At 66.5% G+C, this 55,537-nt stretch carries 55 protein-coding genes (1 of these 55 running past the window's edge); 43 read left to right on the top strand and 12 right to left on the bottom strand.

Going from position 1 to position 55,537, the window contains the following annotated elements; translation table 11 throughout:
* Nucleotides 1–370, bottom strand: partial view of a MocR-like pyridoxine biosynthesis transcription factor PdxR gene (gene pdxR, locus APZ15_RS19695; RefSeq protein ID WP_027791106.1) — the beginning only. Its footprint begins 1,154 nt before the window's first position; only the first 370 of its 1,524 coding nucleotides appear in the window; its start codon is at nt 368–370; its stop codon lies off the left edge, out of view.
* Between the two features lie 108 nt (nt 371–478).
* On the opposite strand from pdxR, the gene APZ15_RS19690 reads away from it, so the two are divergent.
* The 5 genes from APZ15_RS19690 (at nt 479) to APZ15_RS19670 (ending at nt 6,590) form a co-directional block, all read left to right on the top strand.
* Nucleotides 479–1,585 carry an ABC transporter ATP-binding protein gene (locus tag APZ15_RS19690; protein WP_027791107.1) on the top strand — a complete coding sequence of 369 codons (1,107 nt, stop codon included), beginning with the start codon at nt 479–481 and terminating at the stop codon, nt 1,583–1,585.
* 77 nt (nt 1,586–1,662) lie between these two features.
* Nucleotides 1,663–2,709 (top strand): ABC transporter substrate-binding protein, encoded by a 1,047-nt coding sequence (locus APZ15_RS19685; protein WP_021158689.1) that lies wholly within the window; start codon nt 1,663–1,665, stop codon nt 2,707–2,709.
* Nucleotides 2,710–2,820: 111 nt separating this feature from the next.
* Nucleotides 2,821–4,077, top strand: a complete 1,257-nt coding sequence (locus APZ15_RS19680) for an ABC transporter permease (protein WP_027791108.1) — start codon at nt 2,821–2,823, stop codon at nt 4,075–4,077.
* A 37-nt stretch (nt 4,078–4,114) separates the two neighbouring features.
* Nucleotides 4,115–4,951 (top strand): ABC transporter permease, encoded by an 837-nt coding sequence (locus APZ15_RS19675; RefSeq protein ID WP_027791109.1) that lies wholly within the window; start codon nt 4,115–4,117, stop codon nt 4,949–4,951.
* A 220-nt stretch (nt 4,952–5,171) separates the two neighbouring features.
* A complete protein-coding gene (locus tag APZ15_RS19670; RefSeq protein WP_027791110.1) occupies nt 5,172–6,590 on the top strand; it encodes an MFS transporter in 1,419 nt (472 codons plus the stop codon).
* Nucleotides 6,591–6,654: 64 nt separating this feature from the next.
* Here APZ15_RS19670 and APZ15_RS19665 read toward each other — a convergent pair whose 3' ends face one another.
* Nucleotides 6,655–8,388, bottom strand: a complete 1,734-nt coding sequence (locus APZ15_RS19665; protein ID WP_027791111.1) for a S53 family peptidase — start codon at nt 8,386–8,388, stop codon at nt 6,655–6,657.
* A gap of 647 nt (nt 8,389–9,035) precedes the next feature.
* Here APZ15_RS19665 and APZ15_RS19660 point away from each other — a divergent pair.
* From APZ15_RS19660 to APZ15_RS19650, 3 genes are read left to right on the top strand one after another with little or no spacing between them, the layout of a single operon-like run.
* A complete protein-coding gene (locus APZ15_RS19660; protein ID WP_027791112.1) occupies nt 9,036–9,359 on the top strand; it encodes an ArsR/SmtB family transcription factor in 324 nt (107 codons plus the stop codon).
* Nucleotides 9,359–9,790 (top strand): SRPBCC family protein, encoded by a 432-nt coding sequence (locus APZ15_RS19655; protein WP_027791113.1) that lies wholly within the window; start codon nt 9,359–9,361, stop codon nt 9,788–9,790. The genes APZ15_RS19660 and APZ15_RS19655 overlap by 1 nt, the downstream gene beginning before the upstream one ends.
* Nucleotides 9,787–10,218 carry a DUF1801 domain-containing protein gene (locus APZ15_RS19650; protein ID WP_027791114.1) on the top strand — a complete coding sequence of 144 codons (432 nt, stop codon included), beginning with the start codon at nt 9,787–9,789 and terminating at the stop codon, nt 10,216–10,218. The genes APZ15_RS19655 and APZ15_RS19650 overlap by 4 nt, the downstream gene beginning before the upstream one ends.
* A 124-nt stretch (nt 10,219–10,342) precedes the next feature.
* On the opposite strand, the gene acnA is transcribed toward APZ15_RS19650, so the two are convergent.
* The 5 genes from acnA to APZ15_RS19625 form a co-directional block, all read right to left on the bottom strand.
* Nucleotides 10,343–13,060, bottom strand: coding sequence for an aconitate hydratase AcnA (gene acnA, locus APZ15_RS19645; protein WP_027791115.1), 2,718 nt, complete (start codon nt 13,058–13,060; stop codon nt 10,343–10,345).
* A gap of 52 nt (nt 13,061–13,112) precedes the next feature.
* The gene (locus tag APZ15_RS19640; protein WP_027791116.1) at nt 13,113–14,564 is read right to left on the bottom strand and encodes a bifunctional 2-methylcitrate dehydratase/aconitate hydratase; all 1,452 of its coding nucleotides are present in this window, start codon (nt 14,562–14,564) and stop codon (nt 13,113–13,115) included.
* A gap of 22 nt (nt 14,565–14,586) precedes the next feature.
* Complete coding sequence (locus APZ15_RS19635) at nt 14,587–15,102, bottom strand: hypothetical protein (RefSeq protein ID WP_027791117.1); 516 nt, start codon at nt 15,100–15,102, stop codon at nt 14,587–14,589.
* Between the two features lie 229 nt (nt 15,103–15,331).
* Nucleotides 15,332–16,339: an HpcH/HpaI aldolase/citrate lyase family protein gene (locus APZ15_RS19630; RefSeq protein WP_027791118.1), complete on the bottom strand. Its 1,008-nt coding sequence runs from the start codon at nt 16,337–16,339 to the stop codon at nt 15,332–15,334.
* Between the two features lie 187 nt (nt 16,340–16,526).
* Nucleotides 16,527–17,513: a malate dehydrogenase gene (locus tag APZ15_RS19625; protein ID WP_027791119.1), complete on the bottom strand. Its 987-nt coding sequence runs from the start codon at nt 17,511–17,513 to the stop codon at nt 16,527–16,529.
* A gap of 288 nt (nt 17,514–17,801) precedes the next feature.
* Here APZ15_RS19625 and APZ15_RS19620 point away from each other — a divergent pair, with 288 nt between their 5' ends.
* From APZ15_RS19620 to gltA, 7 genes are all read left to right on the top strand, one after another.
* Nucleotides 17,802–18,626 (top strand): GntR family transcriptional regulator, encoded by an 825-nt coding sequence (locus APZ15_RS19620; RefSeq protein ID WP_034196031.1) that lies wholly within the window; start codon nt 17,802–17,804, stop codon nt 18,624–18,626.
* Nucleotides 18,627–18,797: 171 nt separating this feature from the next.
* Entirely contained in the window at nt 18,798–19,214 is a 417-nt protein-coding gene (gene sdhC / locus APZ15_RS19615) for a succinate dehydrogenase, cytochrome b556 subunit (RefSeq protein ID WP_021158703.1), read from the top strand.
* A gap of 4 nt (nt 19,215–19,218) precedes the next feature.
* Nucleotides 19,219–19,587, top strand: coding sequence for a succinate dehydrogenase, hydrophobic membrane anchor protein (gene sdhD, locus APZ15_RS19610; RefSeq protein WP_011355745.1), 369 nt, complete (start codon nt 19,219–19,221; stop codon nt 19,585–19,587).
* A 3-nt stretch (nt 19,588–19,590) separates the two neighbouring features.
* Nucleotides 19,591–21,366, top strand: coding sequence for a succinate dehydrogenase flavoprotein subunit (gene sdhA / locus APZ15_RS19605; RefSeq protein ID WP_027791121.1), 1,776 nt, complete (start codon nt 19,591–19,593; stop codon nt 21,364–21,366).
* Nucleotides 21,367–21,387: 21 nt separating this feature from the next.
* A complete protein-coding gene (locus tag APZ15_RS19600; RefSeq protein ID WP_006479352.1) occupies nt 21,388–22,089 on the top strand; it encodes a succinate dehydrogenase iron-sulfur subunit in 702 nt (233 codons plus the stop codon).
* 12 nt (nt 22,090–22,101) lie between these two features.
* Nucleotides 22,102–22,374: an FAD assembly factor SdhE gene (locus APZ15_RS19595; RefSeq protein WP_011548107.1), complete on the top strand. Its 273-nt coding sequence runs from the start codon at nt 22,102–22,104 to the stop codon at nt 22,372–22,374.
* 66 nt (nt 22,375–22,440) lie between these two features.
* Nucleotides 22,441–23,742, top strand: a complete 1,302-nt coding sequence (gltA, locus tag APZ15_RS19590) for a citrate synthase (RefSeq protein WP_027791122.1) — start codon at nt 22,441–22,443, stop codon at nt 23,740–23,742.
* A 90-nt stretch (nt 23,743–23,832) separates the two neighbouring features.
* On the opposite strand, the gene APZ15_RS19585 is transcribed toward gltA, so the two are convergent.
* Complete coding sequence (locus APZ15_RS19585) at nt 23,833–24,798, bottom strand: helix-turn-helix domain-containing protein (protein WP_027791123.1); 966 nt, start codon at nt 24,796–24,798, stop codon at nt 23,833–23,835.
* Nucleotides 24,799–24,870: 72 nt separating this feature from the next.
* Between APZ15_RS19585 and APZ15_RS19580 the strand changes: the two genes are divergently transcribed.
* From APZ15_RS19580 to APZ15_RS19560, 5 genes are all read left to right on the top strand, one after another.
* The gene (locus tag APZ15_RS19580; protein ID WP_027791124.1) at nt 24,871–25,260 is read left to right on the top strand and encodes a VOC family protein; all 390 of its coding nucleotides are present in this window, start codon (nt 24,871–24,873) and stop codon (nt 25,258–25,260) included.
* 110 nt (nt 25,261–25,370) lie between these two features.
* The gene (locus tag APZ15_RS19575; RefSeq protein ID WP_027791125.1) at nt 25,371–26,621 is read left to right on the top strand and encodes a DUF1479 domain-containing protein; all 1,251 of its coding nucleotides are present in this window, start codon (nt 25,371–25,373) and stop codon (nt 26,619–26,621) included.
* A gap of 207 nt (nt 26,622–26,828) precedes the next feature.
* A complete protein-coding gene (locus tag APZ15_RS19570) occupies nt 26,829–27,587 on the top strand; it encodes a dimethylarginine dimethylaminohydrolase family protein (RefSeq protein ID WP_027791126.1) in 759 nt (252 codons plus the stop codon).
* A gap of 98 nt (nt 27,588–27,685) precedes the next feature.
* Nucleotides 27,686–28,150 (top strand): Lrp/AsnC family transcriptional regulator, encoded by a 465-nt coding sequence (locus APZ15_RS19565; RefSeq protein ID WP_027791127.1) that lies wholly within the window; start codon nt 27,686–27,688, stop codon nt 28,148–28,150.
* Between the two features lie 102 nt (nt 28,151–28,252).
* Complete coding sequence (locus tag APZ15_RS19560; protein WP_027791128.1) at nt 28,253–29,785, top strand: amino acid permease; 1,533 nt, start codon at nt 28,253–28,255, stop codon at nt 29,783–29,785.
* 110 nt (nt 29,786–29,895) lie between these two features.
* On the opposite strand, the gene APZ15_RS19555 is transcribed toward APZ15_RS19560, so the two are convergent.
* A complete protein-coding gene (locus APZ15_RS19555) occupies nt 29,896–30,810 on the bottom strand; it encodes a LysR family transcriptional regulator (RefSeq protein ID WP_027791129.1) in 915 nt (304 codons plus the stop codon).
* Between the two features lie 200 nt (nt 30,811–31,010).
* Between APZ15_RS19555 and APZ15_RS19550 the strand changes: the two genes are divergently transcribed.
* Nucleotides 31,011–32,396 carry an MFS transporter gene (locus tag APZ15_RS19550; protein ID WP_027791130.1) on the top strand — a complete coding sequence of 462 codons (1,386 nt, stop codon included), beginning with the start codon at nt 31,011–31,013 and terminating at the stop codon, nt 32,394–32,396.
* A gap of 15 nt (nt 32,397–32,411) precedes the next feature.
* Nucleotides 32,412–32,810, top strand: a complete 399-nt coding sequence (locus tag APZ15_RS19545; RefSeq protein ID WP_027791131.1) for a hypothetical protein — start codon at nt 32,412–32,414, stop codon at nt 32,808–32,810.
* A gap of 49 nt (nt 32,811–32,859) precedes the next feature.
* Here APZ15_RS19545 and APZ15_RS19540 read toward each other — a convergent pair whose 3' ends face one another.
* Together APZ15_RS19540 and APZ15_RS19535 are read right to left on the bottom strand one after the other, a co-directional pair.
* Nucleotides 32,860–33,585: a glutathione S-transferase gene (locus APZ15_RS19540; RefSeq protein WP_027791132.1), complete on the bottom strand. Its 726-nt coding sequence runs from the start codon at nt 33,583–33,585 to the stop codon at nt 32,860–32,862.
* 132 nt (nt 33,586–33,717) lie between these two features.
* A complete protein-coding gene (locus APZ15_RS19535; RefSeq protein ID WP_027791133.1) occupies nt 33,718–34,041 on the bottom strand; it encodes a cupin domain-containing protein in 324 nt (107 codons plus the stop codon).
* A gap of 382 nt (nt 34,042–34,423) precedes the next feature.
* On the opposite strand from APZ15_RS19535, the gene APZ15_RS19530 reads away from it, so the two are divergent.
* From APZ15_RS19530 to asd, 9 genes are all read left to right on the top strand, one after another.
* Nucleotides 34,424–35,245 (top strand): hypothetical protein, encoded by an 822-nt coding sequence (locus APZ15_RS19530; protein ID WP_027791134.1) that lies wholly within the window; start codon nt 34,424–34,426, stop codon nt 35,243–35,245.
* Nucleotides 35,246–35,275: 30 nt separating this feature from the next.
* Nucleotides 35,276–36,037, top strand: coding sequence for a hypothetical protein (locus APZ15_RS19525; protein ID WP_027791135.1), 762 nt, complete (start codon nt 35,276–35,278; stop codon nt 36,035–36,037).
* 56 nt (nt 36,038–36,093) lie between these two features.
* Nucleotides 36,094–36,333 (top strand): hypothetical protein, encoded by a 240-nt coding sequence (locus APZ15_RS42225; RefSeq protein WP_027791136.1) that lies wholly within the window; start codon nt 36,094–36,096, stop codon nt 36,331–36,333.
* A 141-nt stretch (nt 36,334–36,474) separates the two neighbouring features.
* Nucleotides 36,475–37,884 carry a 3-isopropylmalate dehydratase large subunit gene (gene leuC / locus APZ15_RS19515; protein WP_021158716.1) on the top strand — a complete coding sequence of 470 codons (1,410 nt, stop codon included), beginning with the start codon at nt 36,475–36,477 and terminating at the stop codon, nt 37,882–37,884.
* Between the two features lie 3 nt (nt 37,885–37,887).
* Nucleotides 37,888–38,034, top strand: coding sequence for an entericidin A/B family lipoprotein (locus APZ15_RS19510; RefSeq protein WP_027791137.1), 147 nt, complete (start codon nt 37,888–37,890; stop codon nt 38,032–38,034).
* Nucleotides 38,035–38,102: 68 nt separating this feature from the next.
* Nucleotides 38,103–38,753 carry a 3-isopropylmalate dehydratase small subunit gene (leuD, locus tag APZ15_RS19505; protein ID WP_027791138.1) on the top strand — a complete coding sequence of 217 codons (651 nt, stop codon included), beginning with the start codon at nt 38,103–38,105 and terminating at the stop codon, nt 38,751–38,753.
* 76 nt (nt 38,754–38,829) lie between these two features.
* Nucleotides 38,830–39,897 (top strand): 3-isopropylmalate dehydrogenase, encoded by a 1,068-nt coding sequence (gene leuB, locus APZ15_RS19500; protein ID WP_027791139.1) that lies wholly within the window; start codon nt 38,830–38,832, stop codon nt 39,895–39,897.
* 98 nt (nt 39,898–39,995) lie between these two features.
* Nucleotides 39,996–40,115: a hypothetical protein gene (locus tag APZ15_RS19495; protein WP_021158720.1), complete on the top strand. Its 120-nt coding sequence runs from the start codon at nt 39,996–39,998 to the stop codon at nt 40,113–40,115.
* An 81-nt stretch (nt 40,116–40,196) separates the two neighbouring features.
* Nucleotides 40,197–41,318, top strand: coding sequence for an aspartate-semialdehyde dehydrogenase (asd, locus tag APZ15_RS19490; protein ID WP_027791140.1), 1,122 nt, complete (start codon nt 40,197–40,199; stop codon nt 41,316–41,318).
* Between the two features lie 105 nt (nt 41,319–41,423).
* On the opposite strand, the gene flgE is transcribed toward asd, so the two are convergent.
* Nucleotides 41,424–42,668: a flagellar hook protein FlgE gene (flgE, locus tag APZ15_RS19485; RefSeq protein ID WP_027791141.1), complete on the bottom strand. Its 1,245-nt coding sequence runs from the start codon at nt 42,666–42,668 to the stop codon at nt 41,424–41,426.
* Between the two features lie 234 nt (nt 42,669–42,902).
* On the opposite strand from flgE, the gene APZ15_RS41040 reads away from it, so the two are divergent.
* The 12 genes from APZ15_RS41040 to purF all read left to right on the top strand — a co-directional run bounded on the left by APZ15_RS41040 (nt 42,903) and on the right by purF (nt 55,444).
* Entirely contained in the window at nt 42,903–43,103 is a 201-nt protein-coding gene (locus APZ15_RS41040; protein ID WP_138143384.1) for a hypothetical protein, read from the top strand.
* A gap of 411 nt (nt 43,104–43,514) precedes the next feature.
* Nucleotides 43,515–45,668 (top strand): motility hub landmark protein FimV, encoded by a 2,154-nt coding sequence (locus APZ15_RS19480; protein WP_027791142.1) that lies wholly within the window; start codon nt 43,515–43,517, stop codon nt 45,666–45,668.
* Nucleotides 45,668–46,480, top strand: coding sequence for a tRNA pseudouridine(38-40) synthase TruA (gene truA / locus APZ15_RS19475; protein WP_027791143.1), 813 nt, complete (start codon nt 45,668–45,670; stop codon nt 46,478–46,480). The genes APZ15_RS19480 and truA overlap by 1 nt, the downstream gene beginning before the upstream one ends.
* Entirely contained in the window at nt 46,477–47,178 is a 702-nt protein-coding gene (locus APZ15_RS19470; RefSeq protein ID WP_027791144.1) for a phosphoribosylanthranilate isomerase, read from the top strand. The genes truA and APZ15_RS19470 overlap by 4 nt, the downstream gene beginning before the upstream one ends.
* A gap of 55 nt (nt 47,179–47,233) precedes the next feature.
* Nucleotides 47,234–48,427, top strand: a complete 1,194-nt coding sequence (gene trpB / locus APZ15_RS19465; RefSeq protein WP_027791145.1) for a tryptophan synthase subunit beta — start codon at nt 47,234–47,236, stop codon at nt 48,425–48,427.
* 9 nt (nt 48,428–48,436) lie between these two features.
* Complete coding sequence (locus APZ15_RS19460; RefSeq protein ID WP_027791146.1) at nt 48,437–49,288, top strand: DNA-methyltransferase; 852 nt, start codon at nt 48,437–48,439, stop codon at nt 49,286–49,288.
* Between the two features lie 41 nt (nt 49,289–49,329).
* Nucleotides 49,330–50,145 carry a tryptophan synthase subunit alpha gene (gene trpA, locus APZ15_RS19455; RefSeq protein WP_027791147.1) on the top strand — a complete coding sequence of 272 codons (816 nt, stop codon included), beginning with the start codon at nt 49,330–49,332 and terminating at the stop codon, nt 50,143–50,145.
* Nucleotides 50,146–50,209: 64 nt separating this feature from the next.
* Nucleotides 50,210–51,082, top strand: coding sequence for an acetyl-CoA carboxylase, carboxyltransferase subunit beta (accD, locus tag APZ15_RS19450; RefSeq protein WP_021158729.1), 873 nt, complete (start codon nt 50,210–50,212; stop codon nt 51,080–51,082).
* 100 nt (nt 51,083–51,182) lie between these two features.
* The gene (folC, locus tag APZ15_RS19445) at nt 51,183–52,493 is read left to right on the top strand and encodes a bifunctional tetrahydrofolate synthase/dihydrofolate synthase (RefSeq protein WP_027791148.1); all 1,311 of its coding nucleotides are present in this window, start codon (nt 51,183–51,185) and stop codon (nt 52,491–52,493) included.
* A gap of 29 nt (nt 52,494–52,522) precedes the next feature.
* Nucleotides 52,523–53,359, top strand: a complete 837-nt coding sequence (locus APZ15_RS19440) for an SPOR domain-containing protein (RefSeq protein WP_027791149.1) — start codon at nt 52,523–52,525, stop codon at nt 53,357–53,359.
* 6 nt (nt 53,360–53,365) lie between these two features.
* The gene (locus APZ15_RS19435) at nt 53,366–53,860 is read left to right on the top strand and encodes a CvpA family protein (protein WP_006491262.1); all 495 of its coding nucleotides are present in this window, start codon (nt 53,366–53,368) and stop codon (nt 53,858–53,860) included.
* Nucleotides 53,861–53,911: 51 nt separating this feature from the next.
* Complete coding sequence (gene purF / locus APZ15_RS19430; protein ID WP_027791150.1) at nt 53,912–55,444, top strand: amidophosphoribosyltransferase; 1,533 nt, start codon at nt 53,912–53,914, stop codon at nt 55,442–55,444.
* Nucleotides 55,445–55,537 lie beyond the last annotated feature (93 nt).

Raw genomic sequence — 55,537 nt, 5'->3', positions numbered from 1 at the left:
GGCCGCGCATCGACAGGCCGCCCTGCGCGTCCGGCTGCGGCGCCGCATCGGCGCTCGACGGCGGCGGCGCGGCGCCCGGCACGTGGATCGCGGCGGCATCCGGCCGCGTGTCGGCCACATAGGTGCCGCTGCCGGTGGTTGTCAGCACGTAGCCTTCGGCGGTCAGCTGGTCGTACACGTGCAGCACGGTATTGCGCGCGATCGACAGGTCGGCCGCGAGCGTGCGGGAACTCGGCAGCTTGGTTCCTGGCCCCAATTCTCCGGTCAGGATGGCCTGCTGCATCAACTGCAGCAACTGCCGGTACATCGGCTCGGGCGAGCTACGGTCGAGACGGGCGGAGAGCCAGTCGGCGAGGATCACGGTATCCAAAGTGGTCCTACTAGTAATATTGAAATGGTTCCCTATTGTAGAACCGTGGGCGCCGTATAGTGGCTCGCATCTCAAAATCAATTGTCGCGAAGCAAGGGGACAGCCACGATGAAGTCCGATGATGTGATCGTCAGCTTTCGCGGCGTGCGGAAGACCTACGACGGAGAAACGCTGGTCGTCAAATCGCTCGACCTCGATATCCACCGCGGGGAATTCCTGACGCTGCTCGGGCCCTCGGGCTCCGGCAAGACGACCTGCCTGATGATGCTGGCCGGCTTCGAATTCCCGACCGGCGGCGAGATCCGCCTCGACGGCGAACTGCTGAACAACGTGCCGCCGCACAAGCGCAACATCGGCATGGTGTTCCAGAACTACGCGCTGTTTCCGCACCTGACGGTCGAGCAGAACGTCGCGTATCCGCTGACCGTGCGCAAGCTGCCGGCCGCCGAGCGTGCGGAACGCGTCGCGCATGCGCTGAAGATGGTGCAGATGGAGCGCTTCGCGAAACGTTACCCGGCGCAACTGTCGGGCGGCCAGCAGCAGCGCATCGCGCTGGCGCGCGCGCTCGTGTTCGAGCCGAAGCTGGTGCTGATGGACGAGCCGCTCGGCGCGCTCGACAAGCAGCTGCGCGAGCACATGCAGTACGAACTGAAGGCGCTGCACGAAAAGCTCGGCGTGACCTTCGTGTACGTGACGCACGACCAGGGCGAGGCGCTGACGATGTCCGATCGCGTCGCCGTGTTCGACAAGGGCATCGTGCAGCAGCTCGACACCGTCGACCGCCTGTACGAGTCGCCGTGCAACGAATTCGTCGCGAACTTCATCGGCGACAGCAACCGGCTGCGCGGCACCATCGCGCGCGTCGACGGCGAATTCTGCGAATTCCGGCTCGACGACGGCACGCAGCTCGTCGGCCGCCGCATCGGCGATGCGGCCGAGGGCGCGCCGGCCGTCGCGTGCATCCGCCCCGAACGCATGAGCCTCGCCCCGCACGGCGCGAACGGACACGCGAACGGCGCGGCCGCCAACCGGTTGAGCGGCGAGGCGCGCAGCCTCATCTATTTCGGCGATCACGTGCGCATGCGCTGCGCGCTGCCGGGCCAGGACGAGTGCTTCGTGAAGGTGCCGCTCGGTACCGGCGCGCTCGATGCGTTCTCGCCCGGCGCACCGGTCGCGCTCGCGTTCGCACCCGAACACCTGCGCGTGTTCGCTTGAGCAGGGTTTTCCCGATTTTCCGCTGAACGTCGTCAACAACAACTGCCCACTTCCACCACGAGAGGAGAGGAACCACCATGAACCGAGCAAGCATTACCGCGCGTCGTACCGCGCTGGCACTCGCGCTCGCCGTCGTCGGCGTATCGGCATCGGCTGCCGAACTCACGGTCGTCAACTTCGGCGGCGCGAACGGCGACGCGCAGAAGGCCGCGTTCAACCAGCCGTTCGAGAAGGCGACCGGCAACAAGGTCACCGCCGTCGAATACAACGGCGAGCAGGCGAAAGTGAAGGCGATGGTCGAGGCGAAGCACGTCAACTGGGACGTGGTCGAAGTCGAGTCGGGCGACCTGAATCGCGGCTGCGACGAAGGGCTGTACGAGAAGCTCGACTGGTCGAAGATCGCGAAGAAGTCCGACCTGATTCCGGAGTCGCCGCAGGTGTGCGGCGTCGGCTTCTTCGTGTGGTCGACGGCGCTGTCGTACAACGCGGACAAGCTGAAGTCGGCTCCGACCGGCTGGGCCGATTTCTGGAACGTGAAGAAATTCCCCGGCAAGCGCGGCATGCGCAAGGGGGCGCGCTACAACCTCGAATTCGCGCTGATGGCCGACGGCGTCGCGCCGAAGGACGTCTACAAGGTGCTCGGCACGAAGGCCGGCCAGGACCGCGCGTTCAAGAAGCTCGACGAGCTGAAGCCGTATATCCAGTGGTGGGAAGCGGGCGCGCAGCCGCCGCAGTTCCTCGTCGCCGGCGACGTCGTGATGTCGACCGCGTACAACGGCCGCATCGACGCCGCGCAGAAGGAAGGCAAGAACCTGAAGGTCGTGTGGAACGGCAGCATCTACGACCTCGACTACTGGGCGATTCCGAAGGGCTCGCCGAACAAGGCGCTGGCCGAGCAATACATCGCGTACACGCTGACGCCGAAGCCGCAGCAAGGGTATGCGCAGCACATCGCGTACGGCCCCGCGAACATCGCGGCGATCAAGTCGCTCGACGCGAAGACGCTCGCGAACCTGCCGAACTCGCCGGCCAACGGCAAGAACGCCGTGCTCGAAGATATCGGCTTCTGGACCGACCACAGCGACGAGCTCGAGCAGCGTTTCGCCGCATGGGCGACGAAGTAACCGGTCAGGCATCCTCAAAGGTGTCCTGATGCAACCTGCCGCGCGGCGCGTCGATCGCGTCGCGCGGCCTTCCGCCGGATCGTCCCCGGCCGGAGAGAAACGTTGAATACGATGACGATCGCGTCTTCCTCGCCGTCGACCGCTGCGCTCAAGCGCGAGCTGAAGGCCGCCGAAGCCCGCAAGCGCACGATGGCGCTGTTGCTGGTCGCCCCGCTCGCGATTTTCCTGCTGCTGATTTTCGTCGTGCCGATCGGCACGCTGCTCACGCGCGCGGTGCAGAACCCGGAGATCGCGACTGCGTTGCCGGGCACGGTCGCCGCGCTGTCGGGCTGGGACCGCAAGGCACCGCCGGCCGACGCCGCGTATGTCGCGCTCGCGGCCGACATGACGAAGGTGGCCGACAGCGAGGCGATGGGTGCGCTCGCGCGGCGCCTGAACACCGAGATTCCCGGCTATCGCTCGCTCGTCGCGAAGACGGCGCGCGCGATGCCGCTGAAAGGCGACAACGACGCGGCACTGACGCCCGCGCAGACGCGCGCGAAACTGATCGACCTCGATGCGCGCTGGGGCGACGTCGCGTACTGGCAGTCGATCGCGAAGAACGGCAGCACCGTGTCGCCGTTCTACCTGCTCGCCGCGCTCGACCACAAGCAGGACGGCTTCGGCCACATCGTGCAGGCCGATCCGGACCAGTCGATCTATCTGGCGATCTTCGGCCGCACGTTCGTGATCGGCGTCGCCGTCACGCTGTTCGCGCTGCTGCTCGGCTATCCGCTCGCGTACTGGATCTCGACGCTGTCGGAGCGCCGCGCGAACCTCGTGATGATCCTCGTGCTGATTCCGTTCTGGACGTCGGTGCTCGTGCGCGTCGCCGCGTGGATCGTGCTGCTGCAGAGCGAAGGGCTCATCAACACGGCGCTGATCGGCAGCGGGCTGATCTCGCATCCGCTGACGCTGCTGTTCAACCGCGTCGGCGTGTACATCTCGATGACGCACATCCTGCTGCCGTTCATGATCCTGCCGCTCTACAGCGTGATGAAGTCGATCCCGCCGACCTACCAGCGCGCGGCCGTATCGCTCGGCAGTCATCCGTTCGCCGCGTTCTGGCGCGTGTATGTGCCGCAGACCTATCCGGGCGTCGGCGCGGGCGCGCTGCTCGTGTTCATCCTCGCGATCGGCTACTACATCACGCCCGCGCTGCTCGGCGGGCCGAACGACCAGATGGTCAGCTACTACGTCGCGTACTTCACGAACGTGACGATCAACTGGGGCATGGCGTGCGCGCTCGGCGGGCTGCTGCTCGCGGCGACGCTGGTGCTGTACGCGGTGTACGGGCGCTTCACGCGCACGAACGTGAGCCTCGGCTGAGCGCCGCGCACAACGAAACGGGAAGGGGAATCCGACCATGAAACTCGCCAGGCCGCTGTTCGCGCCGCACATGTCGTTCGTCGAGCGCGCGTGGTACGTCGCGCTGCGCGTGCTCGTCGTGCTGACGCTGCTGTACCTGATCCTGCCGGTGCTCGCGATCGTGCCGCTGTCGTTTTCGTCGAGCACGTTCCTCGTCTATCCGATTCCGGGCTTCTCGATGCGCTGGTACGAGAACCTGATCGCGTCGGACGAGTGGCGGATGGCCGCGAAGAACAGCTTCATCGTCGCGCCGTCGGCGACCGTCGTCGCGACGGTGCTCGGCACGCTCGCCGCGATCGGTCTCACGAAGGCCGACTTCCGCGGCAAGGGGCTGCTGATGGCCGTGCTGCTGTCGCCGATGATCGTGCCCGTCGTCGTGGTCGGCGTCGGCATGTACCTGTTCTTCGCGCCGCTCGGGCTCGCGAACACCTACACGGGGCTGATCGCCGCGCACGCCGCGCTTGGCGTGCCGTTCGTCGTGACGACGGTCGCGGCGACGCTGCAGGGCTTCAACCAGAACCTCGTGCGCGCGAGCCTGTCGCTCGGCGCGAATCCGGTGTCGACCTTCTTCCGCGTGACGCTGCCGGTGATCGCCCCGGGCGTGATGTCGGGCGCGCTGTTCGCGTTCGCGACGTCGTTCGACGAAGTCGTCGTCACGCTGTTCCTCGCGGGCGCGGACCAGACCACGCTGCCGCGCCAGATGTTCACGGGCATCCGTGAGAACATCAGCCCGACGATCGCCGCGCTCGCCACGATCCTGATCATCTTCTCGACGAGCCTGCTGCTTGCGCTCGAATGGCTGCGCGGACGCAATGCGCGGCGCGCGGTGAGCTGAGCGGGCGGGCTTGCCCCCGGCAACTGAGTCGCCACGTGTCGTGCGTGGCCGCGCATTGCTTTCATTTCGCTGACTGACGAAGCGGCCGCCTGCACGTTCGATGCGGCTCTGCAACAATACGGGACGCGGCGGCGCGCGTTCCGTGCGGTGCGACCGGAACGCCGCCGCGAGTCCAATCCGCGACGCGGCGCAACGCGTCGCTCGTCAGCCGAGCCTCATCTTGTCCGAATTCGCCTCCTCCGCCGGCGCGCATGAGCCGGCCGTCAACTGGCGCGCGATGTCCGCCGTGCTGCTGGCCGTCGCGCTCGCGACGCTCGACACCGCGATCGCGAACACCGCGCTGCCCGCGATCGCCGCCGACCTGCATGCATCGCCGGCCGCGTCCGTATGGATCATCAACGCATACCAGCTCGCGATGGTCGCGACGCTGCTGCCGTTCGCGTCGCTCGGCGACATCGTCGGCCACAAGCGCGTGTATATCGCCGGGCTCGCGGTGTTCACGCTCGCGTCGCTCGGCTGCTCGCTCGCGTCGACGCTGCCGATGCTGACGGCCGCGCGGATCGTGCAGGGCTTCGGCGCGAGCGCGATCATGAGCGTCAATGTTGCGCTGATCCGCGGCCTGTTCCCCGCGCACCGGCTCGGGCGCGGCGTCGGCTTCAACGCGCTCGTCGTCGGCGTGTCGTTCGCGGTGGGGCCGACCATCGCGTCGCTGATCCTGTCGGTCGCCGCGTGGCCGTGGCTGTTCGCGGTGAACGTGCCGCTCGGCGTGTTCGCGCTGGCCGTGGCGATTCCGTCGCTGCCGCAGACGGCGCGCGGCAAGCATGCATTCGATCCGGTCGCCGCATTGTTCAACGTGATCACGTTCGCGTCGCTGATCTTCGCGCTCGGCGAATTCGCGCAGCGCGGGCCGCTTTCGATCGTGTTCGCGTCGGCCGCGGTCGCGCTTGCGTTCGGCTGGCTGCTGATCCGCCGCCAGGCCGGGCACCCGGCGCCGATGCTGCCGGTCGACCTGTTTCGCCGGCCGGTGTTCACGCTGTCCGCGTTGACCGCCGTGTGCGCGTTCGCCGCGCAGGGGCTCGCGTTCGTGTCGCTGCCGTTCTATTTCGAAACCGTCCTGCATCGCAACGCGGTCGAGACGGGGTTCCTGATGACGCCGTGGTCGGCGATCGTCGCGCTTGCCGCGCCGATCGCGGGGCGGTTGTCGGATCGTTATCCGCCGGGCCTGCTCGGCGCGATCGGTCTTGCGTTGCTGAGCGCGGGCATGGTGTCGCTCGCCGCGTTGCCGGCGGCGCCGGGCGTGATCGACATCGGCTGGCGGATGATGCTCTGCGGCGCGGGCTTCGGTTTTTTCCAGTCGCCGAACCTGAAGGCGCTGATGTCGAGCGCGCCGCCCGAGCGCAGCGGCGGCGCGAGCGGGATCATCGCGACCGCGCGGCTGATCGGGCAGGCGACCGGTGCTGCGCTCGTCGCGCTGTCGTTCGGGATCGCGGGGCGCCACGGGCCGACGCTTGCGCTGATGCTCGGCGCGGGGTTCGCCGGGGCGGCGAGTGTCGCGAGCGGGTTGCGGCTCTTTGCGCCGTCGCATCGGGCCGGCGTGGCGGCGGCGTCCGAGCGCGTGGGCGAGCGGGCGGCGGAATAGGCAAGGGCAAGTCACGCGCCGGTGCGCGGCAACCTGCCGCCGCGCACCGGCCTTCAAGCTTCGCTCAGAACCCGCCCGACTTGATCAGCTGGTTGAGGTTCGCGATGTTCAGGCTGCCGAAGCCGGTCGGGTAATCCCAGCCGGTGCCTGCGTTATAGCCATACCCCTGATAGCCGTTGTTCCCCGACACCACGTCGTAGCGCACGAGCGACGGACGCGACGGAATGTCCGCATAGAAATTGCCGGCCGGGAAACCGAGGCCCGTGCCGTTCGCTGCGAGCAGGCGTGCCCAGAGGCCCGTGAAGATCGGCGCGGCGAGGCTCGTGCCGCCGATCTGCTGCAACTGGCCGTAGTTGTAGATGTACGCGCCGGTGCTTTGCGCGGCGTCGAACGACACGTCCGGCAACTGGCGGTTGCTGCCCGACTGCCACGACGGCGCGGGCAGGATCGTGCTGACGCCGCCGCCCGTTGCCCACAGCTTGCCGTTGTCGTCGAGCCCTTCGTTCCACACCGTCTCGTTCGAGAACGCACCCGACGACGTCGTGTAGAGCGTCGTGCCGCCGATCGCGAGCACGTGCGGCGACGAAGCCGGCCACGATACCGTGTAGTTCGAGCCGTCCGGATAGCCGCGGTTGTTGCACTCGTACACGCCTTCGTCGCCCGACGACACCGAGAAGGTCTGGCCTTGCGCCGCTGCCGTCGTGAAGATTTGCTCCTCGGCGTCGAGCGTGCCGTCCGCGTTTGCGTCGGTTTCGCACCAGCCGAGCGACACGTTGATCACCTTCGCGGTGTTGTCCGACACCGCGCGGTTGAACGCCTGCGTGAGCCCCGTGTTGCCGCTGGCGTTGAGGTCCGCCATGTAGAACACGAGCTTGCCGACCTGGCCGCCGGCCGAGCCGACGATCGACTGGCTGTCGAGATCCCATTCGCCCTGGCCGTCCTGGTCGTCGGTATAGCTGCCGCCCGAGCCGTTGGTCTTGACGGTCTGCGTCGAGACCGTGCCGTAACCGTTGCTCGACGTGAACTGCTTCAGGTCCTGCAGCGTCTGCGACACGCCGCCGATCGTGATGATGCCGACGGTGACACCGGCTGCGGTCGGCACGCCGGTCGCGTTGTAGAGGCCCGGGAATTCCTTCGGATAATGGCCGGTCGCCGTGCCGGCCGCGAGCGCCTGCGGCTTCGACACGTTGCCGATGCGCAGCAGCGGCCGCGCGCGCGCGACGCTCTGCAGCCCGAGCACCGAGCCGACGACGTCGCCGAGCGCGCGCGGCACCTGCGCGGTCGACGTGTTGGCGAAGCCCGAGCGGCCCGCGTAGTCGAAGTGCACGAGCGACGTGTTGAATGCGGTCTTCACGGTGCCGGCCGTGCCGCGTGCGGACACCAGCAATCGGTTCGGTGCGACCTCGACATTCACGAAGCCGCTCTTGTGCAGATAGTCGACGACCGACTTCACCTGCGCATCGGTCGGCGCGTAGTTGGCGAGGAACTGCTCGTGCGTGAGGTACTGGCGGTAATGCGCGCTGCCGGGCCGGTTCACGTCGCGCGCCAGTTGCTTGAGCTGCGCGGCATTGCGCAGCTTCAGGCTGACGACGACGTCGGTCGTTTCGCCGGCCGCGAGTTCGAGCGACGGCGCCGCACTGCGCGCCATCAACTGCGGGCCGGTCAGAAAGGCCTTCGTATGGGTATCGACCCAGTCCGTCGCCGCATGCGCCGCAGCGGCAGCGAACACAAGGGGTGCCACGCACGCAAGGCGGCGGGGCGACGGCAGGGGCAGGGCAAACCAGGCGTTCCTTTTCATCGGGAGTCCTTTTTAGGAGAGACGACGTTGCTGGAGCCCTCGACCCTTGTGGGGTCGCGAGCGGTGACGAGCGTAGGGCGTCGCTACCGTTCAGGTAGCTGCCAGTTTCCATAGCTGTCAGTTCTGACATCGGGGCGTGAGCGTGCACGCGCTGCGTCGTATGCGCAGACGATCGCGGGCGTGGCGAACGGAACCGGTTCGCGGCACGACGGCGCGGCAATGCGCGACGTTCGCACGCACGAGTCGCTCGTCACGGCGTTGGAACATGCGCGATCGCGGAGTGGATCGACGCGTGAACGCGTGGCGCGCGACCGGTCGTTGCCGCATGCCGCGTCGCACTATGTGGTCAAACGAAGCGATGCGGCAGGAACGGATTCGCACGTGCACAAAAAAGGGGCCGGTCGAACGCAAACGTTTCCCGAACTGTGGAACAGCACGTCGGGCAGTCTTGCAGGCGGCTTTCGGATCGCGTGTCGCAGATGCGGATTAGAGGAAACGCTCGAATTCGGACGCAGGCGCGCGCCGGCGCGACGGACGGCAGGCCCGCACCGGATTGCACGACGCCGTTCGTGAAATTCCGCCTTGACGCGCGTCGACCGGCGGCTATTCTTCAATCCATAACCAACGGGTTATGGATTTTGAACGACATGCAGACCGATCACGACATGCTTTTCCGGACGCTGGCCGATCCCACCCGCCGCGCGCTCTTCGAGCGGCTGTGCGCGGACGGCGAGCTGACGGTCGCCGCGCTGACGGCCCATGCGGGCGTCTCGCAGCCGGCCGTGTCGAAGCATCTCGGCGTACTGAAGCAGGCCGGGCTCGTGAACGACCGTCACGAAGGCCGGCAGACGCACTACAGCGCGCAGCCGCAAGCGCTGGCCCCGCTGATCGACTGGACGAGCCAGATGGCCGGCTTCTGGCAGAACCGGTTCGATGCCCTCGAAGATCTTCTGAAAAGGATGGACCAGTAATGAACCAGGCCACCACCGAAACGCGCTCCGTCGTCGTCGACCGGGAACTGCCTCATCCACCGGAGAAGATCTGGCGCGCGCTCACGCAACCGCACCTGATCGAGGCGTGGCTGATGAAGAGCGACTTCGAACCCGTCGCGGGCCGCGCCTTCAGCTTCCGCGCCGACTGGGGCTCGGTCGACTGCAAGGTCCTGACGATCGAGCCGGCGCGCGTGCTGTCCTATACGTGGGCCGCGTACGGCCTCGAAAGCGTCGTCACGTGGACGCTCACGCCGACGCCGGCCGGCACGCACCTGCGGATGGAGCAGGTGGGCTTCCGCACGGACCAGGAGCAGGCATACCGCGGTGCGCAGCATGGCTGGGTGCGGTTCCTCGATGCGCTCGAACAGGTGCTGGCACGTCCCGACGAAGGCACGGAGGCCCGCGCATGAACGCAACGGACCTCACGCCGTCGGAGCGCATCGACGCGCTGATCGCCGGCATCGCCGACTGGCGCGGCAAGACCTTCGCCGACCTGCGCCAGACGATCCTCGCCGCGCAAGCGGGCATCGTCGAGGAATGGAAGTGGATGGGCAGCCCCGTATGGTCGTGCGACGGGATGATCGCGGTGGCGAACGCGCACAAGGGCAAGGTGAAGCTGACCTTCATGCACGGCGCGCAGTTGCCCGATCCCGACAAGCTGTTCAACGATGGCCTCGACGGCAATGCGCGACGCGCGATCGACCTGTTCGAAGGCGACCGGCTCGACAAGCGGGCGCTGAAGAATCTCGTGCGCGCGGCGATCGAATACAACCGCACCCACTTGAAGAAGAACGCACGAGGAGCGGGCGCGAAGGAGCGCGGCGACAAGGCGGCGTGACGAGCCTGACAATCGGTAACATTGCGTAACGCGCGCAGGCAAAAAAAAGCCCGACACGAGGTCGGGCATCCAAATCGGCCGCAACCGCCGCGAGGCGGCTGCGGCACCTGCAAAGGCAGGGCGCTTACGCTGCGAGCAGCGAGCGCAGCACGAACGGCAGGATACCGCCGTGCTTGTAGTAGTCGACTTCGATCGGCGTATCGATGCGCAGCAGGACCTGCACGCGCTGCGTTTCGCCGTTCTTGCGGTTGATCACGAGCGTGACGTCCTGCTGCGGCTTGAAGTCGTCGCCGAGGCCTTCGATGTCGAACGTCTCGTCGCCGGTGATGCCGAGCGACTGGACGCTGTCCGAGCCCTTGAACTGCAGCGGCAGCACGCCCATGCCGACCAGGTTCGAGCGGTGGATACGCTCGAAGCTGCGTGCGATCACGGCCTTCACGCCGAGCAGCTGCGTGCCCTTCGCGGCCCAGTCGCGCGACGAGCCCGTGCCGTATTCTTCGCCCGCGAACACGACGGTCGGCGTGTCGGCCGCGACGTACTGCATCGCCGCGTCGTAGATCGACTGCTGTTCGCCGCTCGGCTGGTGGATCGTCAGGCCGCCTTCGACGCGCGTGCCGTCCGCCTTCGCCGGGATCATCAGGTTCTTGATCCGGACGTTCGCGAACGTACCGCGCATCATCACGTCGTGGTTGCCGCGGCGCGAGCCGTAGCTGTTGAAGTCGGCCTTCTGCACGCCGTTTTCCTTCAGCCACTTGCCCGCCGGCGAGTCTTCCTTGATCGAGCCTGCCGGGCTGATGTGGTCGGTCGTGACCGAGTCACCGAAGATGCCCAGTGCGCGCGCGCCCTTGACCGTCGGGATCGATGCAGCCGGCTCCATCGAGAAGTCGTTGCCGAAGAACGGCGGCTCGGCGATGTAGGTCGACTTCGGCCAGTCGTAGACTTGGCCCGATTCGCCCTCGATCTTGCTCCAGAGGTCGCCCTTCTTGGTCAGCTTCGAGTAGTTGTCCTCGAACTTCTTCGGATCGAGCGCGAACTTGAGCAGCGCGTGGATTTCGTCGCTCGTCGGCCAGATGTCGCCGAGGTAGATGTCGCGGCCGCCCTTGCCCTTGCCGACCGGCTCGGTCATCAGGTCGCGCGTGATGTTGCCGGCGATCGCGTACGCGACGACGAGCGGCGGCGACGCGAGGAAGTTCGCGCGGATGTTCGGGTGGATACGCGCTTCGAAGTTACGGTTGCCCGACAGCACGGCTGCCGCGACGATGTCGTTCTTCGTGATCGCTTCGTTCAGCTCCGGCGTCAGGTCGCCCGCGTTGCCGATACAGGTCGTGCAGCCATACGCCGCGACTTCGAAACCGAGCTTCGACAGGTAGGGCAGCAGGCCCGTCTTCGTCAGGTACTCGGTGACGATGCGCGATCCCGGCGCGAGCGAGGTCTTGATCTTCGGATCGACCGTGAGGCCGGCCTCGACCGCCTTCTTCGCGAGCAGGCCGGCGGCCAGCAGCACGCTCGGGTTCGACGTGTTCGTGCACGACGTGATCGCGGCGATCAGGATGTCGCCGTTCTTCACGTCGACGCCGTTGCTCGTCGTGTACTGCGTGCCCAGGTCGTCCGCCTTCTTCGCGAAGCCGTTTTCCGCGACCGGCTTCGAGAACAGGTCGGTGAACGTCGACTTGACGTTGCCGATCTCGATGCGGTCCTGCGGGCGCTTCGGGCCGGCCAGCGACGGGGCGACCGTCGTCAGATCCAGCGTCACGACCTTCGTGTAGTCGATGTCGCCGGCCTTCGGGATCCCGAACAGCTTCTGCGCCTTGAAGTAGTTCTCGAACGCGGCGATTTCCGCCTTCGTGCGGCCCGTGCCTTCGAAGTAGTCGATCGTCTTTTCGTCGACCGGGAAGAAGCCCATCGTCGCGCCGTATTCCGGCGCCATGTTGCCGATCGTCGCGCGATCCGGCAGCGACAGCGATTTCGTGCCTTCGCCGAAGAACTCGACGAACTTGCCGACGACCTTCTCCTTGCGCAGCATTTCGGTGATCGTCAGCACCAGGTCGGTGGCCGTCACGCCTTCGCGCAGCTTGCCCTTCAGCTCGACGCCGACGACGTCCGGCGTCAGGAAGTACACCGGCTGGCCGAGCATGCCGGCTTCCGCCTCGATGCCGCCCACGCCCCAGCCGACCACGCCGATGCCGTTGATCATCGTCGTGTGGCTGTCCGTGCCGACGAGGGTGTCCGGGTAGTACACGGTGTCGCCGCCGTCCGCCTTCTTGTGGACGCCGCGCGCGAGGTATTCGAGGTTCACCTGGTGGACGATGCCGACGCCCGGCGGCACGACCTTGAACGTGTCGAATGCCTGCATGCCCCACTTCATGAACTGGTAGCGCTCGTTGTTGCGCTGGAATTCCAGTTTCATGTTCAGGTCGAGCGCGTCCTTCTGGCGGAAGTAGTCGATCTGGACCGAGTGGTCGACGACGAGGTCGACCGGAACCAGCGGCTCGATCTTCTTCGGGTTCTTGCCCGTGCGCTCCGCGACGCCGCGCATGGCCGCGATGTCGGCGAGCAGCGGCACGCCCGTGAAGTCCTGCAGCACGACGCGCGACACCACGAACGGAATCTCGTCGACGCGCTTCGCGGTCGGCTTCCAGTTCGCGAGCTGCTCGATGTGCTCTTCGGTGATCTTCTTGCCGTCGTAGTTGCGCAGCACGGACTCGAGCACGATACGGATCGACACCGGCAGGCGTTCGATCTTCGTCTTCAGTTCCTTGCCGAGCTGCGGCAGCGAGTAGAACTTGCCTTTGCCGGAACCGCTGTCGAATTCCTTGAGGGTCTTGTGGAGATTGTGGGCCATGGTGATTTTCCTGGGTTTAAGGCTAGGAAACAAATAGTCCTGTATCTGACGGCTATATCACATACAAGTCGACGTACTCATCGACCGGCATCGCTTCGAGCTTTGCCTGGTCCAGCGACACGTCGAGAATCGCTTGTTGCTGCTTTGCCGGGAAGCGGCGGGCAAGGTTGGTCCTGAACTTCTCGACCAGGAGCGGGATGCCTTCCGCACGCCGCCGCCGATGGCCGAGCGGGTATTCGACCGCCACTTCGGCAAGTTTCGACCCGTCCGTGAACTCGATCGTCAGTGCATTCGCGATCGAGCGCTTGTCCGGGTCGTGGTAATCCTTCGTGAACTGCGGATCCTCGACGCACACCGTTTTCGCGCGCAGCGCGTCGATGCGGGGATCGGCGGCGGCCGCGTCTTCGTAATCGGCCGCGGTCAGCCGGCCGAACAGCAGCGGCACGGCGACCATGTACTGGATGCAGTGGTCGCGGTCGGCCGGATTGGCGAGCGGACCCTGCTTGTCGATGATGCGGATCGCGGCCGCATGCGTGCGGATCGTGATCCGGCTGATGTCGTCGGTCGTGCGGCCCGCGGCGGCGAGCTGCGCATGCAGCTGCAGCGCGGCCTCGGCGGCCGTCTGCGCGTGGAACTCGGCAGGGAACGCGATCTTGAACAGCACGTTTTCCATCACGTACGTGCCGTACGGGCGCTGGAAGCGGAACGGCTTGCCGTCGAACAGCACGTCGTAGAAGCCCCAGGTCTTTGCGGTGAGTGCCGACGGGTAGCCCATTTCACCCGTTTTCGCGATCAGCGCGAGGCGCACCGCGCGGGAGGTCGCGTCGCCGGCCGCCCATGATTTGCGCGAGCCCGTGTTCGGCGCGTGGCGGTAGGTGCGCAGCGCCTGGCCGTCGACGAACGCGTTGGACACCGCGTTGATCAGCTCGTCGCGCGTGAGCCCGAGCAGCCGGCCGACGACGGCCGTCGATGCGACCTTCACGAGCAGCACGTGGTCGAGCCCGACCGCATTGAACGAATTCTCGAGTGCGAGGCAGCCCTGGATCTCGTGGGCCTGGATCATCGCGACCAGCACGTCGCGCATCGTGAGCGGCTTCCTGCCGGCCGCGACGGCCGTGCGGGAGAGCCAGTCGGCCGTCGCCAGGATGCCGCCGAGGTTGTCGGACGGATGGCCCCATTCGGCGGCGAGCCAGGTGTCGTTGAAGTCCAGCCAGCGGATCATCGCGCCGATGCCGAACGCGGCCTGGACGGGATCGAGCTGGAAGGACGTGCCGGGCACCTTCGCGCCGTTCGGCACGATCGTGCCGGGCACGACGGGGCCGAGCAGCTTGGTGCAGGCAGGGTAGGACAGCGCCTCGAGTCCGCATCCGAGCGTGTCGATCAGGCAATGACGCGCCGTCTCCAGCGCGAGCGCGCTGTCGATGCCGGCATTCAGCACGTAGTCGACGATATCGACGAGTACCGTATCCGGAGCAGGGCGGACGTTGGAGACCGGGGCGGACATCGAGGGGCCGATGGGAACGCGCTTAGTTCGTTGCCGGCTTCAGCTCGTTCGACTGCGTCGGTGCCGGCGTGCCTTGTGCCATTTCCGGCGTCACGCATTCGTCCGCGAGGCGCTCGCCGCCGTTTGCGTCGGAGAACAGCATCGCCTTGGTCGGGATCACGATCAGCTTGAAGCCTGCTGCCGGATCGTAGAACGTGTCCGCGCCCGTCGTCGTGGCCTGACGCGGCAGCTTGTAGTTCTTCTTCGCCCAGTGAACCGTGACCACCTGGTCGCGCTTCATGTCGCCGGCGAGGTCGAACGACAGACCTTCCTTGCAGGACCACTTGACCGCGCCGTCCGGTACCGGATCGACCTTGGCTGCGGCGCGTGCCTGTGCCTTCTTGCTGCGCGGGATGATGCGCTTGGCCGGCGCCGGGCGCTTGGCCGTTGCCTTCTTCGCGGTCGTGGTGGTCGTACCCTGGGCAAACGCGCTCGGAGCCGACACCAGCATCGTGGCGGACAAGGCGCCGATGGCGGTAGCGATCAGGAGTTTCTTCATGGAGTCAGAACCTTTCGATAATCAGTTGACAAGGGCCGGCAATCGAATTGCCGGCCGGTTTGAAACTGCACGCGCCCCGAAAGCGCGCAGCGGCCGCTATTTTCACCTATTTGGCCGCGTACATATCAGGTTTTCGGGCTCCGTTACGTTTTTTGTCGTTTCGCAAACCTCTATCCGGTTCGCGTGTCGTCGAATGCATGAAACTCGTGTATCGGCCGGCGCCGCGCGCTTACGGCGCGCTGCCCGCGGCGGCCGGGCCGAACAGCGGCGCGGCCTCGGCCGGTACGGGCTGGCCGGTGGCCCGCGCGCGGCGCAGCACCGACCAGTAATACCGGTAGCTCGCGCGATCGTGCAGCGTATCACCGTGGCGCGTCGGCCCCCAGTCGGCGGCCTGCGCGGCCAGCAGGATCTCGGCGGCCAGCGCGACCTCGTCGGTACGCGGCGCGAATGCGTCGACGATCGGGCGGATCTGCGCGGGGTGGATGCTCCACATCCGCGTGAAGGCGAATTCGTCGCGCGCGCGGCGTGCATCGGCGGCGACGACGCTCATGTCGCGCACCTCGGTCGTCACGTTGTGCGACGGCGTCTTGCCGTGCGCGTGGCAGGCCGCGGCGATTTCCAGCTTCGCGCGGCGCACGAGCGGGTGCTCGAACTGGCCGGGCGAGCGCATCGCGGCATCGGGAATCGCGCCATGGTGCGCGGAGACGAAATCCATCAGCCCGAAGCTCAGCGTGCCGACCGTCGGCAGCGCGGCGAGGGCGGCCGCCTGCGCGAGCGCGCCGTGCGTCTCGACCAGCACGTCGACCGGGATCGGCTGCGCGATGCCGAGCTCGCGGCGCGTGCCTTCGATGAACGCGGTCATTTCGGCTGCGTCGGCGGCACTCGCGATCTTCGGGAGCGTGATGTAGGCGGGTGCGCGCGACGCGCGCAGCACGATGCGCACGTCGTCGCGCCAGTGCGGATGGGAAAAGTCGTGGATGCGGACGCCGACGCGGCCGAAGCGGTTTTCGTCGCTGCCGAGCATGTCGGCGACGAGTGCCGCGTGCGCGGCTTCCTGGCCGACGGCCGCGCCGTCTTCGCAGTCGAGCGTGATGTCGAACACGGGGCCCGTTTCGGCCTGCAGCGCGAGCGACTTGCGCATCAGCTTTTCGCTGCCCGCGTAGTGATCGCAACAGGGCAGGACCGCGGGCGGGGACGCCCCGTCGTACAGCACTTGTGCAGGAGTGAGCGCAGCCATCTCGTCTACGTCAGGGAAGCGGGTCAACGTGGAGAAAATCGGATTCGGGCGCGTTCTGGGCCGGTGCGCGGCGGGCGCGGGGCGGCAAAACGGGCGCGGATCGGATCGTTCGGCAGGGCCGGCGGCTGGCGCCGGCCCGGGCCGGAACCGGGCGGCCCGAAAGCCGCCCGGCAAAGGCACGTGATGCTTAGTTCTTCAGCAGGTGGGCAACGCCATCGCGCTCTTCGAGCAGCTCGGCCAGCGTGCCGTCCATCTTCTCGCGCGAGAAGGCGTCGATTTCCAGGCCTTCGATGCGCTTGTACTCGCCGTTTTCGCACACGACCGGCACGCCGTAGATGATGTCTTCGGGGATGCCGTACGAGCCGTCCGACGGGATGCCCATCGTGACCCACTTGCCGTTCGTGCCGAGGACCCAGTCACGCACGTGGTCGATCGCCGCGTTGGCTGCCGACGCCGCCGACGACAGGCCGCGCGCTTCGATGATCGCCGCGCCGCGCTTGCCGACGGTCGGGATGAACGTGTCGCGGTTCCACACGTCGTCGTTGATCAGCTTCAGCAGCGATTCGCCTTCGGCGGTCGCGAAGCGGAAGTCGGGGTACATCGTCGGCGAGTGGTTGCCCCACACGGCGAGCTTCTCGATCGATGCGACCGGTTTGCCCGACTTCGCTGCGAGCTGCGACAGCGCGCGGTTGTGGTCGAGGCGCAGCATTGCCGTGAAGTTCTTCTTCGGCAGATCCGGCGCCGACTTCATCGCGATGTATGCGTTCGTGTTCGCCGGGTTGCCGACGACCAGGACCTTCACGTCGCGGCTGGCGACTTCGTTCAGCGCAGCACCCTGAACCGTGAAGATTTCGGCGTTCGCCGACAGCAGGTCCTTGCGCTCCATGCCCTTCGAGCGCGGACGTGCGCCGACCAGCAGTGCGACGTCGGCATCCTTGAATGCGACCTTCGGATCGTCGGTGATCACGACGCCCGCCAGCAGCGGGAACGCGCAATCGTCGAGTTCCATCACGACGCCTTTGACGGCGGCTTGGGCTTGCGGGAGGTCGAGCAGTTGCAGGATGACCGGCTGGTCCTTGCCGAGCAGGTCGCCGTTCGCGATGCGGAACAGCAGGGAGTAAGCGATTTGACCTGCGGCGCCGGTGACGGCAACGCGCTTTGCGGGCTTAGCCATTGAAAATCTCCAGGACGGGTGAAGCGTTGGACGCTAGCGAAAACGCCATTCTATGCGCGTTGTGCGTAGCGTTGCATTGAAGCAGGGCGGAGGACTCGCGATGGCAGACGCGGTGAACCTGGAGACGGCCGTGGCACGTAGCCGGGGACGCGCTTTTGCACCCGCGAACCCTTGCTCGACCGGGAGTGTAGGAGCCGTCACGCGCAAAGTCAAACGGTATCATATGTCTTATATAAGACAGATGTTTTGCGGAAATTGAGTGGACGAAAAAGTGCGGTTTGTGATGAAATGCGCGCCATGACATCGAACCAGGCGAATACCGCGAATCAGACCGGCGCAGGCGGCCCAGGGCAGCCGGGCGCGAGCGATCCCGCACCTTCGCCTGCGGCGCCGCCGTCGCCGACGTTCAGCCCGTTATACCAGCAGATTAAGTCATTGATCACGCAAAGTCTCGAATCCGGTGAATGGAAGCCGGGCGAGATCATCCCGAGCGAGGTGGAGCTCGCGGCCCGCTACAAGGTCAGCCAGGGCACCGTCCGCAAGGCGATCGACGAACTGGCCGCGGAAAACCTCGTGGTCCGGCGGCAGGGCAAGGGTACTTTTGTTGCGACGCACAATGAAGATCGCGCGCAGTTCCGCTTCCTGCGCCTGCTGGCCGACGACGGTGCCGAGCATCCGCACGTGAGCCGCCTGCTCGAATGCCGGCGCCTGCGCGCGCCGGCCGAGATCGCGCGGCAGCTCGACCTGAAGCCGGCCGATCCGGTCGTGCAGGTGCGCCGGCTGCTGGAGTTCGAGAACGAAGTGACGGTGCTCGACGAGATCTGGCTGCCGGGCGCGATGTTCCGCGGGCTCACGTTCGAGCGGCTGAGCGAGTACAAGGGGCCGCTCTACGCGATGTTCGAGACGGAGTTCGGCACGCGAATGATTCGCGCGACGGAGAAGATCCGCGCGGTGGCGGCGGAGCCGGCGGTGGCCGACCTGCTGCACGTGCCGGCGGGTTTTCCGTTGCTGTCGGTCGAGCGCGTGTCCTATACATATGGTGACCGGCCGGTGGAGGTGCGTCGCGGCTGGTATGTCACAACCGGGTACTACTATCAGAATGACTTGAGTTGACGGAGTTTCGGCTCAAGCCGAGTGCGTTCGCGTTTCCCACGCTCGCGAAGCACGTTTCGGGCCGCCTTTTGTTCTAGTTCGCGCAACTATCCAGAGCAGACTTTCGCTGCAGCGCGATATAAAAAGGCGCTAAAATCGCGGATTAGTGTGACAACATAGTAGGGGTCTAGCATGACTGATGCAGTAAGAAAGCCGAGGCCGGAATACCGGAACATCGGATTCGCCGATATCACGATGAAATATCGCATGCCGCTGGCGGCGATATTGTCGATTCTCCATCGAGTCAGCGGCGCGCTGCTGTTCTTGTTCCTGCCGTTCCTGCTGTTCCTCTTCGACCAGAGCCTCACGTCCGAGCTCAGCTTCGAAGTCTTCAAGGCTTTCCTCTCCAACATCATCGTCAAGCTGATCGTCCTCGCACTGTCGTGGGCCTTCTTCCACCATTTCTGCGCCGGCATTCGCCACCTGCTGATGGACGTCAACCACGACGCCGTCACGAAGGAAGGCGGCAAGCGGACGGCAGTCGTCGTCTTTGTCGTCTCGATCGCCCTGACGATCGCCATGGCACTCAAACTGTTCGGAGCATTCTAAGAAAATGGCAGCCAATAACCGAATCGGCTCGAAGCGCCTCGTCGTCGGCGCACATTACGGCCTGCGCGACTGGCTTGCGCAGCGCATCACCGCCACGATCATGGCGGTCTACACGGTCATTCTGCTCGTCCTGTTCTTCGGCGCGCACGATTTCTCGTACGAAGGCTGGGCATCGATCTTCGCCGCGCAATGGATGAAGCTCGCGACCTTCGTGATGCTGCTTTCCCTCTTCTACCACGCATGGGTCGGCGTGCGCGACATCTGGATGGACTACGTGAAGCCCGTCGGTGTGCGCCTGCTGCTGCAATCGCTGACCATCGTCTGGCTGCTCGCATGTGCGGGCTACGCCGCGCAGATTCTCTGGAGAGTGTAAAGAATGGCTGCAATCAAAACTAATCTCCCGCGCCGCAAGTTTGACGTCGTGATCGTCGGCGCGGGCGGCTCCGGCTTGCGCGCGGCGCTGCAACTGTCGCGCGCGGGCCTGTCGGTCGGCGTGCTGTCGAAGGTGTTCCCGACGCGTTCGCACACGGTGGCCGCGCAGGGCGGTATCGGTGCGTCGCTCGGCAACATGAGCGAAGACAACTGGCACTTCCACTTCTACGACACGATCAAGGGCTCCGACTGGCTCGGCGACCAGGACGCGATCGAGTTCATGTGCCGTGAAGCGCCGAACGTCGTGTACGAACTCGAGCACTTCGGCATGCCGTTCGACCGCAACGCGGACGGCACGATCTACCAGCGCCCGTTCGGCGGCCACACCGCGAACTACGGCGAGAAGCCGGTCCAGCGCGCATGCGCGGCCGCCGACCGTACCGGTCACGCGCTGCTGCACACGCTGTACCAGCAGAACGTCGAAGCGAAGACGCAGTTCTTCGTCGAATGGATGGCGCTCGACCTGATCCGCGACGCGGACGGCGACGTGCTCGGCGTGACGGCCCTCGAGATGGAGACGGGCGACGTCTACATCATGGAAGGCAAGACGACGCTGTTCGCGACGGGCGGCGCAGGCCGGATCTTCGCGGCATCGACCAACGCGTTCATCAATACCGGCGACGGCCTCGGCATGGCTGCGCGTTCGGGCATCGCGCTGCAGGACATGGAGTTCTGGCAGTTCCACCCGACCGGCGTGGCCGGCGCGGGCGTGCTGATCACCGAAGGCGTGCGTGGTGAAGGCGGTATCCTGCGCAACGCGAACGGCGAGCGCTTCATGGAACGCTATGCACCGACGCTGAAGGATCTGGCGCCGCGTGACTTCGTGTCGCGTTCGATGGACCAGGAAATCAAGGAAGGCCGCGGCGTGGGTCCGAACAAGGATCACGTGCTGCTCGACCTGTCGCACATCGGCGCCGAGACGATCATGAAGCGTCTGCCGTCGATCCGCGAAATCGCGCTGAAGTTCGCGAACGTCGACGCGATCAAGGAACCGATCCCGGTCGTCCCGACGATCCACTACCAGATGGGCGGCATCCCGACCAACATCCACGGCCAGGTCGTCGGCACGTCGCGCGGTCACAAGGATCCGGTCAACGGCTTCTACGCAGTGGGCGAATGCTCGTGCGTGTCCGTGCACGGCGCGAACCGCCTCGGCACGAACTCGCTGCTGGACCTCGTGGTGTTCGGCCGTGCGGCCGGCAACCACATCGTCGAGCACGTGAAGAACCAGAAGGAACACAAGCCGCTGCCGGCCGATGCAGGCGAATTCTCGCTGGCGCGCCTGGCGAAGCTGGACAAGTCGACCTCGGGCGAATACACGCAGGACGTCGCGAACGACATCCGTTCGACGATGCAGAAGCACGCAGGCGTGTTCCGCACGTCGGAGCTGCTGAAGGAAGGCGTCGACCAGATGGCCGGCCTGAAGGCGCGCGTGGAAAACATCCACCTGAAGGACAAGTCGAAGGTGTTCAACACCGCGCGCGTCGAAGCGCTCGAGCTGGAGAACCTGATCGAAGTGGCTCGCGCCACGATGGTGTCGGCGGAAGCGCGCAAGGAAAGCCGTGGCGCGCACGCACACAGCGACTACGAACACCGCGACGACGAGAACTGGCTGCGCCACACGCTGTGGTACAGCGAAGGCGATCGCCTCGACTACAAGCCGGTTCAAATGAAGCCGCTGACGGTCGACTCCGTGCCGCCGAAGCCGCGCACGTTCTAAGCCGAGTCAAAGGAATCCGAAATGGCAAAACGCATTTTTGAAGTCTACCGCTACGATCCGGACAAGGACGCAGCGCCGCGCATGCAGACGTACGAGCTCGAGATCCAGCATGAGCGCATGCTGCTCGACGCACTGGTGAAGCTGAAGGCACTGGACGAGACGCTGTCGTTCCGCCGTTCGTGCCGTGAAGGCGTGTGCGGTTCGGACGCGATGAACATCAACGGCAAGAACGGTCTCGCGTGCCTGACGAACCTGAACGACCTGCCGCAGAAGATCGTGCTGCGTCCGCTGCCGGGCCTGCCCGTCGTGCGCGACCTGATCGTCGACATGACGCACTTCTTCAACCAGTACCACTCGATCAAGCCGTACCTGATCAACGACGCGCCGCCGCCGGAGAAGGAACGCCTCCAGTCGCCGGAAGAACGCGACGAGCTCGACGGCGTGTACGAGTGCATTCTGTGCGCGAGCTGCTCGACGTCGTGCCCGAGCTTCTGGTGGAACCCGGACAAGTTCGTCGGCCCGGCCGGCCTGCTGCAGGCTTACCGCTTCATCGCGGACAGCCGCGACACCGCTACCGGCGAGCGTCTCGACAACCTGGAAGACCCGTACCGTCTGTTCCGTTGCCACACGATCATGAACTGCGTCGACGTTTGCCCGAAGGGCCTGAACCCGACGAAGGCGATCGGCAAGATCAAGGAACTGATGGTCCGCCGCGCGGTTTAAGGCCGGGCTGCAATGAGCGACGATTCGCATCAATCCGACCCGCACCGTCGCGCGCGCCTTCGCTGGCGCGCGCGGCGGGGTCTGCTGGAAAACGACATCGTATTCGAGCGTTTCTTCGGCAGATACGAGCATGACCTCACCGATGCAGACGTAGGCGCGTTGTCGCGCCTGCTCGATCTGAGCGACAACGACCTGATGGACTTGCTCCTCGCGCGCAAGGAACCAGAAGGCGACCTAGACAGCCCGGACATTCACCGGCTGTTGGAGATGCTGCGCAACGTGTAACGCCAAGGTGTGACACGTTGTGCCCGTTATCGAATCCCGTTTCTTTATTTCGATTGAGGATGTGCCATGACTCCGTCTGATGTTAAAGCCACGCTATCGTTCAGCGACAACTCTCCGAGCGTCGAAATGCCGATCTACAAGGGCACGATGGGCCCGGACGTGATCGACATCCGCAAGCTGTACGGCCAGACCGGCAAGTTCACGTACGACCCGGGCTTCATGTCGACGGCAGCTTGTAATTCGGCGATCACGTACATCGACGGCGACAAGGGCGAGCTGCTGTACCGCGGCTACCCGATCGACAACCTCGCGCAAAACGCGGACTTCCTCGAAAGCTGCTACCTGCTGCTGAAGGGTGAGCTGCCGAACGCAGCGCAGAAGAAGGAATTCGTCGACACCGTCACGAAGCACACGATGGTGCACGAGCAGATGCACTTCTTCTTCCGTGGCTTCCGCCGCGACGCGCACCCGATGGCGATCCTGGTCGCCGCAGTCGGCGCGCTGTCGGCGTTCTACCACGACTCGCTCGACATCAACGATCCGCGTCACCGTGAAGTGTCGGCGATCCGCATGATCGCGAAGCTGCCGACGCTCGTCGCGATGGCCTACAAGTACAGCATCGGCCAGCCGTTTGTGTATCCGAAGAACTCGCTGTCGTACAGCGCGAACTTCATGCACATGATGTTCTCGAACCCGTGCGAAGAGTACAAGGTCAACGACGTGCTCGTCCGCGCACTCGACCGTATCCTGATCCTGCACGCCGACCACGAGCAGAACGCATCGACGTCGACCGTCCGCCTGGCCGGCTCGTCGGGCGCGAACCCGTTCGCATGTATCGCGGCCGGTATCGCGTGTCTGTGGGGCCCGGCGCACGGTGGTGCGAACGAAGCCGCGCTGAACATGCTCGAGCAGATCGGTTCGCCGGACAACATCCCCGAATTCATCAAGCAGGTGAAGGACAAGAATTCGGGCGTGAAGCTGATGGGCTTCGGTCACCGCGTGTACAAGAACTACGACCCGCGTGCGAAGCTGATGCGCGAAACGTGCTACGAAGTGCTGAACGAACTGGGCCTGCACGACGACCCGCTGTTCAAGCTCGCGATGCAGCTCGAGAAGATCGCACTGGAAGACGAATACTTCGTGTCGCGCAAGCTGTACCCGAACGTCGACTTCTACTCGGGCATCGTTCAGCGCGCGCTGGGCATCCCGACGTCGATGTTCACGTGTATCTTCTCGATGGCACGTACGGTCGGCTGGATCGCACAGTGGAACGAAATGATCGGCGATCCGGAGCAGAAGATCGGCCGTCCGCGTCAGCTGTTCATCGGCGATACGCCGCGCGAAGCGAAGCCGCTCAACGCACGTTAAGCCGTGTGTGGCGCGAACGGCCGGCAGGCCGCTCGCGTCGGGCAATCGCAACGCCACGACACCCCGACGGGTCATCCCGTCGGGGTGTTTTCATTTGCGCGCCGGATCGGCGCGATGCTCCAGCGACGGCGGGCGTGTGTCGAGTGCGGGCGCGTCGTCATCGGGCGCATGGCCGTGCCGCACGAAGAACTGCCGGTAGGCGCCGGGCGTCATCCCGCGTGCGGCGAGGAACTGGCGGTTGAAGTTCGCGGCATTCGGAATGCCGCAGCGCGCGGCCACGGTCGCGATCGGCCAGTCGGTGCCGACGAGATGACGGCACGCGTGCGCGAGCCGCAGCCGCTGCACGTAGCGCCCGACGCTTTCGCCGAGATGCCGGACGAACAGGCGCTGCAGCGTGCGTTCGGACATGTGCGCAGCGGCGGCGAGCGCGTCGATGCGCAGTGGTTCGTGGAAGTGCCGGTCGATCGCGTCGAGCACGCGGTCGAGGCGCTCCGCTTCGGGGGCGGCCGTATCGGCGCGCGGTGTCGTGCGTTCGCTCCGGTCGTACGCGTGCGCGGTGGCGAGCGGCTCGCCGCCGGCTTCCGCGAGATCGGCGAGCGTGTCGAGCGCGGCCGCGAGCCTGGTGCGCGGCGACGGATCGAGCAAGTGCGGCAGCCGCGCCCGCATCGCGCGGGCTGTGTCCGTGTCGAAGCGCAGGCCCGGTGTGGCACGCCGCAGCAGCGAACGCAGCGGCGCGTATTCGGGGCAGCAGTCGGCCAGCCGCCGCACCCAGTCGCCGTCGAACCAGATGACGACCGCGACCTCGGGCGCATCGCGATCGATGCGCGCGTTCGACGACCAGGTATGCGGCAGGTTGGGCGGCACGAGCACCAGGTCGTCGTCTGCGTAGTGCGCGACGTGATCGCCGATGAAGCGCCGGCCGCGGCTGTTGAGCGTCAGCGTCAGTTCGTACTCGGGATGGCGATGCCATTCGAACGGAATGCGCGCGAGCTGGCGGTGGTAGACGCGGATCGAACAGCCGGGGGCGAACGTCACGTGCTCGTACTGCGGTTTCATCGCGGCCTCCGGGAGAGGGCGGGCATCGCGCCATGGCATGATCGAGGGCGATCGTCACGACGGAGCAATGCCATGTTTTCACATGTTTGCGTGGGCGTCAGCGACACCTCACGCGCCTACGATTTCTACGCGCCGCTGTTCGAGGAACTCGGGCTGCGCCTGAAATTCCGCGAGCCGGACGGCTGGACGGGCTGGATGCCGGCCGACGCCGACCGGCCGCTGTTCTTCTTCGGCCAGCCGCTCGACGGCCGCGCGCCCGAACCGGGCAACGGCCACACGATCGCGTTCGTTGCGCCGACGCGCGCGCACGTCGATCGCTGCCACGCGCTCGCGCTGCGCCACGGCGGCACCTGCGAAGGGCCGCCGGGCCTGCGGCCGGACTATCGCCGCGATTACTACGGCGCCTATTTCCGCGATCCGGACGGCAACAAGCTGTGCGTGGTCTGTCATCGTCCCGAGTGATCCAGGGTTGTCAGGATTGTATCGATAGTTGGCCGGATAACGGTGATCTCGGCAGCGCACCGGCCGTACGCTGACGGCACATCACGACACCTGTCAGCGAGGAGACCACGATGCAATTGACGATTGACGACCTGCCTGCCGCGATTCGCGACGCGAAAAAGGGGCTGCGCGCCGACCTGTCCGGTTATGCGGCCACGTTTCGCGAGCTGGAGGGCGACATCGCGCGGCAGGTCGACGCGATCCGCCGCGCGCATGCGCATGGTCACGACGTGATTCCGGTGGTGCCGTTCGCGGACATCGCGGGCGGGACCGTCGATCCGCGCGCGGTGGCAGCGATCCGCACGCATGGCGCGGTCGTGATTCGTCGCGTATTCGATGCGCGGCAGGCGCGCGACTGGAACGACGAGATCGGCGCGTACCTGGACGCGAACCGCTTCACCGAGCGGCTCGATGCGCGCGCCGAGGATCGCTATTTCGGCAACCTTGCGTCGGGCAAGCCGCAGATCTACGGCGTTTATTGGTCGAAGCCGCAGGTGGTTGCGCGCCAGTCGCCGGCCCTGACGCAGGCGCGCGTGTTCCTGAACCGCCTGTGGCGGCACGCCGACAGCGGGCGTACGCACTTCGATCCCGACCAGGTGCCGGCCTATGCGGACCGGATTCGCCGCCGCCCGCCCGGCTCGACGTCGCTCGGGCTGTCGCCGCATGTCGACGGCGGTTCCGTCGAACGCTGGCTCGGCGCGAACTTCCGCCAGGTCTACCGTCACGTGCTGGCCGGCCGCTGGCGCGATTACGACCCGTTCGATGCGGCGTTCCGTCCGGACGTCGAGGAGATTCCGTCGCCGGCCGTGTGCTCGATGTTCCGCACGTTCCAGGGCTGGACCGCGCTCACGCCGCAGGGGCCGGGAGACGGCACGCTGCAGTTGATCCCGGTTGCGAACGCGATGGCCTATGTCGTGCTGCGCGCGCTGCAGGACGATGTCGCCGACGACGACCTGTGCGGCGCGCGTCCGGGGCGCGCGCTGTCGATCCGGCCCGAATGGCACGCACTGTTGCTCGATGCGCTGGTGCCGATCCCGCACATGGAGCCGGGCGACGCGGTGTTCTGGCATGGCGACGTCGTGCACGCGGTCGAGGATGCGCACCGCGGCAGCGGCGACAGCAACGTGATGTACATCGCGGCCGCGCCCGGTTGCGCGAAGAACGACGCGTACCTGCTGCGCCAGCGGGCCGCGTTCCTGCGCGGCGAGAGCCCGCCCGATTTCCCGGCCGACCATTTCGAGGTCGAATTCGACGGACGGGGCGGGGAGGGCGATCTCTCGGCGCTCGGCCGTTCGCAGATGGGGTTCGGGCCGGGCGCTTAGCCCGCGTCGCACGGGAAAGCGGCCGTTCGCCACGCGGTGAACGGCCGTCTGCCGAATCCGCTGCGGGCTGCGTGCAATTCGACGCAATCGGCTGTCTGCGCAGCCGAAATCGACGCGAATTGCGCAATTTGGCTTCCGATAATGGTCCGGACACAACGCAGCCGCCCCGTGTGCCGCACGGGTGTGGCGCTGACCATGGAGGAGTCGATGCAATTCACGCAAGCGATCGTTCGCCGCCCCGCGCCGTCCTGTGGCGCGGGCCTGACTACTGCCGAGCTCGGCGCGCCCGACTACGACAAGACGCTCACGCAGTTTCACGCATACTGCGACGCGCTGCGCACGCTCGGCGTCGAGCTGACCGAACTGCCGCCGCTGGACGCGTTTCCCGATTCGCACTTCGTCGAGGACGTCGCGGTCGTGACACCGGAATTCGCGGTGATCACGCGCCCCGGTGCGCCCGCCCGGCGCGGCGAGACGGTGCACATCGAAGCGGCGCTCGCCGCGCATCGCGACCTGCTGCCGATGCAGGACGGCCGGCTCGACGGCGGCGACGTGATGCTGGTCGGCAAGCGCTTCTACGTCGGCCTGACGGGCCGTACCGACGCCGAAGGCATTGCCGCATTCGAAGCGCTCGTGTCGCGCTACGGCTATTCGGTCGTCGCGGTGCCGGTGGGCGCCGGCCTGCATCTGAAGTCGGTCGTCAACGCGCTCGGCGACGACACGCTGCTCGTGACCGAAGCGCTGGCCGCGCATCCGGCATTCGCCGACTATCGCCGGATCGCGATCTCAGCCGCCGACGAATACGCGGGCAACACGCTGCGCGTGAACGGCACGCTGATCACGCCGGCCGGCTACCCGCGCGTGCACGACGCGATCGCGTCGCTCGGGCTGCCGCTGCACGTGATCGATACGAGCGAGTTCCGCAAGATGGACGGCGGCCTGACCTGCCTGTCGCTGCGGTTCTAGCCGATTGGCGCGCGGCCGCTTCGGCCCGATAATGTGGCCCCCGCGCGGAACAGGAAACGTTCCGCGCACCAGCCACGACCCGACCGGAGCGAACGCGGATGACCGACAAGAAGATGCAGCTCGACAAGATCGATCTCCGGATCCTCGACATCCTGCGCACCGACGGGCGCATTTCCTACCGGAAGCTGTCGGAGCTCGTGAACCTCACGCCGCGGCCCTGCCAGGCGCGCGTGGAGCGGCTCGAGGCGCTCGGCGTGATCGAGGGCTACCGTGCGGTGATCAAGGCGCCGCGCGTGACCAAGCCGATCGTCGTGATCGCGCAGATCGTGCTGGCCGACCACGGGCGTTCGCAGGCGCCGTTCGAAGACGAAATGCGTGCGAATCCGGCCGTGCTCGATTGCTGGCTCGTCAGCGGCACGTTCGATTTTCTCGTGCGGCTCGCGTGCGAGGATCTCGACGAGTACCGGCGGATCGCGAACGTGTGGCTGGAAAGCCCGCGATTCCGGATCGAGAAGATCGTGACGACGGCCGAACTGCAGGCGATCAAGCGCACCGTCGTGTGAGGCGGCCGGCCGGGAAGGGCCGGTTTCGACGCGAATGACCGGGCCTGACGATTTGTATTCCGAATCAAATTGTCCGGCCCGAATCCAATCAGGGTGAACACTATGGATGCTATGCAAGCGGCAGTGGAGACGGCCGCGCCGTCGGGAACGACGCTGAAGCGCCGTCTGCAGGGCCGCCACATCGCGATGATCGCGATCGGCGGCTCGATCGGCACGGGGCTGTTCGTCGCGTCGGGTGCGTCGGTCGCGCAGGCGGGGCCGGGCGGTGCGATCGCCGCGTATATCGCGATCGGGCTGATGGTGTACTTCGTCGTTACGGGCCTCGGCGAGATGGCCGCGCTGATGCCGGTATCGGGTTCGTTTGCGATCTACGGCGAGAAGTACGTCGACGAAGGCTTCGGCGTCGCGCTCGGCTGGACCTACTGGTACAGCTGGGCCGTGACGATCGCGATCGAGCTGGTCGCCGCGCAGATCGTGATGCGCTACTGGTTTCCGACCATACCCGGCATCTGGTGGGGCGCGGGCTTCCTCGTGCTGATCTTCCTGCTGAATACGCTGTCGGTGCGCGGCTTCGGCGAATCGGAATACTGGTTCTCGCTGATCAAGGTCGTGACCGTGGTCGCGTTCATCGCGGCCGGGCTGCTGATCGCCGCCGGCCTGATCGGGAACGGGCATCCGGTCGGCTTGCGCAACTTCACGACCGGCGACGCGCCGTTTGTCGGCGGCGTGCACGCGATGATGAGCGTCGCGCTGATCGCGGGATTCTCGTTTCTCGGCACCGAGCTGGTCGGGATCACCGCCGGCGAATCGGAGAATCCGCGCAAGACGATCCCGCGCGCGGTGAAGCAGATTTTCTGGCGGATCATGCTGTTCTACGTGTTCGCGATCTTCGTGATCGGCCTGCTGGTGCCGTACACGGACCCGAACCTGTTGAAGAGCGACGTGACCGACATCGGCGTGAGCCCGTTCACGCTGGTGTTCAGCCATGCGGGTTTCCGGCTCGCCGCCGGCGCCATGAATCTCGTGATCCTGACGGCCGTGCTGTCGGCCGGCAACTCCGGCACCTATGCGGCGACGCGGATGCTGTACAACCTTGCTGCGGAAGGGCGCGCACCGGCGATGTTCGCGACGCTGTCGCCGGGCGGCGTGCCGCGCAACGCGCTGTACGCGACGATGGCCGTCGGCGGGCTGTGCTTTCTCACGTCGCTGACCAACAACCAGAGCATCTATCTGTGGCTGCTGAATACGGTCGGCATCACGGGTTTCATCGCGTGGCTCGGCATCGCGGTCTGCCATTACCGGTTCCGCAAGGGGTTCCTGAAGCAGGGCTACCGGCTCGACCAGCTGCCGTACCGCGCGAAATGGTTCCCGTTCGGGCCGCTGTTCGCGATCGCGATCTGCATCGTGATCTCGCTCGGGCAGGATTACCAGGCGTTCTTCGCGGCCCGCATCGACTGGATGGAAGTGCTGTCGATCTACGTGTGGATTCCGCTGTTCGTCGCGATCTGGTGGGCATATCGCCGGGCGCGCAAGAGCCGGCTCGTGCGCTACGAGGAGATGGACATCGGGCCGTGGCTGACGCGCTCGGTCGAGGCCGTCGATGCGGCGGCCACGCAGCACGGGCATCCGCACTGACTAGTCGGTATTGAACGCGCGGTACCGAAAGCGCGGCAACGGAAGCCGGTCGTATCGGACGGCCGGCTCCGCAACGACGGCCCGCGCGCGGCGGCGCACGCAAACCGCGCTCAGTGCGCGTGCTGCAACCGCGCCTTCATGAAGTCCACCCACGCGCGCACTTTCTGCGGCACGTGCCGCGTCGCGACGTACAGCGCGTAGACGTTCTGCTGCGGAAACCGGTACGCGGGCAGCGCATCGACCAGCGTGCCGCTTTCGAGATCGTCGCGCACGAGCCATTCGGGCAGCAGCGCGACGCCGCTGCCCTGGCGCGCGAGTTCACGCAACACCGATGCGTTGTCGACGACGACGCGAGGCTTCGCGGCCGGTCGAAATGCATGTTCGTTGCCCGCGCGATCGGTGAGCGTCCATTCGGCGATTCGCTCGAGCCGGCTGTGGCCGAGCTGCGGCAGGCGGGCGAGGTCGGCGGGCGACGCCGGTTTCGGGTGCCCGGCCTTCGCCGGCAGGTCGGGCGCCATCACGGCGAGGACGTCGTAGGTGGCGAGGCAGATGCCGCGATAGGGCAGGTCGCGAAAGTGCTCGTGGCGTCCGAGCCGGATCGCGACGTCGAAGCGGTCGCGCACGAGATCGGCCTGCGACGTATGCGTTTCGAGCCGCACGCGTAACGCGGGATGCTGCGCGGTGAACGCATGCAGCATCGGTGCGAGGACGCGCGCCGCATACTCGACGGTCGACGTCACGCGCAGCATGCCCTGCATCCCGCCATGCTCGCCGCGCACTTCGTCGATCGCGCCTTCTGCTTCGTCGAGCACGCGCAGGCAGCGCTGGTAGAAGCGCTCGCCGGCGTCGGTCAGCTCGACACGCCGGGTCGTGCGCGTGAGCAGCGTGACGCCGAGCTCGGCTTCGAGCTGTTTCACGTTGAAACTGACGGCCGCCCGCGCCTGGTTCAGTGCGGTGGCGGCGGCCGTGAACGAACCGGCTTCGACCACGGCACGGAAAACGGCGAAACGATCGAGGCTCACCATGGTTGGGGCGTGGGTCCTGTCTGGCTGTTGGATCGCTCGAAGGGTACCCGAATGTGCGGCCGCGCGGCGTTGCGGCGCTACGGCGTTGGGGCGGCGCGATCCGATTGTCAAAAAATTGCGACGGGACTCGTCGCATCCGGCCGCTTACCGATACGCGTGCCGGCTTCTACACTGCGGCGTTTCGTGATGTTCCCGCCGCCATGCCAGACCGTTCCAGAATCGCCGCCGTCTACCTGCTCGGCTTCGCGATCGACCTCGCGAACATGTTCATGCTGAACGCCGCGTATCCGGCGCTGCAGCGCAAGCTGCACGCGTCGGTCGCGCAGCTTGCGTGGGTCGGCAACATGTACGTGCTCGGCCTGACCGTCGTGATTCCGTTCGGCACGTGGCTCGCGCGCCGCTGCGGCGAGCGGCGCGTGTTCGCGGCATCGCTGCTGCTGTTCGGGCTCGGCAGTGCCGGCGTCGGCGCGTCGCCGTCGATCGAGACGCTGCTCGCGTGGCGGCTGGTCCAGGGGCTCGGCGGCGGGCTGCTGATTCCGGTCGGGCAGACGATGGCCTATCGCGCGTATCCGCCGCAGGCGCGGGCGCGGCTCACGTCGGTCGTGATGATGGTCGCGCTGCTCGTGCCCGCGTTGTCGCCGGCGATCGGCGGGGCGATCGTCGATCGCGGTTCGTGGCGCGCGATCTTCTTCGTGATGTTGCCGATCGCGGCCGCGACCTGCGCGCTCGCGTTCGCATGGCTGCCGCACGACGGCGCGCGCGACCGGCCGCCGCGGCTCGACTGGCCGGGGCTCGGCCTGAGTGCGGTCACGCTCGTCGCGCTGCTGCTCGGGCTGACCGCCGCGGGGCAGCCCGGCGGCGCGGTATTCCCGCTCGCGATGCTGGCCGTCGCGAGCGCGGCAGGCGCAGGCTATGCGGCGCATGCGCGTCGCGCCCTGTCGCCGGTCGTCGACCTGCGCCTGCTCGCCCAGCCGCTGCTGCGAACCGGCGTGGTGGTCTATCTGTGCGTGCCGGGCGTCTTCACGGGCGTCAACCTCGTCGCGTCGCTCTATCTGCAGAACGCGCTCGGGTTGAGCGCTGCGCATGCCGGCGCGCTGATGCTGCCGTGGGCGATCGCGGCGTGCTTCGCGATCGCGACCACGCGCCGCTGCTTTGCGCGCCACGGCGCGAAGCCGTTATTCGCGAGCGGCATCGCGATCGATTGCGTCGGCATCGCACTGCTCGCGACCCCCTGGGCCGGCGTCGAAGCCGTGCGCATCGCGGCATTCGCGGCGATGGGGTTCGGCGCGAGCCTGTGCACGAGCACGTCGCAAAGCGCGGCGTTCGTCGATGTGCTTGCCGACCGGATGGGCGACGCGAGCGCGCTGTGGAACATCAACCGCCAGTTGAGCTTCTGCGTCGGCGTGGCCGTGCTCGGCAGCGCACTCAATGCGTTGCTGGCGTTCGACGCGGGCGGGCCGTCGCTCGCGCCGTACCGCTGGTGCTTCGGGCTGGCGGTCGTGCTGACGTTGCTGCCGCTGGGCCTGATTGCGCGGCTTCCCGCATACCGTGCGCCGGTCGCGCAACCCGTTTCATCCCACTCGTGAGAACCTGAGAGCCTTATGAATTTGCCGAATCCGTATTTCAAGGAAGTCGTCGACACCGTTGCCGACATCGCGTGCTGGTTGTCCGGCCGTGCCGGCCCCGAGCGGCTCGCGACGCTGATGGCGCGCTTCTCGCCGGGATTTTCGATGATCACGATGTCGGGCACGGTGCTCGATTACGCGGGCATCGATGCGCTGTTTTCACACGGGCACGGCGCGCGCCCCGGGCTGGTGATCGACATCGACGAGTTGCGCGGGCTTGCCGTGTGGTCCGATGGCGCGACGATCGGCTATCGCGAGACGCAGACCGACGCGCAAGGGCAGCGCACGGTGCGGCGCTCGACGGTCGTGTTCCGGCGCGAGGCGGACGGGCTGATCGTGTGGCGCCATTTGCACGAGACGCCGGTCGTCGCGTGAGCGGGGCATCGGCCGCCCTGCCTGAGGCGGCGCGGATGCGGTGCCGGCGTTACTTGTCCAGCTCCGGATAGTGCCGGAAGATGCCCATGTCGTTGAACGGGATGCGGCGTTCCGACGCGAGGTAGCGCGCCACCGGCGGATGCTCCGCGACGCGGTCGTGCAGCGCGACCAGCGCCGCGATTTTCCGCTCCGCGCGCTTCATCGCTTTCGGAAACGCGTAACGCAGCCCCTCGATCAACTGGAACATCGACAGGTCCGCATAGCTGAGTGTATGGCCGGCGATGTAGCCGCTCTTGTGCGGGTTCTGGTCGAGTACGCGCTCGAAGTAACCGAGGAATTTCGGCAGCCGGTTTTCGAGGAAATCGGCCGCGCGCTCGGCGGCTTCCGCCTGCTGGTCCTCGTAGTAGAGGCCGCTTGCGATCGGATGGTGCGTGTCGTGGATCTCGGTGACGAAATCGGCCACGGTCAACTGAAGCTGGTGCACCCACAGCCGGCCGGCTTCGTCGTCCGGCGCGAGCCCGAGCCGCGCGCCGAGAAACAGCAGGATGTTCGCGGTCTGCCCGACCACCAGGTCGCCGGCTTTCAGGAACGGCGGCGCAAACGGCACGCATTCCGCCTTCGCGCTGTCCATCATGCGCATCATCGCCGGCACCCCCATGCCGCGCCCCGATTCGCGCGCGACGTCGACGTAGTCGGCTTCCGCCGCCTCGAGCGCGAGCCGCACATATTCGCCTCGGCCCTGGATCTCGGGCCAGTAATACAGTTCGTATCGCATGCTGTTTTCCCGTTCGTTGAAGCGGCTGCCACCGGCATCGTGACGATCGGGCGGCCGCGCGTCGCGCGCCGCCCGCTGCGAATAGACAGTCTAGGCGATCGCGGGAAAAGTGCCGCGCATCGCCATCGCACGCTACGCGCCGCGCTCGCCGCCTTCGGGGCCGTAGAAGAACACCCAGGTCGAGAAGTCGCCGGAGAAGCCGGTGAAGCGGTGGTCGGCGTGTGCCGGGACGAACAGCACGTCACCGGACGCGACCGCGCATTCGCGTCCGTCGACGACGAAGTGCGACGTGCCGGTGGCGATCACGTAGACCTCGTCGCGCGCGTGCGGCTTCTGCTTGTCCTCGATGCGCGGCCGGTACAGCTCGACGTCGAGCGTGCCGTGGCGAAACAGCGTCGTGAACAGCGTGCCTTCTTCGTCGAGACGGGTGAGCGATTCGTTCAGGCCGAGCTTCATCGTGGTGTACTCCGGGTCCGGGGCGTGGGGATTGCCCATGTGCGTTGCGCGATCGTAGCGCGTCATGCCGGGAAGTCGCGCGGAGCGCATGATCGCCATCCGTGGAACGAATCGCGCAGGCGTTCACCCTATGTGAAACGCAGGCATCCATCCGCGAAACGACGATGCGATTGCGCGTATTGGCTCGCGAGCTTCACCGCAATTTAACAAACGCCGACTACGATCCGGGCTCGTCAATCGACGCAAGCGCGGCGATTCGGTCCGCGCTGCGGTACTGCCGTCCGTCGCCACCTGCGCGACTCGCCCGATTGCGATTTCCCGTGACCGTGAATGCGACGCCGAGGTATCGCGTCGACGTCATTCGCATCATTTCGTATTTCTCATGAAACTGAATCCGCTGGCTTCCTCACGCAGAAAATTCCTGGCCGCCGCGCCGGCCGTCGCGGCGGTGCCGCTGCTGAGCGCATGCGGCGGCGACGACGTCACGTCGATGCCCGTTACCGACGCCGCGCTGGCCGCGCAGATGTCCGCGAAGCTGAATGCGCAGCTCGGCGATGCCGCGACGGTCGGCGCGATCCAGCCGGCGCTGACCGACGTCGGGTTTGCGTGGGACCTGCCGACGATGCCGGCGGCCCAGGCCGGCGCGATCGTCGCGTACAGCTTCGGCAATCGCCCGAACGCGGCAAGCGGCAATACGTCGAGCACGGGCGGCAACCAGTCCGCGCTGCCCGATCCGGGGCCTGTCAACGAAGCGCTCGCGGACGCCGTCTATCGCATTCGGCAACTGAAGCCGGTCAAGGTCTACGCGCAGTGGGAGATCGCCCGCTTTCTCGTGTCGAAATACGGGATGGGCGCCGACGTGCTGTCGTCGATCGAGCCCGTGATCGCGAGCGACGGCACGATCGTGTACCTCAGCACGGCCGGCGTGGCCGCTGAGGCCGCGGCGCGCGCGGGCGGCGCGGCCGCGATGGGCAGCGTCGCGGTGGTCGGCCATCGGGATCACGCGAAGCGCTGCATCCAGACCTCGCAGCAGGCGGGCATGAAGGCGGCCGCGGTTGCCGAGGTGCCGTTGCCGACGCGCTACGACCCGCAGTCGGGCCAGCCGTGGACGCGCAACCGCAGCCTGTACCTCGTGCACGACATGTATGCGCAGATGCTCGCCCGCGCGGTCGGCGCGACGATGCAGGCGTTCCCGAAGGGCTGACGCACTCTCTTTCTCCCGATTCCGATGACCATGCAGACCCGCCGCCATTTCCTCGCTTCCGCTGCCGCGCTTGCCGCGACCGGTGCCGCCAGCACGCCGGGCTTCGCCGGCGACGCTCCCGTTTCAGATGCCGAGCTGCAACGCCAGATGCTCGGCAAGCTGACGAACGAACTGAACGACCGCGCAGCCGCCGCCGACGAGGCCGGTTACCTGTTCGAGACGTTTTTCTCGTGGACGCCGCCGACCGTCCAGGCCACGGCCATCAACACGATTGCCGCATTCGCTTTCGGCAGTCGCGCCGCGCCGTCGTCGGGCGCCGCGCCGGTGCCCGACCCCGTGAACGAGGCGATTGCCGACGCCGTGTTCCTGCTGCGCCAGAAGGTCGCCGCGCGGATCTTTGCGCAGCAGGAAGTCGCGAGCGTGCTCGCGTCGAAATACGGGCTGACGGCCGGCGTGACGTCGATCGCGACACCGGCGCCGGCCGCCGGCAGCCCGATACCGACGCCCGACGGCGTCGTAACCGCGATCGTCAGGCAGGCCGGCTCGGCCTCGGCACTCGGCAGCGTCGGTGTCGTCACGCATTCGGATCAGGCGTCGATTGCCGTGCGCGTGTCGAAAACCGCGGGGATTCAGGCCGCGGTGCCGGCGGGCCTGACGCTGCCGTCGCTCTACGACGCGTCCGCGCAGATGCCGGCCTTGCGGCGCCGCGATCTTTACCTGCTGAGCAACGTCGGCGTGCAACTCGGGATGCTGCGGCTCGACCTGATCAACCGCGAATACCCGAACGGCTGACGCTGCGGGGCACTCGCGGCATCCACCGCCGAACGACTTCACGTTCCGGGCGCCCGGTGTGCGGCGCAATCGCGAGCTACGGGCCGTTCAAGACGCCGTCGCTGCACGACACGTCGCAGCGAAGGGTGTTGTTCCGCAACGGCCGCTTCCACTCGCCGGAGGACGCGCAGCGCTTCTGCGTGCAGCGCGATACCGACCCCACGAAGGCGGCCAGCCGTCGCGTGTCGCCGCGACATGCGTCCCACGCGACGGCTGCAACCGCCGCCGCGCCGTTCGCGCCCGCATTTGCCGGGTAATGCCGATACAGGTATTGGTACTACCAGCCAAACCACTGTTTTTAATGGGTTTTTTCGCGTGCGGCCCGCGCCGTGACGCGTTCTGCGTGGCATAATCGACCGCATCCGCAAGGCTTGTAGTCACAACGACCCCGCATACCCATGGCACAGACTCTCTACGACAAACTGTGGAACACCCACGTGGTCCACACCGAGGAAGACGGCACGACTTTGCTCTACATCGACCGTCAGCTGCTGCATGAAGTCACGAGCCCGCAGGCATTCGAAGGGCTGAAGATCGCGCAGCGTCCGGTGTGGCGCATCAGCGCGAACCTGGCCGTGTCGGACCACAACGTGCCGACCACCGATCGCAGCCACGGCATCGCCGATCCCGTCTCGAAGCTGCAGGTCGACACGCTCGACGCGAACTGCGATGCGTTCGGCATCACGCAGTTCAAGATGAACGACGTGCGCCAGGGCATCGTCCACATCATCGGGCCGGAGCAGGGCGCGACGCTGCCGGGCATGACGATCGTGTGCGGCGATTCGCATACGTCGACGCACGGCGCGTTCGGCGCGCTTGCACACGGCATCGGCACGTCGGAAGTCGAGCACGTGCTCGCCACGCAAACCCTGCTGCAGAAGAAGAGCAAGAACATGCTCGTGAAGGTCGAGGGTGCGCTGCCGCGCGGCTGTACCGCGAAGGACATCGTGCTCGCGATCATCGGCAAGATCGGCACGGCCGGCGGCACGGGCTACGCGATCGAATTCGGCGGCTCGACGATCCGCGCGCTGACGATGGAAGGCCGCATGACCGTCTGCAACATGGCGATCGAAGCCGGCGCGCGCGCGGGCATGGTCGCGGTGGACGACACGACCATCGATTACCTGAAGGGCCGTCCGTTCGTGCCGACCGGCGCGGAATGGGATCAGGCCGTCGAATACTGGCGTCAGTTCAAGTCGGACGAAGGCGCGCAGTTCGATCGCGTGGTCGAGCTGAACGCGGCCGAGATCGTGCCGCAGGTCACGTGGGGAACGTCGCCGGAAATGGTCACGTCGATCGACGGTCGCGTGCCCGATCCCGAACGCGAGAAGGATCCGGTCAAGCGCGACGCGATGGAGCGTGCGCTGGCCTACATGGCGCTCGAGCCGAACACGCCGATCGAGTCGATCAAGGTCGACAAGATCTTCATCGGTTCGTGCACGAACGCGCGCATCGAGGACATCCGCGCAGCCGCTTACGTCGTGAAGAAGCTGAACCGTCGTGTCGCGTCGAACGTGCGCCTCGCGATGGTCGTGCCGGGCTCGGGCCTCGTGAAGGCGCAGGCCGAGCGCGAAGGGCTCGACAAGGTGTTCACGGACGCCGGCTTCGAATGGCGCGAGCCGGGCTGCTCGATGTGCCTCGCGATGAACGCCGACCGGCTGGATCCGGGCGAGCGCTGCGCGTCGACGTCGAACCGCAACTTCGAAGGCCGGCAGGGCGCGGGCGGTCGCACGCACCTCGTGAGCCCCGCGATGGCGGCGGCCGCGGCGATCGAAGGTCACTTCGTCGACATTCGCAAGCTGGGGTAACGCGTGACGGCATCGAAGGTCATAACGCGGCTGGTTGCCGCGCTGGCGCTTGCGGGGCTGGGCTTCGGCCTTGCGGGCTGCAATACCGTCCAGGGCTTCGGGCAGGACGTCAACGCCGCCGGCAATGCGCTGAAGCGCGCCGCGGAGTGACGATTCCCGCCGAGAATTTGTCGATGTGCGCCGGCTGAACGCCGGCCCTTCAACCGGATAGACGGATCATGGAAAAATTCATTGTGCATACCGGCGTCGTGGCGCCGCTCGATCGCGAGAACGTCGACACCGATGCGATCATCCCGAAGCAGTTCCTGAAGTCGATCAAGCGCACGGGCTTCGGTCCGAACGCGTTCGACGAATGGCGTTACCTCGATCACGGCGAGCCGGGTCAGGACAACTCGAAGCGCCCGCTGAATCCCGACTTCGTGCTGAACCAGCCGCGCTACCAGGGTGCATCCGTGCTGCTCGCGCGCAAGAACTTCGGCTGCGGCAGCTCGCGCGAGCACGCGCCGTGGGCACTGCAGCAGTACGGCTTCCGCGCGATCATCGCGCCGAGCTTCGCGGACATCTTCTTCAACAACTGCTACAAGAACGGGCTGCTGCCGATCGTGCTGACCGAGCAGCAGGTCGATCACCTGTTCAACGAGACGGCTGCGTTCAACGGTTTTCAACTGACGATCGACCTCGACGCGCAGGTCGTGCGTTCGGGCGACGGCCGCGAGTATCCGTTCGAGATCGCCGCGTTCCGCAAGTACTGCCTGCTGAACGGCTTCGACGACATCGGCCTCACGCTGCGCCACGCGGACAAGATTCGCCAGTTCGAGGCCGAGCGCCTCGTGAAGCAGCCGTGGCTCAATACCAAGCTGGTCGGCTGACGTGCCTTTCGGGCGGGCGCGCCGGCGGCGCGCTCGCCGGCCTGCCTCATAAAACCTATCCAGTCAGGAATTTCGCATGAAGATTGCAGTGCTGCCCGGCGACGGCATCGGTCCGGAAATCGTCAATGAAGCGGTGAAGGTGCTGAACGCACTCGACGAGAAGTTCGAACTCGAACAGGCGCCGGTTGGCGGCGCGGGCTACGAGGCAAGCGGTCATCCGCTGCCCGACGCGACGCTGAAGCTCGCGAAGGAAGCCGACGCGATCCTGTTCGGCGCCGTGGGCGACTGGAAGTACGACTCGCTCGGGCGCGCGCTGCGCCCCGAGCAGGCGATCCTCGGGCTGCGCAAGCATCTCGAGCTGTTCGCGAACTTCCGCCCGGCGATCTGCTACCCGCAGCTCGTCGATGCGTCGCCGCTGAAGCCCGAGCTGGTTGCGGGCCTCGACATCCTGATCGTGCGCGAACTGAACGGCGACATCTACTTCGGCCAGCCGCGCGGCGTGCGGGCCGCACCGGACGGCCTGTTCGCGGGCGAACGCGAAGGCTTCGACACGATGCGCTATTCGGAACCGGAAGTGCGCCGCATCGCGCACGTCGCGTTCCAGGCGGCCCGCAAGCGCGCGAAGAAGCTGCTGTCGGTCGACAAGGCGAACGTGCTCGAAACGTCGCAGTTCTGGCGCGACATCATGATCGACGTGTCGAAGGAGTACGCGGACGTCGAGCTGTCGCACATGTACGTCGACAACGCGGCGATGCAGCTCGCGAAGGCGCCGAAGCAGTTCGACGTGATCGTCACCGGCAACATGTTCGGCGACATCCTGTCGGATGAAGCGTCGATGCTGACGGGCTCGATCGGCATGCTGCCGTCGGCGTCGCTCGACAAGAACAACAAGGGCCTGTACGAACCGTCGCACGGTTCGGCGCCGGACATCGCGGGCAAGGGCATCGCGAACCCGCTCGCGACGATCCTGTCGGCCGCGATGATGCTGCGTTACTCGCTGAATCGTGCGGAGCAGGCCGATCGCATCGAGCGCGCGGTGAAAACGGTGCTCGAACAGGGCTACCGCACGGGCGATATCGCGACGCCGGGTGGCAAGCAGGTCGGCACGACGGCGATGGGCGACGCGGTGGTCGCGGCGCTGTAACGCAAGCAAGTAGAAAGGGCGCGAACGGGCCGCGAAATCGGCCGGTTCGCGCGCGGTTGGCCGTTGTGCGGGCAACCGGCTTTGTGTAGACTCGAACGATGGCGCAAATTTCCCTGATCTCCCCGGTCTTGAAACTCCACGGCAACATTGCCCGTGCGGGTGCGCGCGCCATCGTCATCACGAAAACCATTACCACGAAAACGATCATTAAACGCTGATCGTCCGTCGTGCCCGCCTATTTCCCCGCGCGGTCACACCGGGGACGGAAATGGCGGGGAAGCTCCATCAAAGGGTTAGTCATGAACGTAGGTCTCGTAGGTTGGCGCGGCATGGTCGGCAGCGTCCTGATGCAGCGCATGCAGGAAGAGGGCGATTTCGACCTGATCGAACCGGTGTTTTTCAGCACCAGCAACACGGGCGGCAAAGCGCCGTCGTTCGCGAAAAACGAGACTACGCTCAAGGACGCGACCAACGTCGACGAGCTGAAGAAGTGCGACGTGATCATCACGTGCCAGGGCGGCGACTACACGAACGACGTGTTCCCGAAGCTGCGCGCGGCGGGCTGGAACGGCTACTGGATCGATGCGGCATCGTCGCTGCGGATGAAGGACGACGCGGTCATCATCCTCGATCCGGTCAACCTCGACGTGATCAAGGATGCGCTCGTCAAGGGCACGAAGAACTTCATCGGCGGCAACTGCACGGTCAGCCTGATGCTGATGGCGCTCGGCGGCCTGTTCCGCGAGAACCTCGTCGACTGGATGACGGCGATGACCTACCAGGCCGCATCGGGCGCGGGCGCGCAGAACATGCGCGAACTGCTGTCGCAGATGGGCACGCTGAACGGCGCGGTGAAGGAGCAGCTCGCCGATCCGGCATCCGCGATCCTCGACATCGACCGCCGCGTGCTGGCCGCGATGAACAGCGACGCGATGCCGACCAGCAACTTCGGCGTGCCGCTCGCCGGCTCGCTGATCCCGTGGATCGACAAGGATCTCGGCAACGGGATGTCGAAGGAAGAGTGGAAGGGCGGCGCGGAAACCAACAAGATCCTCGGCAAGCCGGCGATGGGCGAGCCGGGTTCGATCCCGGTCGACGGCCTGTGCGTGCGGATCGGCGCAATGCGCTGCCACTCGCAGGCTCTGACGATCAAGCTGAACAAGGACGTGCCGCTCGACGAGATCAACGGCATCCTCGCGTCGGCGAACGACTGGGTGAAGGTCGTGCCGAACGAGCGTGAAGCGTCGATGCGCGACCTGTCGCCGGCGAACGTCACGGGCACGCTGACGGTGCCGGTCGGCCGCCTGCGCAAGCTCGCGATGGGCGGCGAATACCTGTCGGCGTTCACGGTCGGCGACCAGCTGCTGTGGGGTGCGGCCGAGCCGCTGCGCCGCATGCTGCGCATCCTGCTCGACAAGTAAGCTCGTGTGTCCGGCCCGCGATGCGCGGGCCGCGTTGCACAAGATGGCGCGCCGCGCCGGCCTTGACGATATCAAGGCTGGCGCGGCGCGTTTTTCATGTGCGCGTCAGCGCATGTTCAGCAGCGTCTGGTCGACGGTCTGCTGGGTCTTGATCGTCTGCGCATTGGCCTGGTAATCGCGCTGCGCCTTGATCAGGTTCACGAGCTCGGTCGTCAGGTCGACGTTCGAGTTTTCCAGCGCACTTCCCTGCAGCGTGCCGTGGTTCGTGCTGCCCGGCGCGGAGATCTGCGGCACGCCCGACGCGGCGGTTTCCACATACTGATTGCCGCCAATGTTCTCGAGCCCGTTCGGGTTGTTGAAGTTCGCGAGCGCGATCAGGCCGAGCACCGCGCTCTGGCCGTTCGAGTAATTGCCGGTCAGCTTGCCGTCGGTGCCGATCGAGAACGTCGTCAGCGTGCCGCTCGCGAAGCCGTCTTGTGCGAGGTTGGTCACGCCGCTTTTTCCGCCGAACTGCGTCGTGCCGCCCAGGTCGAGCGTCAGGTTCTGCGGATTGGCGCCGCCCGACGCGTTGGGGATCGAAAACGCGAACTGACCGAGGCTCGGCGTCGGCTGGCCGGTGGCGGCCGACGTCGTCGAGGTGATCCGGCCCGATGTGTCGAACGTGACGGTGCCGAGATTCGTCGGCGCCTGGCCCTGCACGCCCGCGTAGGCCTGCCAGGTGCCGGCCGCGTTCTTCGTGAAATACATCGACACCTGCTGCGAGCCGCCGAGCGTGTCGTAGACCTGGATCGACGAATTGTAGTTGTACGTCGTGTTGTCGCCCGGGTTGAACGGCGTCTTGGCCGGCACCTTGTCCTGCGAATTCAGGTTGAACTGGCCGGTGATCTTCGTCGTCGCCTGCGGGGCGATGTTGTTGGTCGGCGCCTGCAGCGGCACGGTCGCCGCGGTATTGATCGCGCCGCCCGGGCCTGCCGCATAGCCCATCAGGTTGCGGTTTTGCGAATCGACGATGGCGCCGCTCTTGTCCCGGTGGAATACGCCGTCACGCGAGTACGTCGTCACGCCGTTGTTCGACATCTGGAAGAAGCCGTTGCCGTTGATCGCGATGTCGAGCGACGACTTCGTCGTGTTGATCGTCCCCTGGCCGAATTGCTGCTGCACCGACGCGAGCCGCGTGCCGATGCCGATCTGCGTGTTGGTCGACGTCGCAACCGAATTCGCGTACATGTCGGCGAAGTTCGCGCGCCCCTGCTTGAAGCCGACCGTGTTTGCGTTCGCGATGTTGTTGCCGATCACGTCGAGATGGTTCGCCGCGCCGGCCAACCCGCTCAAACCCTGTTGATAGCCCATGTTCGATCCCCGTAACGAGCTGGTGAGTAGATGCAGTCGTGCGACTGCGCGATGCCTCCCTGGCACCTCACGACGTCAGCCTGGCCAGGCGCGTGCCTGCCTTTCCGGCAGGTGTGTACGCGGTGGTCGAACTGCGCCGATTCTTGTTTGAAGACGATCGTAGCGACGGCAATTATTCGATCTGTGTAATTTTGTGTAATGTAATTGAATTGTTGTCGAAATGATTGATTTCGTATGAGCAATGAAACTGGGGTGAGGCTTGAAAGCCTTGTGGCACGGTGGTTTGAGGATGGAGGTGTCCAATTCGACGATAAGAGAGGGGAATTGGCCTCTTATCGATCAATTGAAATTTATTTGAATGATCTTGGTGATCGGCGGGATTTGTTTTTATTGGAGATTGCTAATCCATTAACGGCAGGTGGCGCGATTTATTGAGCAAACGTGCCCGATTTCGCGGTCGTGGCGCGGCATCGAGCCCCGGAGTGGGCAGGGCGCCGGGTGAGCGGCAAGGGGCGCGCCATTCGTTCGGGACGGGATGCGGCCGGGCATCTTTCAGTTGAGGGAGGTGTGCTTCCGATCGATCGGGAACGCTGGTCGCACCATGTGAACCCGGGCATCGGAGCGGCCCGGCCGGCGGGCGCGCGGACGCGCGAACGCGGCCGGTTGCACCCATCGGCGACGAATTCGGCCCGAACCCGATCACGTGAAGTAAACTACGCGGTTACGACGCACAGACCCGCCGAAAGCGTCGCGTTCAACGCGACGCTTTTGCATTTCTGCGGCAACTTTATTGATGTTTTCAACCGCGAATCCGAGCCGCGCCTACGCGCGGCGATAGAGCCAACGATGTCCCGAATTTCCTTGTTTCCGCGTCAGTCCCGTCTGTCGCGCGCCGTGCGTGGCGCGCTGGCGATCCTGGCGCTCGGCGCAACCGCATCGGCCTGGACGGCCGGCACCGGCGAACTGCCGGCGTCCGCTGCCGGTGGTGCAGTGCCGCTTACCGTGACGGTCCAGCCCGGCCAGTCGCTGAACGACATCGCGAAAGCGGCCACGCAGTCGCGCGATCCCGGTGTGCTCGCGCGCGCCGGCCGCGCGCTGTTCGACGCCAATCCGCAGGCGTTCATGAAGCACGACGCGAGCCGCCTGAAAGTCGGTGCGACGCTGACCGTGCCGGCGCTCGATGCGACAGGCGCGGCACTCGCACCGGCCGCTGCATCCGCTGCATCCGGCGCATCCGGCGCATCGGGTACGGCGGCAGCGTCCGCACCCGCCGCGGCATCCGGCGGCACGGCGGTCGCGCAGCATGGTGCGTCGGCGCCGCATCCGGGGTCGACCCCGGATGCGACCGTGCCGTCCGCGCCGGTGGCGCCGGCCGTGCATGCGGCTCCGGTGAGCGGCGCGAGCGTCGCGACGGCCGCCGGTGCGGCGGCGTCGCTCGGCGCTTCGGCGGCACACGGCGCATCGGCCGTCGAAAGCGTGCAGCCGGCGGCGCCCGTTGCCGGTGCAAGCGGTCCGCATGTGTGGAGCGGCGCGATCCAGTCGGTGCCGTCGTCCGCGAGCGGTGCCGCGCTTCCGCCTGTTGCGGGCAGCCAGGTTTCGGGCATGAACGAACCGGCCGCGGCTGCGCCCGCGACGGGCGCGTCGCAGCCGCGGCCGTCGAGCCTGCAGCAACTGCTGGCGCTGAAGAACCGCGTGCTGATGGAGTTGCAGAAGCACGGCATCGGCAAGCCGGCCACGCCGAACGAGGTCGCGCCGGCGCCCGTGCCTGCACCTGTCGCACCGCGTCCGGCCGCGAACGATACGGGCGCATCCGCTGCCGCGCCGGCGGCAAGTGAAGCCGCGTCCGGCGTTGCTGCCAGCGCAGCGCAGCCGGCATCGGTATCGGCGCCCGCGCAACCGGCCGCGCCGGTGGCGGCAGCTGCGCGCAGTACCGGGCAGATGGACTGGCGTCCGGCCGCGGTGGCCGGTGCGGCCGTGATCGTCCTCGCCGCAGGTTTTGCGTGGCGCAAGCGCCGGAAGGGCCGGCGCGCGGAAGAAACGGGTGATGCGGGTACGAGCGCGACGGCTGCTGCGGTCGTCGCGGGCGGGTCCGCGGCTGCGGCGGCAGAAGCCGAAGCCGCGCCGTCCGTCGAGCCGGAACTGCCGATCCGGCCCGAGATGCCGGTCGCACGCGACGCGGCTTCCGATTTGAGCCTTGCCGCGGCCACTGCCGCAGCGGCGGAGACGGTCGAGACGCCTGATACGGATGTGCCGTCGGCGCCGGAAGTGGTGCCGACGCATGACGAGCAGCCCGAATTGCCGGCCGCGCACGCCGTAGTGCCGACCGCGAGCGAGGCGGCTCCGGCTCCGCACGATACAGAGCCGGTAGAGAAGATCGCTGCCGAAAAGCCCGCGGAACAGCCTGCCGAGACGCCGAGCGCCCCCGCGGCCGCCGAAACGCAGCACGAGGCGCTGATGCAGAACGCGATCAGCGCGCTCAACAGCCTCGACATGCCGCTGCCGCCGCGCACGCAGGACGAGCCGTCGCTGGCGACGGACGAGTCTGCCGCGCAGGCAAGGCAGTCCGACATCGATAAAGTCGCAACTAACGGTCAAGCCGACCAACGCCTTCCGATTGGCGCGATCGATCCGGCCCCCGAACATCCGGCCGATCAGGACGACGAGTTCGATTGGGATCCGGACGCGGCGACGCCTGCCGGCCAGGCGGGCAGCCCGTTCGCGACGTCGTCGCTGCCGCCGCTCGGCGGCGCGCAGTTCGGCGCACTGAAGCTCGACTTCGATCTGGACCTGCCGTCGACGCCGGGCGCCGCGTTGCCGGCGCTGACGCCGGACGAACTCGCCCGCATCGCGCGCAACAAGCTCGACCTCGCGACCGAATACGTCGAGCTGGGCGACCTGTCCGGCGCACGGACGCTGCTGCAGGAAGTGGTCGACGCGAACGACACCGCGACGCGCGACGATGCGCGTGCGCTGCTCGCGAAACTGGCGGACGAGGCGTGATGCGGATCGCGCTTGGCATTCAGTACGACGGCGCGGCGTTCTGCGGCTGGCAGGCGCAGCCGCACGGCAAGACCGTGCAGGATCGGCTCGAGCACGCGCTGGCCGAGTTCGCGCGCGTGCCGCTGCATACGACGGTGGCCGGGCGGACCGACACGGGCGTGCACGGGCTCGGGCAGGTCGTGCATTTCGATACCGACCTGGATCGCGAGGTGTTCTCGTGGGTGCGCGGGACCAACGCGTTTCTGCCGCCGACCGTGGCGGTGCAATGGGCGAAGCCGATGCCGGAGACGTTTCACGCGCGTTTCTCGGCGTTCGAGCGCACCTATTACTACGCGCTGTACGTGCATCCCGTGCGCTCGCCGATGCTGGCGGGGCGCGCGGGCTGGATCCATACGCCGCTCGACGATGACGCGATGCGCGCCGCCGCCGCGCACCTGATCGGCGAGCACGACTTCTCGTCGTTCCGGTCGTCGGAATGCCAGTCGAAGACGCCGGTCAAACACCTGTACCAGATCGACGTGCGGCGCGTGGGCCATTTCATTCATTTCCGGTTCCGCGCCAACGCGTTCCTGCACCACATGGTGCGCAACCTGATGGGCTGCCTCGTCGCGGTCGGCCGCGGCCGCTATCCGGCCGACTGGCTTGCCGACGTGCTGGCCGGGCGCGACCGCAATCTCGCGGCGCCCACGTTCATGGCCGACGGGCTGTACCTCGCCCACGTCGGCTACCCGGCGGAATTCGCCGTCCCGCCCGCGCAGCTCGGCAGCGTGCCGTGGAGCAGCGTCTGGGCCGACCTGGACCCTCAACCATGACGGATCACGCCGTGTCTCCTTCGACTCCCGCCGCGGCCGGCCTGCCGCCGCGCACGCGCATCAAGCTGTGCGGCCTGTCACGCCCCGAGGACGTGCTGCACGCGGCGGCGCTCGGCGCCGACGCGATCGGTCTCGTGTTCTACCCGAAGAGCCCGCGCGCGGTGACGATCGCGCAGGCGGCCGAGCTGGCGCGCCTCGCGCCGCCGTTCGTGTCGGTGGTCGGGCTGTTCGTGAATGCGACCGAAGCCGAGATCGAGGCCGTCGTGCGCGACGTGCCGCTCACGCTGCTGCAGTTCCATGGCGACGAGACGCCCGGGCAGTGCGACGCCCTCGGCCGCGCGGCACGCCTGCCGTGGTTGCGCGCGGTGCGCGTCGGCCCCTCGACGCAGCCGGCCGATTTGGTAGAATCGGCACTTCATTATTCGAAAGCGCGCGGCCTCCTGTTCGACACCCTGGTGCCGGATTACGGCGGTAGCGGCAAGGTCTTCGATTGGTCTCTTATTCCCGCAGAGCTCGCGCATCGGGCCGTTTTGAGTGGTGGCTTGAGCGCGCAAAACGTCGGTGATGCGATTCGCCAGTTGCGCCCGTTTGCTGTCGATGTCTCGAGTGGCATCGAAGTGGAGGGCGCGAAGGGCGTGAAGGATCACGCCCGGATGGCGGCGTTCGTACGCGCGGTGCGCGAAGCGGACGCCGGGTGATGCAAGCCGGCGCGGCCCCGAAAGCGGGGCGCCCCGACCGATCGAGAGAGACACCATGTACAACCTTCCTGATGACCGCGGCCACTTCGGCCCGTATGGCGGCGTGTTCGTCGCCGAGACGCTGATTCACGCGCTGGACGAACTGCGCGCGGCGTATGAAAAATTCCAGAACGATCCCGATTTCGTCGCCGAATTCGAGCGCGAGCTGAAGCATTTCGTCGGCCGCCCGTCGCCGATCTATCACGCACAGCGCTGGAGCGAGACGCTCGGCGGCGCGCAGATCTACCTGAAGCGCGAAGACCTGAACCACACGGGCGCGCACAAGATCAACAACGTGATCGGCCAGGCGCTGCTCGCGAAGCGCATGGGCAAGAAGCGCGTGATCGCCGAGACGGGTGCCGGCCAGCACGGTGTCGCGACCGCGACGATCTGCGCCCGCTTCGGGATGGAGTGTGTCGTCTACATGGGCTCGGAAGACGTGCGCCGCCAGGCCGCGAACGTCTACCGGATGAAGCTGCTTGGAGCTACGGTCGTGCCGGTCGAATCGGGTTCGCGCACGCTGAAGGACGCGCTGAACGAAGCGATGCGCGACTGGGTCACGAACATCGAAAGCACGTTCTACATCATCGGCACGGTCGCGGGCCCGCACCCGTACCCGATGATGGTGCGCGACTTCCAGCGCGTGATCGGCGACGAGTGCAAGGTGCAGATGCCCGAGCTCGCGGGCCGGCAGCCGGACGCGGTGATCGCCTGCGTCGGCGGCGGCTCGAACGCGATGGGCATCTTCTATCCGTACATCGACGACACGTCGGTGCAGCTGATCGGCGTCGAAGCGGCCGGCGACGGCCTCGACACGGGTCATCACGCGGCGTCGCTGATCGCCGGCAGCCCGGGCGTGCTGCACGGCAACCGTACCTACCTGCTGCAGGACGACAACGGCCAGATCATCGAGACGCATTCGGTGTCGGCGGGCCTCGACTATCCGGGCGTCGGCCCCGAGCACGCATGGCTCAAGGACAGCGGCCGCGCACAGTACGTCGGCATTACCGACGAGGAAGCGCTGAAGGCGTTCCACGACTGCTGCCGGATCGAGGGGATCATTCCCGCGCTCGAGTCGAGCCACGCGATCGCGTATGGCGTGAAGCTCGCGCCGACGTTGCCGAAGGACAAGATCCTGCTCGTCAACCTGTCGGGCCGCGGCGACAAGGACATGCACACGGTCGCCGAGCGATCGGGCATCGAGCTCTGACCCCGACCGATGCGTGACCTGATCGAAGAACCGGGCGGCGGTGCCGCGAGCGAGGCGGGGGCGGTTCAGCCCGCCGCCGCCGTGCCGCGCGCGCTGCCGTCCGGGATCGAACTGCACAACCGCGATTTCCTGACCGATGCCGCGCACCTGCCGGACGCGTCGATCGACCTGATCGTCGCCGATCCGCCGTACGGGCTCGGCAAGGACTACGGCAACGACTCGGACAAGCGTTCGGGCGACGACTTTCTCGCGTGGACGCGCGAGTGGCTCGAGCTCGCGATTCCGAAGCTGAAGCCGAGCGGGTCGATGTACATCTTCTGCACGTGGCAGTACGCGCCGGAAATCTTCAGTTTCCTGAAGACGCAACTCACGATGGTCAACGAGATCATCTGGGACCGGCGCGTGCCGAGCATGGGCGGCACGACGCGCCGTTTCACGTCGGTGCACGACAACATCGGCTTTTTCGCGGTTTCCAGGGCGTATTACTTCGATCTCGATCCGGTCCGCATCCCGTACGACGCCGACACGAAGAAGGCCCGCTCGCGCAAGCTGTTCGAAGGCAGCAAGTGGCTGGAGATGGGCTACAACCCGAAGGACGTCTGGTCGGTCTCGCGCCTGCACCGGCAGCACGCGGAGCGCGTCGACCATCCGACCCAGAAGCCGCTGGAAATCATCGAGCGGATGGTGCTCGCAAGCTGCCCGCCGGGCGGCCGCGTGCTCGATCCGTTCATGGGCAGCGGCACGACCGCGGTGGCCTGCGCACGGCAGGGGCGCGACTTCGTCGGCTACGAGATCAACGAAAGCTATTGTGCGATCGCGCACGAGCGCGTGAGCGCGCTCGCTGCGCCGGCGTGCGCGTGAATCGCGCCGCCGCCTCGCCGAAGCATTGAGGAAAAATTGCCATGTCCCGTATTCAGCAAACCTTCGCCGCGCTCGCCGAACAAGGCCGTAAGGGCCTGATCCCGTTCATCACGGCCGGCGATCCCGATCCCGCGAAAACCGTCGAATTCATGCACGCGCTCGCCGAAGGCGGCGCGGACGTGATCGAACTCGGCGTGCCGTTCTCGGACCCGATGGCCGACGGCCCCGTGATCCAGCGCTCGTCGGAACGCGCGCTCGCGCGCGGCGTCACGCTGAAAAGCGTGCTCGCCGACGTGAAGCGCTTTCGCGAAACCGACCCCAAAACGCCCGTCGTGCTGATGGGTTATGCGAACCCGATCGAGCGGATGGGCGTCGATGCGTTCGCGGCCGAAGCGCAGGCGGCCGGTGTCGACGGCGTGCTCGTCGTCGACTATCCGCCGGAAGAGGCGGGCGTGTTCGCCGAGAAAATGCGCGCCGCGCAGATCGATCCGATCTTCCTGCTCGCGCCCACGTCGACTGACGAACGTATCGCCGACGTCGGCAAGATCGCGAGCGGCTACGTGTATTACGTGTCGCTCAAGGGCGTGACCGGCGCAGGAAATCTGGATGTTTCGAGCATTGCGGGTAAAATCCCGGCCATCAAGTCGCGCGTGCCGGTTCCGGTCGGCGTCGGCTTCGGTATCCGCGACGCCGAAACGGCGCGCGCGGTGGCCGAGGTGTCGGACGCGGTCGTGATCGGCAGCCGCCTCGTGCAGCTGCTCGAAAGCGCTGCGCCGGAGGGTGCCGCCGCCGCGCTGAAGACTTTCATTGCCGAGCTGCGCGCCGCCCTGGACGGCGCGGGCAAGACGGCGCGATAAACACAACACAGGAAGCGGGAACGGGCCGGTCGGCCCGGCCCGCCACGGAACAGGAAACCATACGATGAGCTGGCTCGACAAACTGTTGCCGCCGAAGATCAAGCAGACCGACCCGAAAAGCCGCAAGGGCATTCCGGAAGGCCTGTGGGTCAAGTGCCCGTCCTGCGAGGCCGTGCTGTACCGCAACGACGTGGATGCGAACCTGCACGTGTGCCCGAAGTGCGATCACCACATGCGCATCGGTGCGCGTGAGCGCCTCGACGGGCTGCTCGATCCGGAAGGCCGTTATGAAATCGGTCAGGAAGTCGTGCCGGTCGACACGCTGAAGTTCAAGGACAGCCGCAAGTACCCCGATCGTCTGAAGGAAGCGATGGACGACACGGGCGAGACCGACGCGATGGTCGTGATGGGCGGTGCGATCCACACGCTGCCGGTGGTCGCGGCCTGCTTCGAGTTCTCGTTCATGGGCGGCTCGATGGGCTCGGTGGTCGGCGAGCGCTTCGCACGCGGCGCGCAGAACGCGCTCGAACAGCAGGTGCCGTTCATCTGCTTCACCGCTTCGGGCGGTGCACGGATGCAGGAAAGCCTGCTGTCGCTGATGCAGATGGCGAAAACCACCGCGATGCTGACCAAGCTGGCCGAAGCGAAGCTGCCGTTCATTTCGGTGCTGACCGACCCGACGATGGGTGGCGTGTCGGCGAGCTTTGCATTCCTCGGCGACGTCGTGATCGCCGAACCGAAGGCGCTGATCGGCTTCGCCGGCCCGCGCGTGATCGAGCAGACGGTCCGCGAGAAGCTGCCGGAAGGCTTCCAGCGCGCCGAATTCCTGATCAAGACGGGCGCGATCGACATGATCGTCGACCGTCGCAAGATGCGCGACGAGATCGCGCAACTGCTCGCGCTGCTGCAGCGACAGCCGGCCGACGCGCTGGCTTGACCGGCGCAAGGTTGTGAACTCTGCGCGTCGCCTGGCTTCCGCGTCAGGCGACGCGCTTCGTTTTTTGGCGTAGTGGCGGTACCGATCCAGATTTGAACCGATGAGCACTTTTCCCACTCTCGACGCGTGGCTTTCGCATCTCGAACGCGCGCACCCGGTCGGCATCGACATGGGCCTGACCCGCATCGGGCAGGTCAAGGCGGCGCTGCAACTCGAATTCACGTGCCCCGTCATTACCGTCGGCGGCACGAACGGCAAGGGGTCGACCTGCGCGTTCCTCGAGACGATCCTCGTGCGCGCGGGCTACAAGGTCGGCTGCCACACGTCGCCGCACCTGCTCGAATTCAACGAGCGCGCGCGCGTGAACGGGCAGAACGTCACCGATGACGAACTGCTGCCGCACTTCGAGGCCGTCGAAGCCGCGCGCACGTCGTTGCCCGAGCCCGTGTCGCTCACGTACTTCGAATTCACGACGCTTGCGATCCTGCACCTGTTCGCGTCGCGCGGGCTGGACGCGGTGATCCTCGAAGTCGGCCTCGGCGGCCGGCTCGACGCGGTCAACATCATCGATACCGATTGCGCGATCGTCACGAGCATCGACATCGACCACACCGAATACCTCGGCGACACGCGCGAGAAGATCGCGTTCGAGAAGGCCGGGATCTTCCGTGCCGGCAAGCCGGCGATCTGCGGCGATCCGGCCGCGCCGCAAACGCTGATCGACCACGCGGAAGCGATCGGCGCCGACCTGTGGCTCGTCGGCCGCGATTTCCGCTACGAGGCGCAGGCGGGCGCGGAGCGCCAGCAGTGGAGCTACCTCGGTCGCGAGAAGCGCTATCCGGCGCTGGCGTACCCGGCGCTGCGCGGCGCGAATCAGCTGATCAATGCATCGGCCGCGCTCGCCGCGCTCGAGGCGCTGCGCCCGTTGCTGCCGGTGTCGGCGCAGGACATCCGGCTCGGCCTCGCGAACGTCGAGCTTCCCGGGCGCTTCCAGGTGCTGCCCGGCAAGCCGGCGATCGTGCTCGACGTCGCGCACAACCCGCATGCATCGGCCGTGCTCGAGCAGAATCTCGGCAACATGGGTTTCTTCCCGTACACGTACGCGGTGTTCGGCGCGATGCACGACAAGGACATCGACGGCGTGCTGCAGCACCTGAAGGGCGAGATCGACCACTGGTGCGTGACCGACCTGCCGCTGCCGCGTGCGGCCACCGCCGAGCAGCTCGAAGCCGCGCTGCGCAAGGCCGGCGTGGAGGACGGGCCCGATTCGAGCGTCACGCGTTACACGTCGCCCGCCGAAGCGTTTCGCGATGCACTAAAAAGAGCATCCGAGAATGATAGAATCGTGGTTTTCGGCAGTTTCCATACGGTTGCCGGCGTGCTGGCCTACCGTAAATCGCAGCAACACTGACTGACGGGCAGTTTCGGACTCAGCCATTCATGGGAATTTTCTCGTTCGGCAAGAAAGACGACGACGCGCCCCCGCGGCGCGGCGGTCGCACCGGGGCCTCCCGGAACGTGCGCACGGAGCGCACTGAACGCGTCGAGCGACGCTCGCGCCGCACCGAGCGTCCGGAATCGGACGCACTGCTCCTCGATCCGACCCTTCCAGAAAAGCAACGTGCGCGCCGTCGCCTCGTCGGCGCGATCGCGCTCGTCGTCGCCGCGGTGATCGTGCTGCCGATGGTGCTCGATTCGCACCCGAAGCCGGTCACCGACGACATCGCGATCGACATCCCGAACCGGCCCGCGCACCAGGCGGTCGCGCCGCGCGACGACGATGTGTCCGACGTGCAGGCCGGCGTCGCGCATGACGAACCGCCGGCATCCGACACGGCCGTTGCGGCCGCACCGGCGCCCGCGCCGAAGGATGCCGCCAAGCCGGCCGCGAAACCCGATACCACGACCACGGCGAGCGTGACGCCGCAGAAGCCTGCGCCGAAACCGGCTGCGCCCGCGGCGAAGCCGGCTGCGCCGAAGCCCGCACCCGCGGCCGTCGCGAATGCCGACGCCGCGAGCCCGGACAGCGGCGACGCGTCGTCGCCGTCGTCGCCGGCCGGTGCGCGCTTCGCGGTGCAGCTCGGGTCGTTCAAGGATGACGCGACGGCCCGTTCGTGGGCCACCAAGTTGAAATCGGCGGGCGTGCCCGCATATGTCGAGCATCGCAAGCAGTCGGATGGCAGCACGGCTACACTGTTGCGTGCAGGCCCGTTCGCGGATCGCGCGGCGGCTTCCGCCGCGATCGCGAAGGTGCGCGAAGCCGGTCTGACGCAGTAACGCACGATGCTGACGGCTTTCGACTACGCTGTATTGGCGGTGATCGTGTTGTCGGCGCTACGCGGTGCGTGGCGCGGCTTCGTGTCCGAGATTTTCGGGCTGATCGGCTGGATCGCGGCGATCGTGATCGCGGGCCGCTACGTCGGATTGGTCGTACCGTATATTCCGGCGAACTGGCCGGGCGGTGCGCTGACGCAGTGGGTGATCGCTTTCGCGTTGGTCGTGATCGGCGTGGTGCTGGTCGCCGGCGTCGCGAACGCGCTGCTGTCGCGGATCGCGCAGGCCAGTGGCCTGGGCGGCGTCGACCGCTCGCTGGGCATGATGTTCGGGCTCGTCCGCGGCTGCGTGCTGGTGGTGCTGCTGGTCGCGGCGGCCGGGCTGACCGAACTGCCCAAACAGGATTTCTGGCGCAATGCGCTATTGCGTCCTTTCGCCGAACAGGGCGTGCACGAGCTGAAGCAGCTCCTGCCCGACGGCATGGCCCAGTACGTACGCGTGTGACGACGCGGCTGGGCAGGACGGAACCGATTTTGTCATTCTGAAGGACATGCCATGTGCGGCATCGTAGGCGTTATCTCCCAATCCCCTGTCAACCAGCTGATCTATGACAGCCTGCTGCTGCTGCAGCATCGCGGTCAGGACGCGGCGGGCATCGCGACGGCGGACGGCAGCAATTTCCACATGTACAAGGCGAACGGCATGGTGCGCGACGTGTTCCGCACGCGCAACATGCGCAGCCTGCCCGGCACCTACGGCATCGGCCAGGTGCGCTACCCGACCGCCGGCTCGGCGTCGAGCGAAGCCGAGGCGCAGCCGTTCTACGTGAACGCGCCGTTCGGGATCATCCTCGCGCACAACGGCAACCTGACGAACTGGCAGCAACTGAAGGACGAGATGTTCCGGATCGACCGCCGGCACATCAACACCAATTCCGACAGCGAAGTGCTGCTCAACGTGTTCGCGCACGAGCTGCAACTGTCGACCACGGGCCTCGAGCTCGATCCGGCTTCGGTGTTCAAGGCCGTCTCGGGCGTGCATCGCCGCCTGCAGGGTTCGTATGCGATCGTGTCGCTGATCGCCGGCTACGGCCTGCTCGCGTTCCGCGACCCGTTCGGCATCCGCCCGCTCTGCATCGGCAAGCTCGAGACCGAGCACGGCACCGAATGGATGGTCGCGTCGGAGTCGGTCGCGGTCGAAGGCATCGGTTTCGAATTCGTGCGCGACCTGGAGCCGGGCGAAGCGGTCTTCATCGACAAGGCCGGCAACTTCCACAGCCAGCAGTGCGCGGAGAACCCGACGCTGAACCCGTGCATGTTCGAATACGTGTACCTCGCGCGTCCGGATTCGTGCCTCGACGGCGTGCCGGTCTACAACGTGCGCCTGCGCATGGGCGACTATCTCGCCGAGAAGATCAAGCGCGAACTGCCGAACGTGCCGATCGACGTCGTGATGCCGATTCCCGATTCGTCGCGCCCGGCCGCGATGCAGGTCGCCGCGAAGCTCGGCGTCGAGTACCGCGAAGGCTTCTTCAAGAACCGCTACGTCGGCCGCACCTTCATCATGCCGGGCCAGGCCGTGCGCAAGAAGTCGGTGCGCCAGAAGCTCAATGCGATGAGCATCGAGTTCAAGGACAAGAACGTGCTGATCGTCGACGATTCGATCGTGCGCGGCACGACCTCGCATGAAATCGTGCAGATGGCGCGCGATGCGGGCGCGAAGTCGGTGATCTTCGCGTCGGCCGCGCCGCCCGTGAAGTTCCCGAACGTGTACGGCATCGACATGCCGACGCGCGGCGAGCTCGTCGCACACGGCCGCACCGACGAAGACGTCGCCAAGATCATCGGCGCCGACCACCTGATCTACCAGGACGTCGACGACCTGCGCCGCGCGGTGCGCGACATCAACCCGAAGCTCGAACGCTTCGAGGCGTCGTGCTTCGACGGCAACTACATCACCGGCGACGTGACGCCCGAGTATCTCGATGCGATCGAGCGCGCGCGCCTCACGCCGGCGTCGCAGGCCGATCGCGATACGGCCGGCGACACCGAACGTTCGCAGATGAACCTGCAACTGTCGGTCGAGTGACACCGGCGCACGCTTTTATCGAGGCGTGATAGGATGTGGCCTTGCGTCGATTTGATATCAGCTTGCGGACGCGGGGCGACTTCCCAAAACAGC

The sequence above is a fragment of the Burkholderia cepacia ATCC 25416 genome (assembly GCF_001411495.1).
In the GTDB taxonomy this organism is placed as follows: domain Bacteria; phylum Pseudomonadota; class Gammaproteobacteria; order Burkholderiales; family Burkholderiaceae; genus Burkholderia; species Burkholderia cepacia.
This window is presented reverse-complemented; position numbering and strand designations above follow the sequence as displayed.

What these genes read in the sequence shown, in the direction of transcription:
- APZ15_RS19690 (WP_027791107.1), top strand. Translation starts at nt 479, where the DNA reads ATGAAGTCCGATGATGTGATCGTCAGCTTTCGCGGCGTGCGGAAGACC.
- APZ15_RS19685 (WP_021158689.1), top strand. Translation starts at nt 1,663, where the DNA reads ATGAACCGAGCAAGCATTACCGCGCGTCGTACCGCGCTGGCACTCGCG.
- APZ15_RS19680 (WP_027791108.1), top strand. Translation starts at nt 2,821, where the DNA reads ATGACGATCGCGTCTTCCTCGCCGTCGACCGCTGCGCTCAAGCGCGAG.
- APZ15_RS19675 (WP_027791109.1), top strand. Translation starts at nt 4,115, where the DNA reads ATGAAACTCGCCAGGCCGCTGTTCGCGCCGCACATGTCGTTCGTCGAG.
- APZ15_RS19665 (WP_027791111.1), bottom strand. Translation starts at nt 8,388, where the DNA reads ATGAAAAGGAACGCCTGGTTTGCCCTGCCCCTGCCGTCGCCCCGCCGC.
- APZ15_RS19660 (WP_027791112.1), top strand. Translation starts at nt 9,036, where the DNA reads ATGCAGACCGATCACGACATGCTTTTCCGGACGCTGGCCGATCCCACC.
- APZ15_RS19655 (WP_027791113.1), top strand. Translation starts at nt 9,359, where the DNA reads ATGAACCAGGCCACCACCGAAACGCGCTCCGTCGTCGTCGACCGGGAA.
- APZ15_RS19650 (WP_027791114.1), top strand. Translation starts at nt 9,787, where the DNA reads ATGAACGCAACGGACCTCACGCCGTCGGAGCGCATCGACGCGCTGATC.
- acnA (WP_027791115.1), bottom strand. Translation starts at nt 13,060, where the DNA reads ATGGCCCACAATCTCCACAAGACCCTCAAGGAATTCGACAGCGGTTCC.
- APZ15_RS19640 (WP_027791116.1), bottom strand. Translation starts at nt 14,564, where the DNA reads ATGTCCGCCCCGGTCTCCAACGTCCGCCCTGCTCCGGATACGGTACTC.
- APZ15_RS19635 (WP_027791117.1), bottom strand. Translation starts at nt 15,102, where the DNA reads ATGAAGAAACTCCTGATCGCTACCGCCATCGGCGCCTTGTCCGCCACG.
- APZ15_RS19630 (WP_027791118.1), bottom strand. Translation starts at nt 16,339, where the DNA reads ATGGCTGCGCTCACTCCTGCACAAGTGCTGTACGACGGGGCGTCCCCG.
- APZ15_RS19625 (WP_027791119.1), bottom strand. Translation starts at nt 17,513, where the DNA reads ATGGCTAAGCCCGCAAAGCGCGTTGCCGTCACCGGCGCCGCAGGTCAA.
- APZ15_RS19620 (WP_034196031.1), top strand. Translation starts at nt 17,802, where the DNA reads ATGCGCGCCATGACATCGAACCAGGCGAATACCGCGAATCAGACCGGC.
- sdhC (WP_021158703.1), top strand. Translation starts at nt 18,798, where the DNA reads ATGACTGATGCAGTAAGAAAGCCGAGGCCGGAATACCGGAACATCGGA.
- sdhD (WP_011355745.1), top strand. Translation starts at nt 19,219, where the DNA reads ATGGCAGCCAATAACCGAATCGGCTCGAAGCGCCTCGTCGTCGGCGCA.
- sdhA (WP_027791121.1), top strand. Translation starts at nt 19,591, where the DNA reads ATGGCTGCAATCAAAACTAATCTCCCGCGCCGCAAGTTTGACGTCGTG.
- APZ15_RS19600 (WP_006479352.1), top strand. Translation starts at nt 21,388, where the DNA reads ATGGCAAAACGCATTTTTGAAGTCTACCGCTACGATCCGGACAAGGAC.
- APZ15_RS19595 (WP_011548107.1), top strand. Translation starts at nt 22,102, where the DNA reads ATGAGCGACGATTCGCATCAATCCGACCCGCACCGTCGCGCGCGCCTT.
- gltA (WP_027791122.1), top strand. Translation starts at nt 22,441, where the DNA reads ATGACTCCGTCTGATGTTAAAGCCACGCTATCGTTCAGCGACAACTCT.
- APZ15_RS19585 (WP_027791123.1), bottom strand. Translation starts at nt 24,798, where the DNA reads ATGAAACCGCAGTACGAGCACGTGACGTTCGCCCCCGGCTGTTCGATC.
- APZ15_RS19580 (WP_027791124.1), top strand. Translation starts at nt 24,871, where the DNA reads ATGTTTTCACATGTTTGCGTGGGCGTCAGCGACACCTCACGCGCCTAC.
- APZ15_RS19575 (WP_027791125.1), top strand. Translation starts at nt 25,371, where the DNA reads ATGCAATTGACGATTGACGACCTGCCTGCCGCGATTCGCGACGCGAAA.
- APZ15_RS19570 (WP_027791126.1), top strand. Translation starts at nt 26,829, where the DNA reads ATGCAATTCACGCAAGCGATCGTTCGCCGCCCCGCGCCGTCCTGTGGC.
- APZ15_RS19565 (WP_027791127.1), top strand. Translation starts at nt 27,686, where the DNA reads ATGACCGACAAGAAGATGCAGCTCGACAAGATCGATCTCCGGATCCTC.
- APZ15_RS19560 (WP_027791128.1), top strand. Translation starts at nt 28,253, where the DNA reads ATGGATGCTATGCAAGCGGCAGTGGAGACGGCCGCGCCGTCGGGAACG.
- APZ15_RS19555 (WP_027791129.1), bottom strand. Translation starts at nt 30,810, where the DNA reads ATGGTGAGCCTCGATCGTTTCGCCGTTTTCCGTGCCGTGGTCGAAGCC.
- APZ15_RS19550 (WP_027791130.1), top strand. Translation starts at nt 31,011, where the DNA reads ATGCCAGACCGTTCCAGAATCGCCGCCGTCTACCTGCTCGGCTTCGCG.
- APZ15_RS19545 (WP_027791131.1), top strand. Translation starts at nt 32,412, where the DNA reads ATGAATTTGCCGAATCCGTATTTCAAGGAAGTCGTCGACACCGTTGCC.
- APZ15_RS19540 (WP_027791132.1), bottom strand. Translation starts at nt 33,585, where the DNA reads ATGCGATACGAACTGTATTACTGGCCCGAGATCCAGGGCCGAGGCGAA.
- APZ15_RS19535 (WP_027791133.1), bottom strand. Translation starts at nt 34,041, where the DNA reads ATGAAGCTCGGCCTGAACGAATCGCTCACCCGTCTCGACGAAGAAGGC.
- APZ15_RS19530 (WP_027791134.1), top strand. Translation starts at nt 34,424, where the DNA reads ATGAAACTGAATCCGCTGGCTTCCTCACGCAGAAAATTCCTGGCCGCC.
- APZ15_RS19525 (WP_027791135.1), top strand. Translation starts at nt 35,276, where the DNA reads ATGCAGACCCGCCGCCATTTCCTCGCTTCCGCTGCCGCGCTTGCCGCG.
- leuC (WP_021158716.1), top strand. Translation starts at nt 36,475, where the DNA reads ATGGCACAGACTCTCTACGACAAACTGTGGAACACCCACGTGGTCCAC.
- leuD (WP_027791138.1), top strand. Translation starts at nt 38,103, where the DNA reads ATGGAAAAATTCATTGTGCATACCGGCGTCGTGGCGCCGCTCGATCGC.
- leuB (WP_027791139.1), top strand. Translation starts at nt 38,830, where the DNA reads ATGAAGATTGCAGTGCTGCCCGGCGACGGCATCGGTCCGGAAATCGTC.
- APZ15_RS19495 (WP_021158720.1), top strand. Translation starts at nt 39,996, where the DNA reads ATGGCGCAAATTTCCCTGATCTCCCCGGTCTTGAAACTCCACGGCAAC.
- asd (WP_027791140.1), top strand. Translation starts at nt 40,197, where the DNA reads ATGAACGTAGGTCTCGTAGGTTGGCGCGGCATGGTCGGCAGCGTCCTG.
- flgE (WP_027791141.1), bottom strand. Translation starts at nt 42,668, where the DNA reads ATGGGCTATCAACAGGGTTTGAGCGGGTTGGCCGGCGCGGCGAACCAT.
- APZ15_RS41040 (WP_138143384.1), top strand. Translation starts at nt 42,903, where the DNA reads ATGAGCAATGAAACTGGGGTGAGGCTTGAAAGCCTTGTGGCACGGTGG.
- APZ15_RS19480 (WP_027791142.1), top strand. Translation starts at nt 43,515, where the DNA reads ATGTCCCGAATTTCCTTGTTTCCGCGTCAGTCCCGTCTGTCGCGCGCC.
- truA (WP_027791143.1), top strand. Translation starts at nt 45,668, where the DNA reads ATGCGGATCGCGCTTGGCATTCAGTACGACGGCGCGGCGTTCTGCGGC.
- APZ15_RS19470 (WP_027791144.1), top strand. Translation starts at nt 46,477, where the DNA reads ATGACGGATCACGCCGTGTCTCCTTCGACTCCCGCCGCGGCCGGCCTG.
- trpB (WP_027791145.1), top strand. Translation starts at nt 47,234, where the DNA reads ATGTACAACCTTCCTGATGACCGCGGCCACTTCGGCCCGTATGGCGGC.
- APZ15_RS19460 (WP_027791146.1), top strand. Translation starts at nt 48,437, where the DNA reads ATGCGTGACCTGATCGAAGAACCGGGCGGCGGTGCCGCGAGCGAGGCG.
- trpA (WP_027791147.1), top strand. Translation starts at nt 49,330, where the DNA reads ATGTCCCGTATTCAGCAAACCTTCGCCGCGCTCGCCGAACAAGGCCGT.
- accD (WP_021158729.1), top strand. Translation starts at nt 50,210, where the DNA reads ATGAGCTGGCTCGACAAACTGTTGCCGCCGAAGATCAAGCAGACCGAC.
- folC (WP_027791148.1), top strand. Translation starts at nt 51,183, where the DNA reads ATGAGCACTTTTCCCACTCTCGACGCGTGGCTTTCGCATCTCGAACGC.
- APZ15_RS19440 (WP_027791149.1), top strand. Translation starts at nt 52,523, where the DNA reads ATGGGAATTTTCTCGTTCGGCAAGAAAGACGACGACGCGCCCCCGCGG.
- APZ15_RS19435 (WP_006491262.1), top strand. Translation starts at nt 53,366, where the DNA reads ATGCTGACGGCTTTCGACTACGCTGTATTGGCGGTGATCGTGTTGTCG.
- purF (WP_027791150.1), top strand. Translation starts at nt 53,912, where the DNA reads ATGTGCGGCATCGTAGGCGTTATCTCCCAATCCCCTGTCAACCAGCTG.